Source organism: Pseudoalteromonas sp. R86517, from assembly GCF_042466295.1.
Lineage (GTDB): Bacteria > Pseudomonadota > Gammaproteobacteria > Enterobacterales > Alteromonadaceae > Pseudoalteromonas > Pseudoalteromonas atlantica.
In genome coordinates this window covers 634388-692058 of sequence record NZ_JAXHCB010000003.1, presented here as the reverse complement: position 1 = coordinate 692058, position 57671 = coordinate 634388, and the positions used below count along the sequence as shown (strand labels likewise).

The following is a 57671-nucleotide window of genomic DNA, read 5'->3' as shown; positions in this document are numbered from 1 at the left end:
TGTTATATTTAGAGCGCAGCCACAGGTATTATCTTTATTTAAAATAAGTGATGACAACACACACATTAATCAATTTGTTATTTCGCACCCACTGTTTAGCCAATCGGGTTCGGTGTATTGCAATGACGAACCCGGGCGACCTTTTGCTACTGATGCAACAAAATATGCATTATTTAGTGCCGCTCTATGTGAAGCGCTGCTTCAGGGTTTAATAACGCGCCCTCAAGCACTGCATTTACACGATTGGCATAGCGCGTGTGTCGCCGTATTATTAAAATTTGATAAACGCTACGATACGCTCGCTAATTTACATATTGCCTATACAGTTCATAATTTAGCACTGCAAGGGATCAGGCCTTTTAAACACGACGACTCGAGTTTAGAGGCTTGGTTTCCTTCGTTAGGTTATAACGGGCAACATTTGTGCGATCCTCGTTACCCACACTGTTTTAACCCTATGCGCAGTGCTATAAATTTGGCAGATAAAGTTCATTTAGTCTCACCTACTTACAGTACCGAGGTACTAAAGCCGAGTAATTATCAGCAAGGTTTTTTTGGTGGAGAAGGCTTAGAGCTTGATTTACAAAATCAATCGGCTCAAGGCAAGGTGGTGGGAATATTAAATGGCTGTGAATACCCTGAGAAAAACCCTGAGCAGGTTACTTTATCGCGCTTGTATGAGCGTATTGAATATACTTTATTTAACTGGATGGCAAAACATGAGCAGCTTGAAACGAGCTACTATGTGGCGCATCAGCGCATGCTGCAGTTTAAAAACACGCCTATAGATGGGCCCCTCGTAACAAGTGTTGGCAGGCTGACCGAGCAAAAGGTGTTATTACTTTGCCAACAATACGGTAATGCATTAGCGCTTGATAAAGTGTGTGAAATAATTAACCGTTTTAATGGTCGTCTTATTATTTTAGGCTCTGGTGACAAAGCCCTTGAAAGCATTTTCACCAAGGCCATGGCACGCAATGCAAACTTATTGTTTTTAAAAGGTTATGGGCAAGGTATTGGCGATAGCCTATATGAGCTAGGGGATTTATTTTTAATGCCAAGCTCGTTTGAACCTTGCGGAATTAGTCAAATGCTTGCTATGCGCGCAGGGCAACCTTGTTTAGTACACAGTGTTGGCGGTTTAAAAGACACCGTAAGCCACAACAACAATGGCTTTGCATTTTCTGGCGGCTCGTTGAATGAACAAGTTGATGGGTTAATGACATGCTTAACTGAAACCCTTACGCTAAAACAGCAAAATCCTAAGCAATGGAGTAACATTACAGCTAATGCTAAAGGAGCACGTTTTTCGTGGGAAACGGTCGCTGCTGATTATATTTCAAGCATGTATTGCTAAATCATTAAAATTAAACGCAGTAGAAGTGACATTTATACCTATTTACGCTATTAATTACTTAGTTTGAGTATAAAAATAAGAAGTAGGTAATGTGTCTGTATTTGTTGCAAGGCAAGCAATATTCAATCGTAAGCAAAATGTAGTTGCTTACGAGCTTTTATTTCGTAATAGTGCTGAAAACTTTTTTCCCGATATAGAAGAAGGTCAAGCAACTGCTCGCCTAATAATGGAAAACCAGCTTAATTTAGGCACACGCCACATCACCTCAGGTAAAACGGCACTGATAAATATAGGCCCAGACTCTTTAAAGCACAATTTATGTGACTTTTTACCCTGTAAAGATGTGGTCATTGAGCTGTTAGAAACCATTGAACCCACCGATGATAACTATCAGCTTTGCAGAGAGCTTTTTCATAAAAACTATAAACTCGCATTAGATGACTTTGTTTATAACGAGCAATGGGAGCGATTTTTAAAGTTTATTAAGCTAGTAAAGTTTGATATTGCGCAAACGCCTTTATCAGATATTGCCGAGATTGTAGAAAAACTAAAACAGCATAAAAAAATAAAAATATTAGCAGAAAAAATAGAAACCCAAGCAGATTATCACCAAGCACATAAAATGGGGTTTGATTACTTTCAAGGCTACTTTTTTGCCAAGCCCACAATGCACGAACAGCAAGACATTGATTATAACTATGCGTTAGTTGTGGCTATTTACGCGCAAGTAATGAAACCAAGCCCAGATATAAAGCAAATTAGTGCGTTATTTGAAGCCGATGCGGCCTTGGCTTATAAGCTTATGCGGCTAATTAACAGCGGTGTTTTTCCTATTCAGAGTAAAATATCATCTATTAAGCAGGCGTTAGTGTATTTAGGGCATGAGCGTTTAAAAAAGTTTGTTAGTTTAATTGTTACCGCGCACACCGCGGGTAAAAAGCCAGCAGAACTAATGCAAGTGTGTGTAGTTAGAGCACGCTTTTGTGAGCTAATAGCAAAGCAGGTGTCTAAATCGTTGGCGGGTGAGGCGTTTTTAACCGGCTTGTTTTCGTTACTAGATGCCATACTCGATCAACCTATGAGTTTATTAGTCGAAAAGTTACCTTTTCCTGATGATATTAAAGCGGCATTATTAAACGAAAAAAACACCCTATATTATATTTTAAATGTAGTACAAGCGTACGAAACAGGTAGCTGGTGGACATTAGAAAAAGCCGTTATATTACTTAATGTTAAAAGTGATGTGCTGCCAGGATTATATAATCAAGCCGTAGATTGGGCAGATAATTATAAAAATAATAGTTAAAGGACAGTAACCGCTCATTATGCGAAATTATAATATGGACTTTATTCGCGGCATTGCCGTGCTTTGCTTAGTGTATATGAATGGCTATGCGTTTGGCTTAATGGATTATAGCTATATTCCTTTATCTACCTCCCCTTTTAGTGACACCCTTATCCATGCTGTGAGTACTTTTTTTGTTGATGGCCGATTTAGAACGCTGTTTAGCTTACTGTTTGGGGCAGGGCTTTATATTCAATGGCAAAAAGTTAAATCAACAGCGCCTTTAAAAGCGCGATTGCATTGGCTTATCATTTTTGGTTTGGTACATGGTTTTTTACTTTGGGCTGGCGACATTTTATTTTTGTACGGTGTATCTGGCTGGTTTGTTCTAAAATATTTGCAAAGTAATAACCAACTGCTTGTAAAAAGGGCAGGGGAGTTTCTTTTAATTGGTTGTGTAGTCACGGGGTTGGTGCTCTTTAGTGCACCAGATGAGGTCGTTTATCGTGATTCAGCACAGTATATCGATTTATATAGCCCGTATTACAGCGATTACTTTTTGAGTAATCTAGGTATGAATGTATTAATGCTGGTAGTTGTTCCTATCATGATCATGTGGCTGTGCGTAGGGCTAATGCTGATTGGCATATATTTATATAAAAATGAGGTTTTTAGTAAAGGTTTAACTAAGCCGCACCTTATTGTTTGTATAGCTGGCGCCTTTATTTTTTCAGGCATGAGGCTTTATGCGTCAAAGTTCACAGGGGGAGCAGGGTTCGCCATACAAGAGTTTATAAATACCTTTGCCGCATTGTTCATGGCTGTATTTTATATTCATCTCATCGTTAAATTTTGCAATAACAGTGCCCATGTGGGTCGGCTTATTCAGCAAGCTGGGCGTTTAGCCTTTACCTTATATATATGCCAAACACTTATGCAGCTGTTGCTTTATAAAGTGTTGTATCCGCAGTGGGTATTAAGTTTTAACCGAATAGACTATTGGATAATCGCGACTGGCCTAGTTAGCGTGCAGCTATTGTTTACAGCTTTATATTGTCGCTATTATGAGCAAGGGCCACTGGAATATGTTTGGCGCAGGTTAACTCAAGCAAAAATTGCAAAAATTAATGCGTAAAGGTTTAAATTAGGGGCGAAAAATAATGGCGTGTGGTTTACACTAGTCGCCTTTAAAATTAGGACCATTAAGTGCCATGACCGAATTAAAACGTTTAAATAAATTTATTAGTGAAACAGGTTTTTGTTCACGCCGTGAAGCCGATAAATATATTGAGCAAGGTCGTGTAACGGTTAATGGTAATACGCCTGAAATGGGCGTAAAAGTGGCTGATACCGATACTGTTTTAGTAGATGGAAAACAGCTGCGCGAAAAACCAAAACGCGTGTACATTGCGTATAATAAGCCAGTGGGTATTACCTGTACCACCGAGAGTAAAATTCAAAGTAATATTGTCAAAGCCGTTAATTATCCCACCCGTATATTTCCTATCGGCCGTTTAGATAGACCTTCAGAAGGATTGATTTTTTTAACTAACGAAGGCGATATCGTTAATAAAATTTTGCGAGCGGGTAATAACCACGAAAAAGAATACGTGGTGACAGTTGATAAACCACTAAATCGCCAATTTGTGAGCAAAATGGCCAACGGTATTCCTATTTTAGATACCGTTACAAAAAAATGTAAAGTGACACAAACAGCTCCGCAAGAATTCAAAATAGTGCTTACGCAGGGGTTAAATCGCCAAATTCGTCGTATGTGTGAATACCTAGGTTATGAAGTTGTGACCCTTAAACGTACCCGCATTATGAATGTAACGTTAAAGGGCTTAAAAGTAGGCCAGTGGCGACATTTAACCGACGTAGAAATGGCGCAAATTAATGACTCCATTGCTGATTCGGGTAAAACGCAAGAGCACTCGGTTGATACCAATAAGCAAAATGCCAATAACAAAGGCGAGCCTAAAAAGCGTGATTTTCAGGGTGAAAACCCACGCGCCTTTAATAATGAGCGAGGCACTCGCACTCAAAGAAGTAATACCCCTTTTCAAAAGCGCTCAACCACCTATGTAGGTAAAGGGGGCGCTAGCAAAAATACGCAAGGCGATAGCAAAAGTGCAAACAACAAAAAGCCAGCAAACGGTAAAGCGCGTTCATCTGGCACATTAAGTTTAAAAAAATAGCGTGCGCACTTACCATTGTATTTGATGTACAACGTTACCGAGTGGGCTTTTAACTCCCACGATGTTTATTTTCTCATTTTTTAGCCGCTTTAATGCTGGTTTATCTAAATACCACCTAAAAGAGCGCTTTCTGTAAGTTTGTAAATCAAGCACAACCAGTTTTGCGCAGCTGTATTCGTAATCACTCGGACACGCCTCTACAGCCAGTAGCTGGTACTCTTGCTGCCAGCTATTGTCGCTATAATAATACGTCCATAACTTTACTGAAATACAAAAACTAGCCCACAGCCATAAATAAACTAAAACCGGTATAAACAAAATACCCAGCCAGCCCCTAAGCTTCCCATCATCCTCTAAGTAGTCTTTAAAATTTGATTTAAATGTTATGCATGCGTTGTACTTTTTGTATCCGTACATCCCCCCTGCAATACTAATTATTACTGACAAAACAGGAAGCAGCTTATGTGTTAAAAAATCATAAGCGGTATTGGCAATAAAGGGGGGATCGAGATTTTCATCCCAAGCAATAAAAAATAGGGGTGGGAATAGTAAACTAGCGGTAATTATTATTCTAAAAAGTTGTTTTGCTGTCATTTGAGGGGTTATTTATAAAACACAACGCCAATATAAAGTAAAAAAAGCTCTAAATAAACGGCTAATGTAGATACGCTGTTTTTAGAGCGCAGTCGTTTAATTAAATCGTAAGTACCGTCAAACATGCCTGTTATTACCAGTGCAATACCGCCCGTGAAACGGTAGTTGTTTAAATCTACATTGCCATTTTCGTCGGTAATAAAGCTAAAATAGCCAAAGAGAATACAAATACAACCTAGTTTATTATGTCCATCTTTAACCTCGGTTTAAATAATAAAAAACGCAGCTACTGTGAGGTAAGCTGCGTTTTAAACGTGCTGTAAGGCTTTTAAATTACTTTCTAGGCTCGTAGTCTATTCTAAATACAACAGTATAAAGCACAGGTACTACGATAAGCGTAAGTATGGTTGCAAAACCTAAACCAAACATAATAGTTACCGCCATTGACTGGAAGAACACGTCAAACAACAGCGGGATCATACCTAAAATGGTGGTAATAGCCGCCATGGCTACAGGGCGTACACGGCTAACGCCAGATTCAAACACAGCTTGATAAGGCGATTTACCATCGCGAAGCTCAAGATTTATTTGATCGACCAACACTATGCCGTTTTTAATCAGCATCCCGCTTAAACTTAGTAATCCAAGTAGTGCCATAAAGCTAAATGGCGCATTCATTATTAACATGCCCGCACTCACACCAATAATGGCAAGTGGCACTGTAGCCCAAATAACTAGAGGCTGTTTAAGTGAATTGAACAGCAGTACGGTTACCGCAAACATCGCTAAATAACCCAGCGGTAATGAGCCAAATATAGCGGCTTGCGCATCCGATGACGACTCATACTCGCCGCCCCATTCTAATTTATAGCCACGCGGTAGCTCTATTGCTTCTACGGGTCCGCGCACGCGTGCAAATAACTTAGCGGCAGTTTCATCGCCTAATACGTTGTGATCGGCCATTACCGTTATTGTGCGCTTTCGGTCGCGGCGCATAATTAGGCTGTCTTCCCATTCAACCACAAATTCGTCAACCACTTGTGTTACTGGCACAAATACACCCAGTACTGGGCTGTATATTTGTAAATCGTGAACGCTTTCTACATTTAGGCGCTCATTTGCCGGTGAGCGAGCAATAATTGGCAGAAGTTGCGTACCATCGCGGTATACACCCACTTGCTTGCCTGAAAGGCTAGTAAGCAGAACATCATCAAGGTCTGACTTACTAATACCTAAGCGGCGCGCTTTTTGTTCGTTAAATTGTGGACGAATCATTTTAGTACGTGCCCGCCAATCATCACGAATATTATAAGCGCCGTCGTCCTGTGCGATCACTTCTTCAGCCTGGGCGGCTAATTGTCTAAGTATTACCGGATCAGGGCCTGTAAAGCGTGCTTCAATTTTAGCATCGGTGGAGGGGCCAATTTCCATAGGCTTAATTTTAAGCTCAGCTGAAAGCGGTGTATTTTGCGAGTATTCACGCACTTTTTTCATTACTACAGCCACCGCCTCGCGGTTTTTTACTCTAATAATGAGCTGCCCGTATGACGAGTACGACTTTTGCGGTGCATAAGTAAGCATAAAGCGTGGAGCACCTTGGCCTGTAGTACTGGTTATTTCTTCAACTAGCTCTTCTTTTTGAAGGTAGTTTTCAAGCTTTTTAATTCCCTCTAGCGTTGCTCTTATGTCGGAGCCTTGTTGCTGCCAGTAATCTACATAAAACATAGGCGTGTTAGAGGCGGGGAAAAACGATTGTTTAACCGCACCAAAACCAACCACAGCCGAGCAAAGGAGCACGACCATAAGCACAAGCGTGGTTTTACGATAATGCATAGACACATCTAAAAGTGCTTTATAGCCGGTAAAAATAAAGCCTTGGTATGGGTCGTCATTTTCCTCTTCGCCCTCAGCATTTTTAGCTTTTTTAAATTCATCTTGTTTAAACATTAAATTTGCAAAAAATGGCGTAAGCGTAATGGCGGTGATCCAGCTTAGTAAAAGCGATATAAACAATACCCAAAATAAGCTACCCGCAAATTCACCGGTCGCATCAGAGCTCAAGCCAATAGGGGCAAACGCAGTAATACCAATAACTGTAGCGCCTAGTAGCGGCCATTTAGTTTGTTCTACAATATTAACTGCAGCTTTTAACTTAGTTTGGCCACGCTTTAAATTTATTAATATGCCTTCGGTTACTACTATGGCGTTATCTACCAGCATACCAAGGGCAATAATAAGCGCACCCAGAGAAATACGTTGCAGGTCTATGGCGAACAACTTCATAAATATAAAGGTGCCTAAAACGGTGAGTAATAAAATACCGCCAATTAAAATACCACTTTTTAACCCCATAAATATAAGCAGTACCACAATTACAATGGCAATCGCCTCTACTAGGCTGACAATAAAGCCATCTACCGATTTTTCTACTTCTTTAGGTTGGTTATACACCGATTCTACATGTATGCCATGTGGGCGCTGGTATTCAAGCTCTGCTAAGTGCTCGTCAATACGTTTACCTACATCTACTACGTTCACGCTATTCATAAACGAAACGCCAATTAAAAGCGCTTGTTCTGAGTTGTAGCGAATAACATTGCTGGGTACTTCTGCGTATTCTCTAAATACTTTGGCTACATCACCTAAGTAAATAAGCTCGCTAGCACCGGGTTTAGATATAAGTAGGGTTTCGAGCTCTTTAACATCTTTAAATTCGCCGGTTGGGTGAAAGCGTATAGACTCATCACCCACTCTAATTTTACCTGCGTTAGAGACTGTATTTTGCGATTGCAGTAAACCAAAAATATGGCTTGGGGCAATTCCGAGCTGCGCTAATTTACGGGTAGACACTTCAACCATTACTTGAGGCTGTTGCTCACCAGCAATGGTCACTTTACTCACACCTTTAACCAGTACGAGTTCACGCTTTAAGTAATCGGTGTAATCTTTAAGTTCATCATAAGAGTAGCCATCGCCGGTAACCGCATACATAACGCCGTATACATCACCAAAGTCATCTAAAATGGTGCTTGGGTAAACGCCACTCGGGAGTGAAGGCGCTAAGTCGTTAATTTTACGGCGCATTTCATCCCAAATTTGGCGCAGCTGTTCTTTTCGGTAGGTGCTTTTCATTTCTACCGATATTTGCGACTTACCATTTGATGAAATAGAGGTCACATAATCTACGTAGGGGAGTTGCTGAATTGCATTTTCGATAGGAAAGGTGACTTCTTCCTCTACTTGTTGTGGCGATGCACCCGGATACATAGTAATAACCATGGCGGTTTTAAGCGTAAACTCTGGGTCTTCTAGTTGGCCTAAATCAAAGTACGACACACTCCCGCCAATTAACAGCAGTAGTGCAAACATCCAGCTAATTATTTTTTTCTCTATGGAGAGTTGCGCAAAGCTCATAATTATAAGCCTCGCTCTTTATTCCATGGACGTACTTTCATGCCTTCATCTAATGAGTGCACGCCAGCAGAGACGACAATTTGGCCTTCTTTAATACCGCTTAGCACTTCAATACCGTCGCGGTGTACTTGGCCCACTTTAACGGCTTGTTTATTAACAACACCGGTTTCTGGGTTATATATCCACACATAGGCGTTATCCGACACGCTTTCTTTAGCTTCAGAAAAAACCGACTCTACCGGTAAAATAGTGTAAGCCACTTGCGAGCTGGTTACTTTTGATAAATCGATAAATACACGGCCCGTCATCCCTGCAAGTAGGTTAAAGTCTTTAGGTACTGGCAGCGAAAAAACAACTTTGTAGGTAAGCGTAGTAGGATCGGCCTGCGTATCCCACTCTTTTAAGTCAAGGGTGTACTCTTTATTATCATAACCGTCAAACACAACGGTAGGGTGGTAGTCGCTGCCTTTTTTAATGCGCGCTATTATTTTTTCAGGAACTTGGATTTCTACATCCATTAAATCGCGGGTTTCTAGGCGTAAAATGTTTTGCTTGGCTTGAATGTTTTCAAAGTTTTTAACAAATACTTTGGCTACAGTCCCTGCAAATGGGGCGCGCAGTTCGCTGTATTCTAGGTTGGTTTCGGCAATTTTAAAGGCAGACTCTGCCACTTGCATATTGGCTAATGCTTCATCGTACTCTGATTGACTCGCGATTCTTTTTTCAAGTAATTGTTCAATGCGGCTAAGTTGTGATTTAGCAAGCTCATAACGGGCTTTTCTATCATCGTATTGTAATTGAAAGTCTTCTGGGTCAAGCTTTGCTAAAAGTTGCCCTTTTTCAACTTCTTCACCTGCTAATACCGGAAACTCAACTAGTTCACCATTGACTCTAAATGCTAAGTACGAGCCTTGGTTAGCAACCACTTCAGCAGGAAAGCTGCGCACATTTGTTTGCGAATCATGTCCTATATTGAATAACTTTACAGGCCTAATGGGCTCTTCTTTTACTTGCTTTTCTGGCTCTGAACAGGCCATTAAGGTAAGTAAAGTCGTAGTAAGTATACATAGACGAAAGAGTTTCATGTCTTCTCCGTGGCAATGATGGGCAAAATAATTAAGTGCAGGATACGCCGCAACCATATAAAATAAAATTCATTAAATTTTAGAAACATAATAAGTTTTATTTATGATCATGTTGAGCGCAGTATGAAGCTGAATCAATTACAAATTTTAGATGCCATTGTACAAAGTGCAAGTTTAAGTGGCGCGGCGCTTAAATTACATAAAACTCAACCTGCGCTTACATTAGCAATTAAAAACCTAGAGGCAAAAATTGGCTTTGAACTACTTGATAGAAGTAAGTACCGATTACAGTTAACTGAAAAAGGGCGTGTTTTTCATCGCGAAGCACAACAATTATTGCATGCAAATGATGAGCTAGCACAGCTTGCTAAAGAGCTTGCACTGGGTAACGAGCCACAATATCGAATTTGCTACGAGCAAATTTGTCAAAAAGACAGTTATAACGAGATCATAAGTAATACTTTTAGACTATTTAAGCGTACAGAGTTTAATTTAACCAGTGGCAAACGCTTTGTCTCTTTAGAGCAAGTAAATAGTGGGCAAGTGGAGTTAGGCATCGGCCCCTGGTTTGACTTATTTCATGCAACAGGGCACTTAGAAAGCCTACCAATTGGTAAATTAAACATTGGAATTATTGCATCTACTAAAGCGTTTCCTAAGTACATGACCTTTAACGAGCTACAAAATTACCCGTGTTTGGCCATGTTTGAAAGTGACTTAAGCATAGACAGCGACAAGCTTTCTTACTCAAAAGGCTCTGCCTTAATGAAGATTGACGATGTAACCAATTTAAAGTCGTTTTTGCTTGCTGGTGCCGGCTGGGCAATGATGAACATAGATTATTGTGGCCCTGAAATAGAAGCCGGGCTGTTGCAGCAAATACAGATAAACGACAGAGAAGATGAGTTTGGTATAGAAGTACGTGCATTTAGGCGTGATGCAATACACCATGGCCCTGTCGCACGCTCTATTTGGGAGCAATTTAAAGTACTCAGTGAGGCGTACGTTAATGACAGATAATATTGATAAAGAAACCCTCATCTACACCATTATTGCAAATATACCTGCAGGTTTTGTAGCAAGTTACGGGCAAGTAGCAACGCTTGCCGGTTATCCGCAAAATTCACGCTTAGTAGGGCGCCTTTTAAAGCAAATGCCAGATGATTCTGTTATACCGTGGCACAGAGTAGTAAACAGCCAAGGTAAAATATCATTTCCTGCAGGCAGTGATAAATACCAAGAGCAGCGCCAAAAGCTATTATTAGAAGGGGTTAGCTTTAAAAACGACAAAGTAAATATGCGCGAGTGTAGATGGCAGTAGTGAATGTATTTTCGTAAAAGAGCTTTTAAAGGCTGCTTTATTACAAGTGTGCGGCTTACTTTTTTTGTTTTTAGCTATCGTAAATCTACAAAAAATAGGGTTATTCAGCTTGTAGTTTACCTTTTCCACAACCTCCTTATCTAGCTTTGTGAATGAAAAACTTACAATGATAAGCGATATATTTTCTATTTCTTACACAACAAAAATATATTCGGCAAAGTAAAAAACACCTCCACACCTACCTATAGCTAAAATGGCATTAAATCAATTAAGCGTCGAGATTTGGCATAACACTTGAACTACTTATTAGTTGTAAATAGATATTGAGCATACCAAATGTTGGCTCAAGGGCGCGTTTAAAAATGGTATCTCATTTACATTAAGGTAAAAACGTAAGTAATCCTCAAGCCATCTTAAAAGTGAATGATAAATTATTTGAAAAATACGTTTTTTCACATCGCTAGTGATAAATGAAGAAGCTGATGAAGTGTAAATGTTTAGTTTTAAGCATGAGGGTTATTAAAACCAAATATTAAGGACTAACAAACTATGACTGACCCAACTTTATTGATTTTGATGTATTTTGTGATCCCTGTGTGGCTTGCTGCTGGCATTGCTGATTGGTTTTGTCATCGACGTAGTAATATTTCTACAACCAGCGGTGCTAAAGAGTCATTTATTCATTTATTAATGTTTGCCGAGGTGGGCATTCCGTTAATCCTCGTTTTAATATTTGAAGTTAATAGTTTGATTATTGCCATTTGTATTGTGTTGTTTTTTCTGCATGAGCTTACAGCAATGTGGGATGTAACTTATGCGGTAAGTAAGCGAAGGGTAGGGCCGGTAGAGCAACATATACACAGTTTTTTAGAAATGATACCCCTATTAGCTTTGGTATTAATTATTGCGCGCCATTGGGAACAATTTACCGCTTTATTTACACCTGGCGGCTTTCCTCCTGACTTTACGCTGCAATTAAAAGCCTCTCCTTTACCAATAACTTACTTGGCAACGGTGCTATTTATAGCACTTGCGCTAGAATTTACGCCTTATTTAGAAGAGTTCATTCGCGGTATACGTGCTAAAAAAGGTAACACTTAATCGGCTTAAGTTATTTATGCAGTTAATTTATGCGTGTCTAACTCGGCGCACTCTTGCTCACACTGAGCTAAATAGTGCTGTATGAACACAGGTTTTTAGTACCAAGCTAAGATGTTGTCTAAGGTATTGTTAACCAGAGCCTCACCAATACTTAGTGGGGCTTATTTAGGTATAATTGAAAAAAGGCAAGGTAAAAATAGCGGCGTATATACGCCGCTATTATTTTATAAACTCAATAAGCTAAGATTAACTAATATAAGTGAACCAGCATGATTAAGGTAGATGCTGCCCACCTGTAACACCCATTATTTCAGCGGTAATGTAACTTGACTCTTGCGATGCTAAGTATACATAGGTGGGTGCTAGTTCAGCAGGCTGGCCTGGTCTACCTAATGGTACGTTATCACCAAATTCAGGCAATTTTTTAGCCGGTTGGCCGCCACTTTGTTGAAGCGGGGTCCAAATTGGCCCTGGAGCAACCCCATTAACCCGAATGCCTTTATCAATAACCATTTTTGCTAAACTTTTAGTAAAGCTTGTAATTGCGCCCTTAGTCGATGCGTAATCAAGAAGCCCAGCAGAGGGTTGATAGCATTGGATAGAGGTTGTATTAATAATACTAGCGCCCAGTGGCATATGTTTTACCGCCGCTTTTGTTATCCAAAACATAGCAAATACATTTGTTGCATATGTTTGGCAAAATTGCTCGGTAGATAAATCGTCTAGCTCGGCAACAAACTGTTGCTTACCCGCATTATTCACTAATATGTCGATTGAGCCTAAGTTTTCAACGCTTTGCGCCACAAGGTCGTTACAAAAACTCTCATCAGAGATATCGCCTGCAATTCCCCATGCTTTGTTACCGGTGGCTTTTAAAATATCGAGTGTTTCTTTCGCATCGGCTTCTTCGCTGGCTAAGTAATTAATAACCACATCGGCACCTTCTCTGGCAAATGCAATGGCAACCGCTCTGCCAATGCCCGAGTCGCCCCCGGTGATCAACGCCTTGCGACCCTTTAACCTGTCGCTACCTACATAGGTATCTTCGCCGTGATCTGCTTTAGGTTTTAAAATTTCATCTAGGCCTGGGTCTGGTTGATCACTGTCTTTTTCGGTCCGTCCCATTTGATATTGGCTTCTAGGGTCTTGCATCGTAAATTGGTTAGTTGGCATATCAACGTCTCCTTTAATGTAAAGTTTAAGTTGGATTAACTGCATGTAATCGTAAAGAGCCTAATGGTAGATAACGCAGCAATGCTTGTTACCTATCTCTTTGCTTGGCAGGAATAGACGTAAAAGTGAGTGTGGTTGTAAAATATTGAGTATAAGTAGCAACTGACTAATCTAGCACTTGCCTCAATTGTAGAGTCAGCTTGTAATGCGCCCACTTTGTATCTCCTTTAACGTATTTGCTTGGCCAAGGTTTTACTGACCATTTATATTGAAGGAGCAATAGATATACCATAGCGTTACATTTAAAATATGAAGCTATGTTACTTATTTTAATGCATTTATTTTTAAACTAAGAAAAGAGTAAGTGAATAAAATGGGTAAAAAATGGATAAGAGTACCGAAAATGTTACACGCTGTTTATCGAGCTAGTTAATTAGGCGAGTAATGACAGTGATAGGCTTATAGTCAAAGCCGTAAATAACAGCGTTTTGATTAAGGCTTAGGTGATAACGCCTAAGCTACAACGCGCTTTTATATAAAAGGGTAGCCAAATTAATGCGGTTTATGTGCATAGCGTAAAATTACTAATTACATGCATTAATACACGTAATTAGTAATTGAAATGTAGTGGCACACACACCCAGCTATTACAAAGAGGTGCCAAATTGCGTGGCTAAATTGAGTGCTTTTAGCGCTATAAAATAATGTACCTAAGCTATAAAAAATGCCGCCGGCCAGTAACCAGTACAGTGCTTTTACATCAATATTTAAATAAAGTGGGTATACAATCGCAAGGGCAAACCAGCCCATAAGTAAGTAGGTAGCCAGCGAGACTTTTTTATTACCATTTTTAACTAGCACTTTATAAGCAACGCCACCAAGCGCGATTGCCCAAATAAAGCTCAGTGTGCCCCAAGACCACAATCCATTAAGAGATAGCAACAAAAATGGGGTGTACGTACCTGCTATTAATACGTAAATAGCGCAGTGATCGCACTTTTTATAAAAAGCGCGTAATTTTGGCTGTACACTGGCGTGATAAAGTGTGGATGATAAAAACAATACAAATAAACTAGCCCCATATACAGCGGTACTAATATAAGCTTTTACGCTGGTGGCTTGTTTAAATAAATCCCACATTACAAACACAGCAAAAAATACTCCCAGTGCATGGCTTAATACATTGAGTTTTTCTTCTTTGCGAGAATAGGGTGCCTCTATAGTCATACTAGTCCTACCACTTATTAATTAAACTTGAGTGTACAGGTGTACGCTCAATGTTTCAATGTCAGCATTGTTACTGTAAATTAGTCACCGTACTTTTATTGATTTTAAAGGGAATTAATCGGGTATAGTGTGGTCGTATAGTCTCAATTAATTAAGGCACGTTTATCATGAAAAAAAAGCTCAAAGCCGTTTTACTTACTGCCATTGTGTATCCTGGGGCAGGGCACTTTTCGATTAAAAAGCATTTAATAGGCTGTATTTTTGCAGGTGTATTCACGCTACTTTTGTTTATGACATTAGGTGATATTTTGGCTATAGCGCAATGTAGCGCAAATGAAATTTTAGCAGGTAAAATTCCGATGACGGCTTCAGGCATTTTACAAGCCGCCCGTAATCCATCAGGTGAATGTGCACAGCTAGGGGAATATAAATATCTTCCTTTAATGGTGGTCATTTGGTTACTAAGTATGGTTGATGCTTATCGGTTAGGTAAAAAAGTTAAACCCGATACGCAAAATAAAAAGTAATGGTAGTCGTTGTTTTAAACTGCAAACAGTGAACTAAAAATATTTACTAATAGTTAGTCAAAAAATTAAAAAAGTTAGTTAAATTAACCAAGCCTGAATGCTGCGTTGTTATATGGATTTTGATATAGTCTTTAAATATCAATGATTTAATTTTTATTTTTCTGTTGGCACAACCCTTGATTATGTTATTGCGTCTAAACAATATACACAACAAGGAATACCATTATGAAACATTCAATTAAAATCGCTATGGCAAGTTTATTAGTATTAGGTTCTTCGCAAGTACATGCGAGTGAAGTGGACCTAGATGTAACTGATATTATAACGCAAAACGTAACAAGCTATATTAATCAAGCAACGGCAGAACTTGAACAATCAATTTCGCAGAGCCTTAGTTTTGATGCCCAGGCAGTACTTGAGCAATTTGTAAATCAAGCGCAAGAACAAGCTGACGTTACCACGCAGTCTTCAATGCCGGTAACTACGCAAGTTAAAGCTAAATAAGTGTAAAAGGATAAGACGATGAGTAACGAATTAGGATTATTTGCACTTATGTTGGCGCCTGTTGTAAGCATGATTAGTGTTTACTATATGGTTCAAGTAATAAAAAGTATGGGAAGTTGGATCAACTTTTAATTAATAGCTAAATAATTCGATTTGAGTAAGCTGATCGACTTAGTAAAAGCGCACGTAAATAAAGGCAGTGTAATTTAAAGAAGTAGACTTTATGAAACGTGCGATTTTCCCATTACCAATATTTGTCTTACCAGAAGGCTATACGCGTTTGCGTATATTTGAGCCTAGGTATTTAAACATGGTAAAGACCGCACTACAAAATAATGTCGGTTTTGTACTGTGCACCTACCAGCACGACACGCCATTTAATATTAGCGCTCAGGGCTGTTTGGTCGATATTATCGACTTTGATCAAGACCCTAGCAATATGCTACTCATTGATGTGTACGCTGCTAAAAGCGTGCAAATAAATGACGTATACCAAGATGAAAGTGAATTGCGCCATGGCTTATTAAGCGATTGCAATACGCCGTATTGGTACAATGACTCACACAGTGAAATTTCGGCTGATAATCAACGCTTGTCTGATTCTTTGCAGGACATATTTTTAAACAATAAAGAGCTTTCTAGTTTATATAGGCAAACCAAGTTTGATAATTTAGCCTGGGTAGCTGCGCGCTGGCTTGAACTATTACCTATATCTATTGATAAAAAACAGCAACTTGCGTTCGAAAGTAACTTTGCTAACTTACTAAACTTCCTCCATACTGTGATCAACAATGAATTTGCCTAAAATAATGTGATCTGCGTTTAATTGCTTGGCGTATAGATATGTACAAAAGCATACACGGGATTAATTATTATGGTAAGTCAACAACCCTCACCACGTTGTGAACCTAATACAGGTAAATATACTGCCATGCCAGAAACGCCAAGTGCAGAGCTTATGCAAGCTCTGCTTGATGTAGCTACTTCGCGAGACAAAAGAGCGTTTGCTTACTTATTTGAATACTTTTCGCCAAAAATCAAACGCTTTGGAATTAAGCAATTTGGCTCTGAGGCACAAGCAATGGAGCTTGTACAAGAAACATTAACCTCAGTGTGGCGTAAAGCGCATTTGTATCACAGCGATAAAGGGGCTGCGACGACCTGGGTATATACCGTAATGCGTAATGCCTCATTTGATATGCTTCGTAAAATGAAAAGTAATAAAGAAGAAAATATAAGCGAAGATATTTGGCCACTTATTAACGAATCTCAAGATACAACACTTGAATTTAGCGACCACTTGGAAGATCAACAAATTAAACGATACCTAGACAAACTACCAACCGCACAGCGAGAGGTCGTCCGAGGCGTTTATTTCCAAGATATGTCGCAAGAGCAACTTGCTCAACAATTAAATATTCCTGTAGGCACGGTAAAATCACGATTGCGTTTAGCCTTGCAAAAATTACGTAATGAAATGGGAGATCAGCATGATTAAACATCACCCTAGTGAATCTTTACTAGCACAATATTGTTCAGCGCAGTTACCTGCATCGTTAAGCGTTGCGGTATCTATACACGTTGATATGTGCCCGGTTTGCCAAGCAAAAGTGGCAAAACTTGAAGCCGCTAATGCAAAGGATGTATTTAGCGATGCGTCATACGCCCCTGATACATTAAATTTAAGTAATGATTTACAAGCGCCAGATTTTGACGCTGACCTGCTAGATTTGATAACCGCCGATGCTAGCATTGATGAAGTTTACGAAGTTGAGCCGGTAACCGTACAAGTTAACGAGCATAACTACGAATTACCACGCGCCTTAACACGCATTTCGCATGGGCGTTTTACGCAAGTGGGTAAGCTTGCTCGCTCTCGCGTTGCTATTGATGATGGCCCATTGCGCTCAAGCCTTTTACATATTGGCGCAGGGGGCGAAATCCCCGAGCATACTCATACTGGTTTTGAAGTAACCTTGCTACTTGATGGTGAGTTTAGTGATGAAGAGGGTAGTTACGTGCCAGGAGACTTTATTTGGCAAGATGGCTCTCATCAGCACACCCCACTTACAAAAGATGGCTGTTTATGCTTTACAGTAGTCAGTAGTGCGCTACATTTTAATAAAGGGCTCAGTAAGTTACTTAATCCTATAGGTAACTTGATTTATTAAGAGAATTTATGCAAACAGACACAATAAAAATAGGTATTAGCGCCTGCTTAGCAGGCGAAAAAGTACGTTTTGATACAGGCCATAAAAAGTCTAACTTTTGTATGGATGAACTTGGAAAACATGTAGAGTACACGCGTTTTTGCCCAGAGGTAGCCGTAGGGTTACCTATTCCTAGGCCAACCATACGCCAAGTACGCGTAGGCGATACAATAAAAGTATGTCGCCCAGATGGCACTGGCGATGTTGGGCCTAAGCTAACTGAATACGGTAAAAAAGTAGCCACAGAGCAAGCTAAAAACCTAAGTGGTTTTGTTTTTTGTGCGAAAAGCCCAAGCTGCGGTATGGAAAGAATTAAAATTTATAACGAAGCGGGCACCGGCAATACCTCCGAAGGCGTTGGTTTTTTTGCTGAGCAAATAATGAAGCACAATCCATTACTGCCATGTGAAGAAAACGGCCGCTTAAACGACATGCATTTACGCGAAAACTTTGTAATGCGCGTGTACGCGTACAAACAGTGGCAGTTATTAGCTTCTGAGCCGCTCACAGTGCATAAGCTTACCCAGTTTCATTCGCAATATAAGTACTTATTAATGGCTCATAATTATCAAGCTTACCGCGACTTAGGTAATTTACTTGGTACTTATAAAGGTGATGATATTAACGCTTTAGCAGATGAGTACATTCTTGGGTTAATGAACGGCCTTAAAAAGCCTGCATCACGCAGGAATAACTGCAACACGTTAATGCACTTGCAGGGCTACTTTAAAAAAGACTTATCTAAGGTTGAAAAGCAAGAGCTACGCGATGCCATCGATGAATACCGTCAAGGTTTAGTGCCTTTGTACGTACCGCTTACCTTGTTAAAACATCATCTGAAAGTACACCCTAATGAATACCTAGAAAAGCAGGTGTTTTTTAATCCTTACCCTAATGAACTAAAATTACGTTACGGCATATAATGAATACACTTTTTTGGTTTAGGCGCGATTTGCGCCTTTTTTCTAACGAAGCGCTTATTGAAGCGCTAAATAATGGCGCTAAACAGGCCATTTTTTTTATCTGCGAAAAGCAATGGCAACAACACAACGCCGCTCCCATTCAAATAGATTTACTAAAAAGACGTCTCAATTATATACGCGAGCAGCTAGCGCAGTACGCAATAGAGCTGCATATTATTGATGCCCCTTACTTTGACGATTGTGAAAGTGCGCTTTTATCATTTTGCGATAAACATCAGGTAAAACATGTAATTGCTAATAAAGAGTATGAGTTAAATGAAGTAAATCGTGATGCGCAAATACTTGCAAAGTGTGATGATAAAAATATTACGTTTACCCTCTATGAGGGAGATGTAATAGCGCCTGTAGGCAGTGTTAAAAACCAAAGTAACGAAATGTACAAAGTGTTTACGCCATTTAAAAAACAGTGGCTTAAACAACATCAAGATAATCACTTTAGCTTATTACCGTGGCCTTTAAAAAAACAGCCGATAAATAACAACGCACAGGCCATTAAAAGTGATGGCAGCTCAGAAAAATGGCCGGTTGATGATGAAAGCTTAGCAACCATTGTTGATAATTTTATTTGCGACAAATTAAGTAGCTACGACGAACAGCGTGATATACCCAGTATTAAAGGCACATCGGGTTTAAGCCCTTATTTAGCTCTGGGTATTATAAGCCCTAAGCAGTTACTGGTTAATATTCAAAACCGCTACCCAGATATTTTAACAATATCTAAAAGTAAAACTTTTACTTGGGTAAACGAGCTTATTTGGCGCGAATTTTATCGTCATTTAATTGCGCAATTTCCTAAGCTTTCTCGTGGTGATAACTTTAACGAAAAGTACAATGGCGTTAAATGGCGTAAAAACGAGGCTGAGTTTAAAGCCTGGTGTGAGGGAAAAACAGGTTACCCACTCGTTGATGCAGCGATGAGACAGTTAGTTCAAACCGGCTGGATGCATAACCGTTTAAGAATGGTAGTTGCCAGCTTTTTGACCAAACATTTATTAATTGATTGGCGTGAAGGCGAGCAGTTTTTTATGCAGCACCTTATTGATGGCGATTTAGCCTCTAATAATGGTGGTTGGCAGTGGGCTGCAAGCACTGGCTGTGACGCGCAGCCTTATTTTCGCGTATTTAATCCTATCACTCAAAGTGAGCGCTTTGATCCTAATGGTAAATTTATACGTAAATATTTACCGGAGCTTGAAAAAGTGCCAGATAAACATATTCATTTTCCTCATGCTTATTTAGCGTCAATAGGGGCTGATAAGCAATGTTACTGGCCGGCAATCGTAGATCATAAAGCAGCTCGCGAGCGTGCAATAGCTGCATTTAAGGGGTGATATGGAAACAGCATTACCGGTAGCAAAATTTGTAGAAATATATCAACAACTCGATAAATCAAACCTGCATTTGCTTAATGATATTTACAGCGAGCAAATTAAATTTAAAGACCCAATGCACGAAATACACGGGCTAAGCGAGCTTACCCGATATTTTTCTAATCTATATAGTAATGTTAAGCATTGTCAGTTTGATATTAGCGACACCTACGAGCGTGATGACAAAGCATTTTTGTATTGGACTATGCATTACGCCCACCCAAAACTGGCTTCTGGCAAAACTATATCGGTAGAAGGGCACAGTAAGCTGGTTTTTAAAGAAGGTAAAATTATTAACCACCGGGACTATTTTAATGTCGGTGAGATGCTATACAAGCATATTCCTATTTTAGGTGGCGTTATAAATTACATAGATAAACGAGCAGGGTAGCGATGAATATTTTAATTACAGGTGCAACCTCAGGTATTGGCGAGCAGCTTGCAATAAAGTACGCTCGGCAAGGCAACACCGTGATTGCTTGCGGTAGAAACCTTGAAAAGTTAGCTGAGCTTGAAAAACACACCAATATTAAAGCGTGTCAGTTTGATGCCACAGACCTTAAAGACATAAAGCAAGCAACCCTGGGGTTTAGTGCTTTTGATAAGGTTATTCTTAACGCTGGTAACTGTGAGTATGTAGATGATGCCCGTAACTTTGACAGCGCTTTGTTTGAGCGAGTTATTTCAGTAAACCTGCTGGCAATGGGCTACTGCCTAGAGGCACTATTACCAAAAATTAGTGCGGGCGGACAACTTGTGCTTGTTAGCTCAAGCGTTACGTATTTACCTCTGCCACGCTCTGAGGCTTATGGCGCATCTAAAGCCGGGGTAAGCTATTTAGCGAAAAGCTTAGCAATCGACTTAAACGATGTTGATGTTACGTTGGTGCACCCTGGTTTTGTTAAAACTCCCCTTACTGATAAAAACGATTTCCCAATGCCTATGGCCGTCACTGCAACAGAGGCCGCCGATTATATGATTAAGGGGATCAATAAACGCCGTAAAGAAGTTCATTTTCCTTATCGGTTTACGCTTATTTTAAAAGCATTACGTATTTTACCGTTACCACTTTGGTTACGTTTAGCAAAAGGATTAGCCCGTTGAAAAAAATAGCAATAATAGGTTCTGGCGTATCGGGTTTAACCTGTGCTCATTTACTGCATAAGCATTACGATATTACTGTATTTGAAAAAAACGATTACATTGGTGGTCATACCGCGACAGTAGAGATATCTGATGCAGGGGTTAAACGCGCAATAGACACGGGCTTTATAGTATTTAATGACCGCACTTACCCGTACTTTGAAAAACTACTCGCGCGCATTGGCGTAGACAGACAAGAAACACAAATGAGCTTCAGTGTTCATAATCAAGCAAGTGGTTTTGAGTACAACGGACACACCTTTGCCAGCTTATTCGCTCAAAAAAGAAATATATTTAGGCCTAAGTTTTGGCGCTTGTTAAGCGATATAGTTAAGTTTAATAAATTATGTAAAGCAATGCACAGCGAGCAAAACTACCCTAAAGATCAAACACTGGGTCAGTTATTAGATACGCACGGCTTTAATGACTTTTTTAAATACCATTACATTTTACCTATGGGGGCGGCAATTTGGTCAACCAGCATCAAAGAGATGCAAAATGTAGGGGTTGAGTTTTTTGTAAACTTTTTTTACAACCATGGCTTACTTGATGTTACAAACAGGCCGCAGTGGTATGTAATCCCTGGTGGGTCTAAGCAATACATTAAGCCGCTTATTAAAGGTTTTGCAGAGCGGATAGAACTAAATACCGACATTGAGACGGTTACGCGTGTAGATAATAAAGTAATTATTACTCTTGAAAATGGCGAACAAGCTGAATTTGATAAAGTGGTATTTGCGTGTCACTCAGATCAAGCCCTTGCATTACTTGGTGATGCGACTGAGCAAGAACAGGCTGTATTAGGTGCAATCCCTTATACCGAAAACTCGGTAGTACTGCATACAGATACCAGTTTACTGCCAGATAGAAAAGCCGCCTGGGCTAGCTGGAATTACTTACTAAACGAAAACACCGACAAAGCAGCGGTTGTTACATACCAAATGAATATACTGCAAGGTATAGACTCAGATACACAATTTTGTGTAACCCTTAATCACTTAGAAGGGATTAACAAAGCAAATATATTACGTGAGTTTACTTATCATCACCCTGTTTTTAACGAAGCATCCATTGCCGCACAAAAACTCAAGCACACTGTTGATGGCCAAAATAATAGCTATTTTTGTGGTGCTTATTGGTATAACGGTTTTCATGAAGATGGTGTTCGCAGTGGGGTAGATGTGGCTAAGCAATTAGGTGTTGAATTTGAATAGCGCTGTATACTTAGGCGATGTAAGGCACAGGCGCTTTGCGGTAAAAAATCATCAGTTTAAATACCCGCTTTATATGATGTGGGTAGATTTAAAAAATCCGTTATTGCTTAATAACATTCACCCTATGTTAGGTACTTTTGGGTTTAAAGCACTGCGTTTTAATCAAGCCGATTATTTAAACACACTGCCAAACTCAGAGCCATTAAGTATTATTGAACGTGCACAGTGCCAAATAGAAAAACTAGGCGTTAAAGAGACGTTTTCGCATATTTATATGCTTGGCCAACTTAGGTGTATGGGCATTTATTTCAGCCCTGTAAATTTTTACTTTTACGGTAATAGCACCGATAACTTTAAATATATGGTGGCTGAGGTAAGCAATACGCCGTGGAATGAGCGCCATTATTATTTGATGCCCTTACAAAAAAAAGTGAACTTTAAGAAGGCTTTCTCCGTATCACCCTTTATGAATTTAGATATGGACTACCATTGGCAAGTACAACATACAGCCGATAACACATTAATTCATATAGAAAATAAACGTGGGGATGAGTTGTTATTCGACGCGTCTTTACGATTAAAGCGAAGTCAGTTAACGAAGCAAGAAGTTAATAAATTATTAAAAAAATTTCCTGCGATGACTTTGTCTATTTTCAAAGGTATTTATGTGCAAGCACTTAAGCTGTTTATTAAAAGGGTTCCTTTTTTAGGTCATTCAGGAAAATCTTAGTATAGTTAAACAAGCTTAGTTGCAGGTAGCGATACAATTATAAAGGGTTTAAGATGGAAAAAGTCTCGAGTATAAACTGCCAAGAGCAAACAGGTTGGTTTACAAACTTATATAAAAAGCTAGTCACCAAAGCCTTTGCAAGTATTGAAACAGGCCAAATAGTGTTAGTTGAAAACAGTCGCTCAACAGTATTTGGTCAACAACATTCAGACTTAAAAACCACGATTACCGTTAACGACACTGCCATGTACAAAGCATTTGCGCTATCTGGCAGTGTGGGTGCTGGTGAGTCTTATATTCTTGGGCAATGGTCATGTGATAACTTGACCAAACTCATCGAAATTTTTGCCATAAACCAAAAACAACTAGATGCTTTTGAAAAAAAATTCTCGTTTTTTAGTGGCCTAGCCCACCGTTTTAACCATCTCAAAAACAGCAACTCAGAATCTGGGTCGAAAAAGAATATCGTTGCACATTACGATTTAGGTAACGATTTATACGAGTCATTTTTAAGCGAGGAAATGCTCTACTCCTGCGCTGTTTATCCATCAAAAGAGGCCTCTCTTGAGGATGCTCAACAAAACAAGCTTAAACAAATTTGTGAGCAGGTAGAGATAAACGAAGGCGATTCAGTTATTGAAATTGGCACAGGCTGGGGGGCGTTTGCGATTTACGCGGCCACACATTACAACTGCCATGTGACCACAACAACGATTTCTGATGAGCAATATGCCTATGTTGAAAACAAGGTTAAGCAGTTAGGACTTGAAAATAATATAACTTTGCTCAAGCTTGATTATCGTTTATTAGAAGGGCAATACGACAAGCTTGTATCAATAGAGATGATAGAAGCAGTAGGGCATGAATACCTACCAAGCTTTTTTAAGCAATGTAATAGCTTGCTTAAAGAAGACGGTGCAATGCTTATCCAAGCGATCACTATTGGCGATCAACGTTATCAACATTATTTAAAAAACTCTGACTTTATTCAGCAGTATATTTTCCCCGGTGGTTGTTTGCCTTCAATTAATGAGATGAGCGAGCAAATTAAGAACAATACCGATATGGTTATTCATACTGTAAGCGATATAGGCGCGCATTATGCTAGAACACTAGCCGATTGGCGCACACGCTTTATTGATAACTGGCACACCCTAGACAGTGACAAGTTTGATGAGCGTTTTTACAGATTATGGTTATTTTACTTTGCTTACTGCGAAGGCGCTTTTAGAACGCGAGCAACCAGTACCGTTCATTTAACGGCGCGTAAACCACGTTTTACCAGTCAAAATGACGAAATTGCCCTTAATTATTAATTTTGTGCTTTTTCAAACAGTGTGGTTTTTATCACTGTTTTTAGAAGCTCAATCTGTTTTATACACCTCTGGTATTGTTGTGCTTATGTTTGTTTTATCAAAGCAGCATAAGCTCGACGCGTTGCTTTTAGTAAAAGCTTTACCAATTGCGCTGTTATGTGAATACCTTGCTGTGCAGCTAAACCTTTTGGAATTTAAAGTATCCCCTTTTCCGCTTTGGTTAGCCTTGCTATGGGCAGCATTATTGCTTTGCTTAAACACATCAATGGCGTTTATTACTAACCTAAAACTTTGGCAAGCCTATTTAGTGTGCTTAGCCTTTGCGCCAATTAGTTATTATTCAGGTGCTCAATTTGGCGTGCTTAGTATTTATTCACCTGTGTGGATGTTTTGGCTTCTGTACGGCGCACTGTGGGCTGCTGCCTTTACATTAATTCTTATTATTAACCAAAAAATTAAAGCGATTATAAATTTTAGCAAGCAATAACAGGAGCTTGTATGAATATCACCGCAAAAATATGGACAATAACGGCCACAATGATTATGGCTACTTTTTTTACCCCATTGAGCTTTAGCGAAGAGCAAACTGACTTTAAAAAAGTGGGCGAGGCTCGCATGGAATATTTATTTTGGGATGTTTACGATGCAACGTTATATACCCGCTCAGGGAGTTACAAACAGGGGGCGCACCCCGTTAAATTTACGCTCACCTATTTGCGAGACTTTGCAGCAAAAGACATTGTTAAAGCCACTAAAGAGCAATGGCTGCATTTAGGTAAAAGTGATTTATCAGCTAAGTATGCTGATAAATTATTCGCTCTTTGGCCAGACATTAAAAAAGGCGAGTCGTTAAGCTTACAAACATCACTAAACGGTCAGGCTACTTTTTATCATAATGACAAAAAGTTAGGTGAAATTACAGACTCACAATTTGCCAATCAGTTTTTAGCTATTTGGCTAAGCCCAAACACCTCAGAGCCAGCACTTAGAAAACAATTATTAGGGATTTAACATGCGCAATATAAATAAATTTAAACAGCTATGTATTTTAATGGCCGCATTATTTTTAGTGAGCTGCTCCGCGCCAAAAGTAGAGCACTACAATAGCAGCAACCCAGAATTTGATTTTAAAGCGTTTTTTAGTGGCGATTTAAAAGCATACGGCGTTGTGCAAGATTATAAAGGCGAACTCACACGTAAACTTGTTGTCTCTATGAATGCGCGCTGGGAAGGTAACGAGGGCGTTATAGAGGAAGACTTTGTGTATGACGATGGTGAAACACAAAAGCGTATTTGGTATGTCACCCTTAATGACGATAATAGCTTAGTGGGACGTGCTGATGATGTGCTTGGCATTGCAACCGGTAAAAGCGCAGGCAGTGTGTTTCATTGGAACTACAATGTGGCCTTACCCTATGACGGTAGTACGCTTGAGGTGAATTTTGATGATTGGATGTACCTGGTTACACAATCGCGCTTGATAAACCGAACGTCTATTGTTAAGTTTGGTGTCGAGGTTGGGGAAGTGACCTTAGTTATCGAAAAAATATAGAGCAGTGTGTTATTTAAAGTGTGCCTTTTGTGTACTTAAATTAAGTTTTAGTTAACCCAACACGCTGTATTTTACCGAGAATTATTAAAATTTTACGCATTTTCGAAGTATTTAAGCAAAAAATGCAATTTGCTGTTGCTAACTCCTTAAAAATGCATAAAGATAGGTTTTGCGAAGGCAAAATAATAACGAATAGGAATCTAACAATGAATAAAGCTCAATTAGTTGAAAAAATCGCTACTGATGCAGAAATCTCTAAAGCTGCTGCTACACGTGCACTTGACGCGTTTACTGGCGCTGTAACTTCTTCTTTAAAAGAAGGTAATTCAGTTGCATTAGTAGGTTTTGGTACTTTCTCAGTTAAAGAACGTGCAGCACGTACTGGCCGTAACCCACAAACGGGTGCTGAGATCCAAATCGCAGCGGCAACTATCCCAAGCTTTAAAGCAGGTAAAGGTCTTAAAGACCAAGTAAACCCTTAATTGGCGTTTTACAGAATTTTTTAAAAAAGAGCTATTTAGCTCTTTTTTTTTGCCTGTATTAAAGCAGTGAGCTTACCTAAGTTAAGCTTATTTCCACATGCCTAATTAGGTATTAATGCAGAGCGTTGTAAGGCAAGGCTTAGCATAAAAAATCCCTGCTAATTGCTTATCAGGGATTTAATATTAAACGCTTAAGCTTTAATTAATTACGCTTTTAACGCTTTGTCACCACGGCCGATCCCTACAGCACCAGAGCGCACCACTTCAATAATGTCGGTTTCATGGCGTAGGGTGTCTAAAAACGATTCTATTTTGTCTGTGCTGCTTACCAGTTGTAAGCTGTAGCTTTGGCGTCCCATATCTAAAATAGCACCTTGGAACACGTCTACAACGCGTGTAACCGCTGCACGGGTGGTTTCGTCTTGGGCAAATACTTTAACAAGTAATAATTCACGTTCGATGTGACTCATTTCGGTTAAATCAATAATTTTAAGTACATCAACTAATTTATTAACTTGTTTGGTAATTTGCTCAACGATTCTATCATCACCCATAGTGGTAATGGTGATACGTGACAGTGATTCATCATCAGTTGTACCCACTGTTAAGCTATCTATGTTGTAGGCGCGCTGTGAAAAAAGCCCAACAATGCGAGATAAGGCTCCCGGTTCGTTTTCTAATAAAATAGATAATATACGACGCATTATGCTTTTACTCCTTTACGTAACCACATCTCATCAATGCCACCTAGTTTAATTTGCATTGGGTATACATGTTCTTTTTCATCAACGTTAATATCTAAAAATACTAAACGGTCGTTAATGCTCATGGCTTTATCTATAGCAGGTTGTAGTTCATCTAAAGTATCTACCTTTATGCCTACATGGCCATAGCTTTCAACAAGTTTTACAAAGTCAGGTAATGAGTCCATATATGAAGATGAATGGCGACCGCCGTAAATCATATCTTGCCATTGGCGTACCATGCCTAGTGAGCGGTTATTTAGCGAAACCACTTTTACAGCCAAGTTGTACTGTAAACATGTTGATAGCTCTTGAATATTCATTTGGATTGAGCCATCGCCGGTTACACACACTGATTCTTTATCAGGAAAGGCAAGCTTAACCCCCATCGCTGCTGGTAAGCCAAAGCCCATGGTGCCTAAGCCCCCTGAATTGATCCATTGGCGAGGGTTTTTAAATGGATAATATTGCGCTGCAAACATTTGGTGCTGACCTACATCAGAGCTTACATATGCGTCACCATTAGTGGCTTTATACACTGCTTCTATAACAGCTTGAGGCTTTATTTTGTCGCCATCGGTGTTGTAGCTTAGGCACTTTTGCTCGCGCCAGCTAATAATTTGTCGCCACCAATCCTCTTGTGCACTGCGATCAATTTGAATACTGCTTTTATCTATGCCGGCTTGCAGTTGCTCCATTACAGTGGCTAAACAGCCCACAACCGGAATGTGTGCTTTAATCGTTTTAGAAATAGAGGTTGGGTCTACATCTACGTGAACGATGGTTGCATTAGGGCAAAACTTTTTAACATTATTGGTTACACGGTCATCAAAACGCGCTCCCAGTGCTAAAATTACATCGGCATTTGCCATGGCTTTATTGGCTTCAAGCGTGCCGTGCATACCCAGCATACCCACGTAATTTGGGTGAATACCCGAAATACCGCCTAAGCCCATTAATGTATTAGTGATAGGTGCATTTAGCGATTCAACTAAGCGGGTTAATTGCTCAGAGGTGTTAGATAAAATAATACCGCCGCCTGAGTATATAACCAGTTTTTTAGCTTCTAAAATTGCGGTAACTGCTTTTCGAATTTGTTTAGAGTGGCCCTTTGTATTTGGGCTGTAGGTTCTAAGCTCTGTTGTTTTAGGGAAGTTGTACTCAAACTTAATAGCAGGGTTAAGCATATCTTTTGGTAGCTCAACAACAACGGGTCCTGGGCGGCCAGTACTTGCAATATAAAACGCTTTTGCCAAAATAGCCGGAATTTCTTCAGCGCTTCTGCAGTTAAAACTATGTTTTACAACCGGGCGAGAACAGCCAACAATGTCAGTTTCTTGGAATGCATCGTCACCAATTAAGCTAGTAGGTACTTGCCCCGATAATACCACCATCGGAATTGAGTCCATATAAGCGGTAGCAATACCTGTAATACAGTTAGTTGCGCCAGGGCCTGAGGTAGCAAGTACAACACCAACTTCGCCAGTAGCTCGGGCATAACCGTCAGCCATATGGGTTGCGGCTTGTTCGTGACGTACTAAAATATGTTCAATATCTTCTTGTTGAAAAAGTGCATCGTATAAATCTAAAACCGACCCACCTGGGTAGCCAAAAATATACTTAACCTTCAACTCTTTTAATGCCTGAACAACTAGTTCAGAACCATTATATTCTTGTTTGCTCATCCTCATTCCTCTGTGCGCTGTTTATGCATAAAAAAACCCCCGCGTAGTGCGAGGGTTTTTAAAAAGCAATTTCACTTTTTAATACATCCCCGCTGGGCTTATCACTAAGACCACTACGAGTACGAATAAAAGGTGAAGTTGTTTTTTCATAATTGTCACTTTATAAAAAGCAAAATGCTGCTTTAGATTAAAAATTCTATATGGGGTTATTTTTAAGGGTTTTACGTGCTTATGTCAACCTTGAAAGGGCTGTTTTGGATTAAAATTTCAAATTAATTTGTTTTAATACTAAAAAATTGCACGCTATTTGTAGTTATATAAAAAATATGAAGAAATTATGCTAATTTTACCGAGTAAACATAATGGGTAAATAGGTAATTTGAGCGCTGTGCTTAATGCATATATTAGGTATGATAGAGCAATAATTTATCTGGGGAAGATACAGTGAAAAAAATAATATGGCTTGGCTTATTTCTTTGCAGCCTAAATCTTAACGCAGCAAATACCAGCGCGCATGACCCAGGTATTATTAACAAACAAAGAATAGAGTATTGGTTAAATAAACGCGCTGATACCCAACAAACCACTAACAAGCCAACGGTTGAAAGCTACTTAGCGAATACTGCACGGCTTAACCCTTTGCAGTTAAAACCTGTTTCTACCATGAAAGCCCGCTTAACCGCTAAGCAAGCCAATAAGCAGCTGCAATATGCAAGTGCGGCTAGCCCTAGCATCGCGCTAAATGAGGTTAAAGTACTGGCTATTTTAATTGATTTTCCTGATTTAAAGCACGATGACAATCAACTAGTTGATGATGATACCGATATGTATTACGAAAATTATACAAAGGAGCATTACCAACAATTGCTTTTTAATGAAGGTGGCTTTGTTGGTCCTGATAATGAAACGCTTAGCAGCGTATACGATTATTATTACGACGCATCAGGCGCTAGCTTAACTTTTAGCGGGCAAGTATATGGGTGGGTTAGGGCAGATAGTAATGCAAAAACCTATGGTGAGCGCGTAGGTAACACGCGCGATATAAATGCCCCCGCACTGATAAAAGAAGCAGTCGAAAAAGCCACTGCACAATTTGATATTGATTTAACGCAATATGATTTAACAGATTTAGATGATATTGACGGCGATGACATTATCAACGAGCCAAACGGCATTATCGACCATGTTATGGTTTTTCATTCCAGTATTGGTGAAGAATCCGGTGGTGGCTATTTAGGCGTTGATGCAATTTGGTCTCACCGCTACTACGTATTTGATGAAAACAGTGAACCTGTCAGTATTGCGGGTAGTAGCGTTAAGTTATCGGGTTATACGATAAATCCAATAGATGCCAGCATAGGTGTCGTTGCGCACGAATTTGGTCACGACTTAGGTTTAGCAGATGAGTACGATTTACAGTCAAATACCGTGGGTGAGCCTGTATCGTCTTGGTCAATAATGTCTACTGGTAGCTGGGCTGGTGGGCCTAGAGGTTCACAGCCCGTTATGTTTAGTGCACAGGCGCTTGAGTATTTACAAAACAGATACCAAGGCAATTGGGTGAACCAGCTTAATTTAACCATGGAGGAAGTGAGCAGTCAGCCTCAGCAGTCACTTGTTTATACTAGCTCACTTTCTCAGCAGCAAAGCCAAATTAAAGTGACACTTGCGCAGCAGCTAGAAAAATTTAAAACCCCGGTTGAAGGTGATTTTCAATTTTACTCTGGTACAGGTAACAATCTAACACACACGCTCTCACAAACCGTGACCTTACCTGAGGCGGCTACACCACTGACACTTAGCTTTTTAGCTTACTACAGTATTGAGCGCGATTATGACCTTGTACAAGTAAAGGTAAATCAAACTCCTTTAGCTGGTAATTATACAATCGAGACAAATCCTTATTATGGCGATATAGGCCCGTATATAAGTGGTGATTCGTTTTTACATGCAGATGCGCAGCAACCTAATGGTTTTTTAATGCATGAGTTTGATTTAACACAATATGCAGGACAAACCATTACATTAAGTATTGAGTATATTACCGATACAAACACACAGTATTATGGTTTTGTAGTCGATGATTTAAAAATAACACACAACAATACTGTGATTTGGCAAAATAACGCAGAGCAGTCAGAGTCTACCTTAGCGTTAAATGGTTTTAGCCGCGTGAGTAGTTATATTTATGCTAAACCAGCCCACTACTATATACAGCTACGTGCGCACAGAGGTGTGGATGCCGGCTTACAAGCAGAGCAATATTCACCGGGAGTTTTATTGTGGTATAGCAATTGTGCATTTGATAACAACAACACAACTGATCACCCTGGGGGTGGTTTTAATTTAGTGGTTGATGCGGATCAAAAGCCAATTTATCGCGGTACAAGTAGCACCACACTTGCAGATACACCTATACAAGTACGCGATGCTGCATTTAGTTTATATCAGCAAAGTGCAGGTTTAGGCGATCAAGACTTAGCTGCCATTAGTGAGTTTAATGATCATTTTGATTACAGCTTTACGCAGCAGGCTGAATCAGGTGTGGTGCTTACTCCCCAAGGGTTTAACTTTGAAATAGTCAGCCAACACCCTGAAAGTGAAACAGCAGAGCTTTTGCTTAGCTATGATGCGCTACAACAAATAACCACAACAGTAAATGATGCAACCGTTAGCTTTAATGTAGCCGGTTTAAAGTTAACCCCCAGAGATACATTTTTATGGGATTTTGGTGATGGGCAATCGAGTACTGAGCTAAGTCCTACACATACCTATGCCGATTACGGTACCTATAGCGTTACCTTTTCGGCAATGGGTGAGACGACTACGCAAACACAAACTAAACAAATTAGTATCACAAAGCCGCTAGAAATTGAAAATTTAACGTATCAGTTAAACGGTGCGATTTTATCTGCTCAAGCAATCGTAACTGGCGGTAAAGCACCTTACAACATGAGTTGGCTTATAGATGGTGAACCCGTATCGCAAACTGAAAACCTAGATTACCAATTTAGCTACTCTGGAGATTACACCCTCGCGTTAATAGTAACTGGTACGCAAGGAATAAGTGTTAGCCAACAGCATGCTTTGAGTGTTAATGCACCGCTGCAATTAAGTACACGCCATACGGCAAATAACTTAGCGGTACAATTTAATAGCTCACCATTAGGGGGAACTGGTAATTATACATATAGCTGGGATTATGGCGATAGCAGCCCACTAGGTACAACGCAAAACCCAAGTCATAATTACCAAGGTGCAGGTAGCTATTCAGTAAAACTTGTGCTCACAGACAGTCAAACCTATGAAGTTATAAGTAGTGAGCTAACAGTCTCGGTACAAGAAGCGCAAAGTGAATCGTCATCAAGTGGTGGGGCAATAGGTTATTTCATTGCGCTATTAGTGATAAGTGGGTTTTATCGGCGTACCAGCAATAAAGTTTAATGATTTTGTGAAGTAATACCAATCGACTTAAATATCTAATAACTTAACACCAGTGGTATAAAAGGTGATGCTCGCTGCATTAAAAATTCTATTTAAAATAAATAGCGTAGTTATGCCAAGTAATGTTATCAGCAAAGGTTAAAATACAAAAAAGCCAGCAATATGCTGGCTTTTTAGGCTTAAAACAAGATTAACCTTGTTAAATTATAAACGGTCGATTACTGATTGAGTGAAATCAGTTGTACCGTGGCTGCCGCCTAAGTCACGTGTTGTGCGATCGCCCGATTTAATTACATCAGCTACTGCGCTGCGAATACGCTCAGCCGTGTCGCCCATATCTAAGTGCTCAAGCATTTGGATAGACGCTAAAATTACTGAAGTAGGGTTTGCTAGGTTTTTGCCAGCAATATCTGGTGCACTTCCGTGAACGGCTTCAAAAATAGCAGCATCTTCACCAATGTTTGCACCTGGTGCCATACCTAAACCGCCAACTAAACCAGCACAAAGGTCAGATAAAATGTCGCCAAATAAGTTAGTTGTTACTACAACGTCAAACTCTTCTGGAGTCATAACTAGCTTCATACATGTTGCGTCAACAATCATTTCAGTTGATTCAATTTGCGGGTAACGCTCAGCAACTTCACGTGCAACTTTTAAAAATAAGCCAGAGGTAGATTTTAAGATATTTGCTTTGTGTACTGCGGTTACTTTTTTACGGCCTTCACGTACTGCTAACTCGTAGGCAAAAGTGATGATTTTCTCAGCGCCTTCGCGAGTAATTACAGATTTAGCTTCTGCTTCGTTACCGTCTTCGCTCACTACTTGGCCTAAACCTGAGTACATACCTTGGGTATTTTCACGAATAGTAATGATATCGATATCATCGTAACGTGCTTTAGTACCAACAAAAGATTTAACAGGGCGTACGTTTGCGTATAAACCAAACTGCTTACGTAATGTTACGTTAATAGACGTAAAACCTTCACCTACCGGCGTCGTTAGTGGACCTTTAAGAGTGATTTTGTTTTTAGCGATTGTATCAATTGTTTCTTGAGGAAGTAGCTCGCCAGTTTTTTCTAGTGCAGCAAGGCCTGCATCAACAAATTCATAATCAAAATCGCAACCTGCGGCTTTTAATATTTCAAGTGCTGAGTCGATAATGCTCGGACCGATGCCGTCGCCTTTGATCACTGTGATGGTTTGTTTGGCCATTGACTTTTCCTTTAAAAGAATAAAAAACGCACATAAATTATTACTAATAATAGTAACTGCTTGTTAGGTCATTTATGTGACGTATGTGGATATATTTTGAGGGCGCATTTATACCAACTTATCGCCCATTTTGCCAGTTTATACTATAAATACAGGGTATAACCTGTGTTTATAGTCAGCATAAGTGACTTAAATGCTGTTATATAGCGATAAGCCTTGCAGTTGCGCAAAAAAATCATCCTCAGATTTAAAGCCTTGTGCTTTTAGCTGCGCATTTAAAGTTTGTTTTTGCCAAGGCGTTAAAGGCAGAGCGGGTTTAAAAATAGTTTGCGCCACGACCTTTAAACTAATCCATAATTTATGCTGCTCGTTTAGCGCTTTTTTAGGTTGTTGTTCAGCATCGAGTAGGGGCTTGGTCCATGGATTATCACTCAGTAGCTGTGTTAATTCTGTATTTAAATGTTCATTATTAATCGTTTCCACCCCAAAAAAGGCTGCTAATGGGGCACTATAGGTTTGGTTAGGCACGCTACTTATGGTTACTTTTGCACAGAGCTGTGCACTGCAATGGGTTAATAAATAATGCACGTAACCATAGATGGGCAAGGCTATATGTTCAAATTGCTGTTTTGGGTTATTACTTACCATTAAAGCTAAAATACTAATAAAGCTATTAAGTTTATTCAGTACGATGTGTTTGTGCGGATGATGTGATGTATCCACTAATTGCTCAAATATAACCCGCTGAATAATCGCCGGTGCATTATCGTAGCCGACCATCGACAAGCTATGGCGTAAGTCTTTGGCGGCTTGGTGCTGATTGTTATAGGGCCTGACGGCTTGGCAGAGCTTCTGTGTTATTTCACTAAAAGGGGCCAGTAACTTATCTAAGCCTTTAAAACTATATTCATGCGCTACTTTTATATGACTCACTAACGCTATTAATTCGGCCTTTGAACTTATCTGCACCGGGGCTTTACGTACCAGGTGCTCATTGTTCCAGGCTAAAAATAATACCCGTTTATCAGTACATAGCCATTGCAGTGGTTGATCTTTAAGTGAGGTTTTAACCTTGTACCACGCCAGTTTTTTCTCATTATTGGCATTAATAAGTATATGCTTATTAGTCTCATCACTTGCTAGATAAACCATTGCTTGGTCGCTGTAAACAATTTTACTGCCTGGCAGGTGTGGGCCTATATGCGCTATTAAATCCTTAATTAACCTTTGCGCAAATGGGTTAGCTGTTTTGACATACAATTCACCCAAAGCTTTGTAAAAATTTAATGGGTTCTTTTTCGATGTATAGGTTATGTTCATCGCGATAATATTACTTAATGCACACAAGGTTATGGCATTGTCGTATAGCATTATGTCGCTAGTACTTAGTAACGCTTGCTTATACTTATTTAATTTAGCCAACATACGCACGCTATTTTGAGTAGGGTGCTGTGCACTGAGCAACACTTTTGCTGCTAGCTGATGGCGAAAACGCCATATTTTTTTATCGCTGAGTGTAAGCATTTGCTGCTGCGCAATTTTATTATGCTGCGCTACAACGCAGCAATGCTCTACCAATGCCACACCAATATAAAGCTCGGTTAGTTCGTCATCAAATTGCTGGCTAGCGCACAGTGCGGTGCTAATAACACATTGGTTAATAACGAGGTTTGTAGCAAAGTCGTAGTGGCTGGTGTACAAGCTTAAACGCGCTTGTAAAGCGTGTGGGTGTTGCTGATACAAAACGCGATAATGCTGGGCTGTTTGTACAACAAGCGGATAAAGATGTTGCCACTGCGTTTTGTCACTATAAATTGTTAGTATTTGATGTGTGTTGTGTAGTAACCGCACTAACTGTTTTGAAATAGGCTCATCCATTGGCCATCACCTGATCTTTTCCTGATAAGTTGTATAGGCGCTGGGGCCCCATAAAAATAACTCACCATTTTTAAATAATAAGCCGGTGCATTCATCCATCGTGGTTATGCCATCTGAAGTTTGGTGCTGAGTACGGTAAAAAACAATCTGCCATACTTGGTCTTTATTACGTTTGGCATAGGTTAAATCGGGGCTTCCTAAATAATCGAGTACACTGTTTAAAGTAACCGCCTCATCAATTGACAGCTTTCTTATGTAGCGCTCGTTAAAGGCCTCACGGTCTTGCCAAATCATTGCTTGCGGGTCATCTTTATAAAAGGTGATCACTAAAGTCGCAATGAGTGCATACAAGCCTAACCCTAATATTAAGTATCTTATAAACTTTTTAATCATTTTTAACTCACACTCGCAACAATAAAGTGAGTATATGTTGTGCGCTTAAACAGTGCTATCAACATGCGACTAATGCAACCTTAACTGCTTTAAACTAAAACCTAGCTGTATATCTGTACGCAAAGTGACTAATTGTTTAGAAATAACATACATGTCTTTTTCCTCAACTAGCTTTTTTTGAATACTGCTTGATAGGGCATCATCTTCTATGGCGCTATCTATGCTTTCGTAGGTATTTACAATAAGCTGAGCCGATTTAGTCCCTATGCCTTTAACGCCGGGTACATCGTTAGTTTTATCGCCCGCTAAGGCCCAAAAATCAATAAGTTTACTTTGCTCAATACCAAAGCGCTGCTCAATGCTGTCGCAATCTAGGTAGCTCTTTTTAAAATAATCGTACACACAAATATAGTCGTTCAAAAAAGGTAAAAAACCCTTATCGGTAGAAACAATGGTACTGTTTATCTTATTTTTTGCAGCTTTGTCGGCTAAGGTGGCTATGATATCGTCGGCTTCATCGTTAAGCGGTTCAAATACAACGATACCCGTTTGCTCTATAGCTTCTTTAAAGTTGTGCAGCGCATTTTTAAGCGTGTCGGGCATGGGGGCCCTAGAGTGTTTATATTGCTTATAAAAGTGGTAGCGCCAGCTTTTGTCGCCATCAAAAACAGCTATAGCGTGAGTGGCATTTGTTGACTGTAAAAGCTTTTTGCAAGCATGTGCTACGCGCGCGCAACTGGCCTTTAGCATCTGCTCTTCACTATGGTGTGTTTGGTTAGCGTCAACTGCGTAAATGCGCCTAATTAAATTAAGCGCATCAATTAAAAGTAAATGGGGTTTCAAATAGTCAAACTCATGCTTTTATTTCATAACAAGGGATATACTTACTACCGGGTAACTTCATACGACCTTGGTCTACAAATGCTTGTAATAGTTTATCCATATCTTTCATTAAATCAGGCTCACCACTTAACACATAGGGTCCATGTGCTTTTATAGCGCGTAGGCCTTCATCTTTGACATTGCCAGCAACAATCCCCGAAAACGCTCTACGTAGGTTAGCCGCTAATTGCTGCTTGGGCTGTTCTAGGTGCAAATCTAAACTTGCCATGTTTTCGTGCGTAGGTGCAAAAGGTTGCTGAAAATCGTTATCGATTTTAAGTGTCCAGTTAAAGTAGTAGGCATCGCCTTGGCTTTTACGATAATTACGTACATTTGCCATAGCTGATTTTAATTTTTGCCCTACTAGAGCTGGATCATCAATGATTACTTCAAACTTATCAAGGGCTTCTTTGCCTAATGTCAGCTCTACAAACTTACATAACTCGCTAAAGTACGCTTCGCTTTCTTTAGGGCCGGTTAAAATAACAGGCAAACACTGTTTTTCGTTATCTGGGTGCAGCAAAATACCTAATAAATAAAGTAATTCTTCTGCAGTACCTGCACCACCTGGAAATATAATAATTGCATGCGCCGTTCTAATAAATGCTTCAAGGCGCTTTTCAATGTCGGGTAAAATTACCAGCTCATTTACAATAGGGTTTGGTGGCTCTGCGGCAATTATACTAGGCTCGGTTAAACCAAGATAACGGTTTTCACTAATACGTTGTTTAGCATGGCCAATAGTGGCACCTTTCATCGGGCCTTTCATTGCCCCCGGGCCGCAGCCAGTGCATATATTTAAACCACGTAAGCCAAGCTCGTAACCGACTTGTTTTGTATATTTATATTCTATTTCGTTAATTGAATGCCCACCCCAACACACAATCATATTTGGTTCGCTGTTAACGCGCAGCGCCCCGGCGTTTCTAAGCATATCAAATACCATGTGGGTAATGGCTTTTTGTTCTTTAAGATCTTTTTCGTATTTTTGGCAAATAAATAAAATATCGCGGATCACCGAAAAAATATGCTCGTGAATACCGGTAATTATTTCGCCATCAACAAAGGCGGTTTCGGGAGGGTTTTCTAATTCAATTTTAATGCCGCGCTCGCGACTGACTAAACGAATATCAAAGTCTTGGTATTTGTCGTAAATTTCATTACTTGCATCTGTGTGGCTGCCTACGTTAAGGACGGCTAAGGCACAGTTTCTAAAAAGTCGATAACGTTCACTGGCTGAAGATTGCTCTAATAAATCAACTTCCAATTGTGACAGTAAATCTAAAACCCCAGTCGGGTTTAACTGTATTAACATCGGCATTCTCCTTGCTGCTTAAAATGTAAAAACTGCATGTCATCTACTTTAGCACTCAAACTAATTGAGAATTATGACATTATTTACTCATACAAAGGCGATCCCGACCCGTTTTCTTTGCTTCATAGAGGGCGTCATCTGCTCTGTCGAATGCTTTGAGCGGTGTATCGCCTTTTTTAAATTGTGTAGCGCCTAACGAAATGGTGATTTCTATTTCTTTTTCTCTAAATTTAAAAGGAATATTTTTAATCACTTTTCTAAGTTTTTCAAGCGGCTGCGCAGCGTTCAACAACGAAAGCCCAGGCATAAGTAGTACAAATTCTTCTCCGCCGTAGCGGGCTATAAAATCAGACTGCCTTACTGATTTTTGCAGCGCCTTTGCAATAACTTGTAAGGTTATATCGCCTGCAGTATGACCAAATCTATCATTAATTGACTTAAAGTGATCCACATCAATAACCACTAGGGTAACATCCGAGGCTTGGACATTAAATAAGTGAAGCTCGTGATTGTAACGTTCATCAAAAGCCGCTCTATTAGGAAGTTTTGTAAGGCTGTCGAGTAAGCTTTTAAAGCGTTGCTCGTTTAGGCGTTTTTTATATTTGGTTAGTTTGCCTTCTAAGCTGCCGATTCGCTCGTTAATTTCATCAAAGCTGGCAATCAGCGTTTCGCGGTCTTTTCTTTCTAGCTGCTCTTTAGCAATAAAGTCTTGGCTGAGTGATTTTAGCTCGTTATCAACTAATTCTTTTAAAGAGGAAATAGACGTAGCAGATTGGGTTTGCTCGTTTAAATGCTTTATTTTTCCTTCAATACGTTTATTTAGTGTATCGAACTCTTCGCCCATTGATTTAGAGTGCTGGCTGGTAGATACAATTGATGAGTGCAACTCTTCTAATGTTTGGTTAAGCGAGACTAAAAAGCTTTGTGCCGATTGGCGCTCTTTACTGATATTTTTGACCACGACGCTTATTATATTTAAAGCGGCTTGCAGCAGGGTTTCTACATTATCGTTTTCGGTAATTGTATTTTTTATTTGTTTAATTTGTTCAGTCGATTCATCCTCTAATACCAGCTCATTTGCAAGCTCTAACAGCTTTTTAGCCATACGAGGAGAAGCATTGGTACTTGTTTCATCTGTGGTTGAAAGCTTGCTATGCAAAGCATGGTGATAAAAGTTAATAAGCTGATTTAATATCGGGATGTAGTCGTGCGTTGACTGTACATTATTAATTTCGTGGTCGAGTAAATGTCTTAAAGTGCGACGGGTATCATCTGGTAAGCCTTTGGTTTTTTGTAAAAGCTTACCGGCTGTTTGTACGCTCGAAAACAGCTCTCGCTGATGGGCTGTTTGTAACGCCTCTTGGTTTTGCAGTAATAATAAAATGTCATCTATTAAAGGGGATAATATTTCAAACCCGACACCTTTATTTAGCGAACTTCTAAATTTGGCGAGTTTATTATCAAGCTCAATATCAAGCCCTTTACAGCTTAAAGACAATTTTGCAGTTAGATTTGATAAAGTATCAACTTGGAGCTTACGCGCATTTTCAATGGCTATCCTTGCTTCAATTGCTAGCTTTAACTTTTTATCTACAGCGTTAGAGTTTTCAGACACCTAAGCATACCGCCATCGTATTAATTACATTACCTTCAGTTTACAACAAAATCATATTAAGTGTAGTTATCTAATTAAAAACTTAGCATTTTTACTTAGACTCTGCATGTAAACTGAGCTATTAGGTTGTTTGTCGTTTTTAATTCACTTTTAATTTATGCCTTGTTAGGCTTATTTCAAATAATAAGTAACCTTGAGTCATTATGAAAAAGCGTTTAGTCCTGTCAATGTTAGCGGCCTGTTGTGCAGCCCCTGCGTTAGCCGATGTAAATTATTCTTTAAGTATTACACAGCCACAACATCATTTAGGTAATGTAAGTGTAGAGTTTCCAAAGTCGGCGCAATCGCATATCGATGTTAAATTGCCTGCATGGCGTACTGGTCGCTACGAAATATTAAATTTAGCCAATGGGGTACGTTACTTTGCGGCCACAGACGACAATGGCAATGCATTAAAATGGGAAAAAATTAATCACAGTACATGGCGAGTGCATTTAGCTGAGCCAACACACGTGAATATTGATTACCAAGTCTATGCAAACGAGTTAGGAAAACGTGCACGCCACATAGACGATAGCCATGCTTTTATTGATGCATCTGGCTTTTTTATGTTTAGTGAATCATTTCGCCAAGAACCAGTTACCGTAGATTTAAAGGTGCCTAAAGCGTGGCGCTCTGTATCAGGCATGGAAAATGCGAGTAATAAACACAGTTTTAAAGCCGCAGATTACGATGTACTGGTAGACTCACCAATAGAAACAGGAATTAACAAACTTCATAAATTTGAAGTAGATGGCCGCCAATACGAGTTAGTCATATGGGGCGAAGGCAACTACGATGAGCAACTAATGCTTACTGATTTAAAAAAATTAGTGACCACAGGTAATGTTATTTGGAATAGCTACCCGTATGAGCGTTATGTATTTATGGTGCATGCTACATCGGGTGCTGGCGGGGCAACTGAGCATTTAAACTCAACCATTATACAGCGCCCACGGAATCGTTTTGGTAGCCGCGAAGACTACTTAGGCTTTATAAGTACCGCTGCGCATGAATTTATTCATACCTGGAATGTAAAAGCTTACCGCCCTAAAGGGCTGGCGCCTTATGATTACACCAACATGAACTACTCAAATTTATTATGGATTTCGGAAGGTTCTACTAGCTACTTTGAAGATCATCTATTAGTGCGCTCAGGCATAGAAACCACCGATGAGTTTTTTAAAGTGATGAGTAAAACGATTAATCGTCACTTACAAACACCAGGTCGAGAAGTACAAAGTGCCAGCGAAACAAGCTTTGATAAATGGATAAACCAAGGCGGCGACCACGCGCGTAATTACAGCACCAATATATATTTAGAAGGCTCATTGCTTTCTATGTTGTTAGATATACATTTATTAGAAACAACCCAGGCAAAAGTTAATTACCGCCAAGTACACAACGCTTTATACAACAAGCACACGTTACCACAAGGGTTTACTGAGCAAGATGTACTGGCAATATTAAAAGACCTAACAGGTGAAGACTACACAACGTGGTGGCACGATAACGTGAGCACCCCAGCTAATATAGATTTTGATGCTTTATTAGGTAAAGTTGGCTTAAAGCTTACTCGTCCTGAGAGCGCTAAGCCACTAGCAAGCATTGATGCGACTGCAAAAAATAGCGGTGAGTTATTAACACTTACCCACGTTCGCAGAGGCGGAGCAGCATGGCAGGCGGGCCTCACAACAGACGATAAAATTGTGGCGGTTAACAAGCAGCATGTTGGAAAAGATCTAAAATCGAGCTTAGAAGTATTTAAAGCGGGTGAAAAAGTCACTATCGATTTTATTCGTCGCGATGCACTTCAATCGACAACCCTCATTTTATCGCAAGATTATGATAAACCTAAAAAGGTGGTTGCTGATAAAAGTGCAACTTTATCTCAACGGGCCTTATTTAAAGCATGGGTGGGGGTAGAGCACCCGATTAATGTGCAAGCTGATTAATCATAATAGCGTTTAAAAAAAGGAGCTTTGGCTCCTTTTTTTATATCTTATGCAAAGGTATATCACTTAAAAACCAACCTAAAAGTGCTAATTTTAAGAGTACGTCCTATTATTGTGTTAATAACGACTCTAGGTTGCGTATAAATGAAGTCATTAAAAACCACTCAAATCCTCTCACATCAATTTGTGCTTAACGATCCGCTGCATCAGTTATTTGATGCGATACACAGTATTTCTGTGCAAGGATACGATGAGCAGCGCCGCGTTATTTATTGGAATAAAGGCAGTGAACTGCTTTATGGCTATACAAAGGAATACGGAACCGGAAAAAAACTAGAAGATTTAATTATTCCGCCCCCAATGCAAGATGCGGTTATAGATGCTCATCGTGAGTGGCTCATAAACGATATCGAAATACCCGCGGCTGAGCTTACATTACAGCATCAAAATGGCAGCAATGTTACTGTGTTTTCAAGCCATGTTATGTTTACAAATCAGCATGGGGTAAAACAGATGTACTGCATCGACATAGACTTGAGCGATGTAAAACAAGCACAAGCGCAAGCTATGGATAAACAGCAGATGCTCGAAAAAGTATTTGAAGCCATTCCTGATTTGTACTTTTTACTCAAACCGGATGGCACCATAGTTGATTACCACGCAAATGATTTGAGCAACTTACATTTACAGCCTGAGCAATTTTTAAATAAATCGATGTTTAGCGTATTGCCCTATACTGTAGCCAAAATGTTTAAAGACAATATTCAAGAGCTGTTAATTCACAAAGGTAATGTATGCTTTGAATACGAACTTTTAGTACCCAAAGGCGTTTTGTATTTCGAAGCGCGAGTGAGTTATTTACATCATTCAGACCAAGTAATGGTGATAATTCGCGACATAACAGAGCAGCATGAGTCAAACAAACTTATACGTAAACAAGCCTATTACGATAGCTTAACGCTACTTCCTAATCGTTTTTATTCTTTAAAACGACTTACTCAGCTAATTAACACTGCGAGCGAACGAAACACTTTAGCCGCTGTTATTTTTATCGACTTAGATGACTTTAAAAAAGTAAACGACACACTCGGGCATGAAATTGGCGACTCATTACTTATCACCGCCGCTAATAAACTGAGCCAAATAGTTAATGAAAACGCGACCGTAGGCAGGTTAGGGGGCGATGAATTTATTATTCTACAATCAGAGCTTCGCAGTAAAAAACAGTTAGAAGCGATTGTTACACGCTTACTTAAAAGCTTTAGAACTCCCTTTGAAATAGATGGTCGCGAATTGTTATTAACGTTAAGTATTGGCGTGGCTTTGTACCCTGATAATGGGGTAACAGCCTCTGATTTATTACGCCATGCAGACACAGCAATGTACCAAGCAAAAGCGCTTGGCAGAAACACCTACGCCTGCTTTACCAGCGAAATGAATACCGCCATAAAAAGGCGGTTAGCAATTGAAGAGCAAATGCATGTTGCTCTTGAAAAAAACGAATTTGAATTGTATTTCCAACCTAAATGCGATGCTAAAACACTTAAAATAATTGGGGCAGAGGCGCTATTACGCTGGAACAATAGTGTGCTTGGTAAGGTTATGCCCGATGAATTTATTCCGTTAGCAGAGCAAACAGGTTTAATTATTCCTATTGGAAAGTTTGTTATTGAGCAGGCATTAGCATTTTTAACGCAGTGGCAGGCAAGCACTCAACAAAACTACAGCATGGCAATTAATTTATCACCAAGCCAATTTAGAGATTCAGAGCTGCTAAGTTTTATAGCAAGCACGTTAGAAAAAACCGGAGTAAGTGCTAAAAATGTCGAGCTTGAAATAACCGAAGGCGTGTTAATGAGCGTACAAACCAATATAACAGAGTCATTGTATGCACTTAATAAGCTCGGTATTAAACTATCCATGGATGACTTTGGCACAGGCTACTCATCGCTTAGCTATTTAAGGCAATATCCGTTTGAGGTATTAAAAATAGATCGCAGCTTTATTTGTGGTATTACCGAAAACCAAGAAGACTACAGCTTAGTTAAAGCCACAATTGCAATGTCGCATAGCTTAGGCTTAAGTGTGGTAGCTGAGGGCGTAGAAACATCAGCACAACAAAAATTACTAGCCGAACTAAATTGCGATTTGATTCAAGGTTACTACTTTAGTAAACCGCTGCCTGCGTTACAGTTACTTGATTTTAAAGCGTTATAAGTACATTTATTATAAGTGTTAACCTAAAACCCATTGAGCTTTAAATAGCGTATATTGAGCCGCCCACCGCATTTAGTATTTAAACCCTTTAGCCAAATAACGCTACACATTAATATGATAGGCTTTACTGCTTCTGCTTTGGTATTTTGATAAAACAAAACCTATGCAGTGAAATAAAACACCCTCTAGATTGAGCAAAACTCATGCCGCAAACTTTAATACCCCTGACACTCATAATTCATTAATTTAATTCATGTGCATTTTATAAGCTAATAATGCTAGGTTTAATCATCACAATATTGAAGGAAATAATTATGAAATTAGAGTCATTAGCACTGCACCATGGTTACGAGTCTGAAGAAACCACTAAATCAGCAGCAGTGCCTATTTATAATACCTCATCTTACACGTTTGATAACACGCAACACGGCGCTGATTTATTCGACTTAAAAGTACCAGGCAATATTTATACTCGTATTATGAACCCAACCAATGCGGTGCTTGAACAGCGTATTGCTGCAATGGAAGGGGGCATTGGTGCGCTAGCGGTAGCCTCGGGCATGGCAGCTATTACCTATGCTATTCAATGCTTGTGTGAAGTAGGCACTAATATTGTGAGCACCAGCCAAGTATATGGCGGTACATATAACTTATTTGCCCATACGTTACCGCGCCAAGGTATTGAAGCACGCATGATTAAAGCTGATGATTTTAGCGCCTTTGAAGACGCGATTGATGATAATACCCGCGCAGTATTTTGTGAGTCCATTGGTAACCCCGCAGGTAATATTGTCGATATTGAGCGTTTAGCTAACATTGCTCATAGTAAAGGGGTGCCACTTATTGTTGATAATACTGTAGCTACCCCGTATTTATGCCGCCCATTTGAGTTAGGTGCCGATATAGTGGTTCATTCACTGACAAAGTATATAAACGGACACGGTACAGCTATTGGCGGTATGATTGTTGATTCAGGTAAATTTGATTGGAAAGCCAATGCCACACGCTTTGCAATGATGAATGAACCCGATCCGTCGTATCACAATGTGGTTTATACCGATGCCTTTGCAGAAGCAGCCTTTATTGGTCGTTGTAGAGTAGTGCCACTTAGAAATACCGGTGCAGCACTTGCGCCTAAAAACGCATCTGACATTTTAATTGGCCTAGAAACCTTAGGCTTACGAATGGATCGCCACTGCGAAAACGCGCAGCAACTGGCTGAATACCTAGAAAATCACCCTAAAGTTCTTTGGGTTAACTACGCTGGTTTAACATCAAGCCCATATAATGTAATGAGCCAAAAAATCACCAGTGGTAAAGCCTCAGGCATTTTAAGCTTTGGTATCGCGGGTGGCCTTGAAGCAGGCACGCGCTTTATTGATGCGCTTAATATGATCTTGCGTTTAGTTAATATTGGCGATGCTAAATCGCTGGCTTGTCACCCAGCGTCAACCACGCACCGCCAATTAAATGATGAAGAGCTTGCAAGCGCAGGTGTGAGCCGTGATTTAATTCGCCTATCAGTCGGTATTGAAAACATTGCCGATATTATTGCCGATGTAAGCCAAGCGCTCGATAAAGCATAGTTATAAAATTAAGAACCTTGCGTAAGTAAAGAAGGTGCTTTTGAAGCGCCTTTTTTATTAAGTTTAATTTGCTTGCTTTGTTTTATAAATGCATTTGTATAAAGTTTATTTAAAACGCCGCTGTGTAATTGTTGAAACTTACGTTTAAAAAAAGCTTTTTTAACCTTGGTTTTAGTAGCGCAGCTTGCAATATCACTCTGTATGTCTGTATTTTGCGAAACAGGGTATGGCATAAGCGAAAAACCATTTACGTGGGTTTCCCAAATATGCTGTAAGTCGCAATCTACAGGGCGGCCAAATTGAGCTGTGGCTTTAAGTAATTGCTTAGCCCCTTCATAGCTGATTGCCGTAGCACAACAGCCGGTCATTAGCTTTTTATGTATGACTAATTGCTGGTGGTTATTTAGGTTTTGCTGATAGGCAATAGGGCGAGTGCGGTTTTCATAAGCGGCGAGTTTAATAAGCTGCCAGGGCTGCTGTAGCTGCTCAATATTTTTTATCGCATTATGAATGCTCTCATCAATATAAAAGTCATCCTCGAGCACAATCGCGTAATCTAGTTTTTCATCAACTATTTTTTGCCATGCTTTACGGTGGCTTAAATAGCAGCCGATTTGGCCATTGCTTAGCGGATAGTGATACTGCTGTTTATTTAATTGCGGGCTGTAATGTAGGAACTTTTGTTGTGTACTTAATTGTGCGCCATCTACGGCATCAATCCGTTCAAATGACAAGTTAACACGTGCCAGTTGCGTTTGAGTATTTGCGAGTCGCTGCGCTGAGCGCGCTAAGTTTATTACAAATAATGCTGCCATGATGTTCACCCCTTACCGTTTTTAGCAATACTAAAGGGGGGCTGTTACACGCAAGTGGCAAATTTATGGCTTTTTTAAGTCAGCTCGCGGCTGCGCTAAAATGGCGTTTTTTTCTTCTTGGCTGAGGATGATCCAATCAAATATTTCTTCATTAGTTCGCCCGCAGCCAGTGCAATAACCGCAGCGGCGCTCACATATGCCTAAACAGTCTGTTTTTAACTTAGTGTTTGAGTGTGTGGGTTTTTGCATTTAATTTCCTAGCGGTGGAGCAATTTCAAAACGGGTAATATAGCGCGTTCTGCTTTGAGAGGTAAATAAGGTGATAACTGGGTGAGCTTCATCCAAAACAAAGTTACTACTCATTGAGGTTGCTGACTCTTTCGTATTTTCGTACCAGCCTTGTGACGCTACACATTGACGTATTTTATCCACTGTTTGTATATGTAGATTTGTGGCATGGGCTTGTTTGTTTTCACTCGTGCATTGATAACTAAACTGCTTATTATGTTGAGTAATGGTGCAGGTATTGCCTATAAAATGAGTATTAGCATGCCACTGGTTTATAAAATCCTTTCCCACTTTATTTGCTTTTACTGCATTAAAGCCGTTAGTGTGCGCATTAAGTAATGTGTTTAGTGGGCTACATGCGTTTTGCGTTTTTACTATTTTAGGCGCAGGGGCTTTTTGGCTTACACAGCCTGTTAGTACCAATAAGGATAAGGCTGTGATAATTGATTTATTCATAAGCAACGCTAAAAGAATTCGATAAGCTGCACCATACGCAACCTATGTAAAAAAATAAATACCATAACGTAAAAAGGCCCATAAAATATGGGCCTGTAAATGCGCTAAAATAAAGCAGCAGTATTATTTATGGCGACCTTGTAGGCATTTTACAACGTCTTCAAGAGCTAAGCCTTGGCGTTGTAGCAATACAGTAAGGTGGTAAATTAAATCAGCCGATTCGTTAGTAAGCTCATCGTTATCGTGTTTCATTGCAGCAAGCGCTACTTCTACGCCTTCTTCGCCCACTTTTTGACAGCTACGGCTTAAGTCTTTAGCAAATAATGAAGCGGTGTAGCTTTTTGTTGGGTCGTCGTTTTTACGCTCAACAATCACATCTTCTAATTGAGCTAAAAAGCTTAGGCTAGGTTTTGCGTCATCACCAAAGCAGCTTTGTGTGCCTAAGTGACATGTTGGGCCTTCTGGGTTAGCCAGTACTAAAATTGAGTCGTAGTCACAATCGGTATGCACCGATACTACGTTTAAGTAGTTTTCTGATGACTCACCTTTGGTCCATAAACGTGACTTTGAACGCGAGTAAAAGGTTACTTTGTTACTTTCAAGCGTTACCTTTAGTGCTTCGCTATTCATGAAGCCTTGCATTAAAATAACACCAGAGCGAGCATCTTGAACAATCGCAGGGATCATTTCGCTTTTAGCAAAATCTACTTGAGTTTGGTTTTGTTGTGTTACTTGCATAGTCGTGCTGCCACTTGGTTATCAGTTAAAAATTGTTTTAATTCGCCAATGTTAATCACATTTTTGTGAAAAACGCTTGCTGCCAATGCGCCATCGACTTCGCTTTGTTTAAATACATCAACAAAATCTTGCATACTGCCTGCACCGCCTGATGCGATTAAAGGAATATTACATAATGCGCGCATTTTACTTAGCTGCTCATTGTCGTAACCGTTTCGTACGCCATCTTGGTTCATACAGTTTAAAACAATTTCACCAGCGCCTAAGTATTGTACGCGTTTAACCCATTCCTCGGTTTTATAACGTGTACGGCTTGATGCATTAGGATCGCCGGTTAGTTGATACACTAAGTATTCACCGGTCACTTCATCGTAAAAGCTATCAATACCTACAACAACACATTGCTTACCAAATTCATCGTGTAGCTCTTTTATAAGCTCAGGGCGGGCAATAGCGGGGCTGTTAATACTTATTTTATCAGCGCCGCGCTCTAGTACACGTGCTGCATCGGCTACCGACTTAATACCGCCAGCCACACAAAATGGAATATCGATGTGGCGGGCAATGCTCTCTACCCAATTTACATCAAGTAGGCGTTTTTCAACACTTGCGCTGATTTCGTAAAAAACCAGTTCATCGGCGCCGGCATCGCTGTATGCTTTTGCCATTGTTAAAATATCGCCCACTATTTCGTGGCCTTTAAATTTAACGCCTTTTACTACTTGGCCGTCTTTTACATCTAAACACGGGATTATGCGTTTTGATAACATGCCAACGCCTCCTCAACACTAAATGCGCCATCAAGTAGTGACTTACCTAAAATAACGCCGCCTACACCCAGCTCTTTAAGCTTTTTAATGTCATCAAGTGAGCTTACGCCACCCGAAGCTTGCACTTTAATGCTGCTGTTATGGCGAGTTAAATCTTCGTAAAGCTCAAACGATGGGCCAGTCATGGTGCCATCTTTACTGATGTCCGTGCATAAAAAATCAATAACGCCCAAGCTTACATAAAAATCTACAAGCTCAAGTAAACCAAATTCAGATTCACTTAACCAACCATGGGTTGCAGGAGCCCAGCCCGTGGCTGTTTTATTTACATCAAGGGCAATAACAAAGTGCTCTGCGCCAAATTGTTCAATCCAGGCTTTTACTTGCTCGCGTTTTTCTACCGCCATAGAACCAATAACAACTTGGTTAGCACCGGCTTTTAGCCAATCGCTTACATCTTGCTCTGAGCGAATACCGCCGCCCACTTGATACGGTACGTTAAGCGCTTTCGTTGCAGCTTGGATATGTTGCCACTGTTTTTTACTTGGATCGCGTGCGCCTTCTAAATCTACAAGGTGCAATTTACCTGCGCCGCTGTCGGCGTATTCTTTTAAACGTGCGCCAAGCTCAAAAGGGTAAAACTGAGCGGTGTCGTACTTACCTTGGTATAAACGAACAATTTGATTTTGTAATACGTCTAATGCTGGAATAATCACAAATAATCTCTTTATGGTTGGTTAATGGGCCGTTTATAACTGCCAATCAACAAAATTTTGTAATAAACGTGTGCCTACTTTTGCACTGCGCTCTGGGTGAAATTGCATGCCAGCGTAGTTGTCTTTTGCAACTATGGCTGAAAAGGTTTGGCCGTATTCGCCGCTTACAAGTGTTGCATCGTTCACGGTGTGCGCAAAGCTATGTACAAAGTACACTTGCTCGTCTTGTGTTAAGCCTTTGGTGAGTGCATGCTCTTTATTTACGCTTAAGTTATTCCAACCCATATGCGGCGATGTTAAATTGCCAACATCAAGGGCTTTTACTTGGCCTGGTATTTTACCTAAGCATTGTACGTTACCTTCTTCGGTGCTTTCGCACAGTAACTGCATACCTAAGCAAATTCCCATAAGTGGGCGCTGGTATTCGTTTATAGCTTGTTGCCAGCCATTATCTACAAGGCGTTTCATGGCAACAGATGCATGTCCAACGCCTGGTAATATTGCACGCTCAAAACCAGCTAATTGCTCTGGTGAGGTAATGACTGTTGGCGTTTGACCTAAACGTTCAAAGGCAAAACGAACTGAATTTATATTGGCACACCCGGTATTAATTATGGCAATCATAAACATCCCTTAGAGCTGGCTGTTTGTTGGGTCGTGTCTTGTGCTACTGCCATACGAAGGGCACGTGAAAACGCTTTAAATAAGCCTTCTACTTGGTGATGACAGTTACCGTCGCTCACCGATAAAATAAGGCTAATAGCGGCATTATCGCTTAAGCTTTTGAAAAAGTGCTCAACCATTTGTACGTCTAAATCGCCGGCTTTTTCGCGGCTAAAGTTAGCGTTTAATACAAATGAAGCGCGGCCCGATAAATCAATTTGTGCTTCAGCTTTACATTCATCCATTGGCAGTGCAAAACCATAGCGCGCTATTTGCGATTTAGTACCCAGCGCTTGTTTAAGCGCAACACCTAGGGCAATACCTATGTCTTCAACAAGGTGGTGCTCGTCTATGTGTAAATCGCCTTTCGCTTTAATATTAAGACCAATGTTGGCGTGGGTGCGAATTTGATCAAGCATATGATCAAAAAAGCCAAGGCCGGTTTCAATGCTACCGTTTTTAGTTTGATCTAGGTTTATGGCTACATCAATTTGGGTTTCTTTGGTGTTACGCGTAACACGACCTTCACGGTTGGCAGTTGTAAGCTTTGTAACAATGGCAGGCCAGCTGCCATCATACAAAATGCCTTCACAACATAAGTTTTGAGCAAGGCCAATATCGGTTTGGCGATCGCCAATCACGTATGAGCGAGCTAAATCAACCTTGCCTGAGCGCATAAGCTCAGTTAATAAGCCTGTTTTAGGTTTACGGCAATCACAGTTTTGCTCGTCAAAGTGTGGACAAATTAATACCTCGTCAAAGCTAATGCCTTGGCTTTGCAGTATGTCCATCATTTTATCTTGTGCTATATCAAAGTCTGCAGTCGGGAAGCTGTCTGTGCCTAAGCCATCTTGGTTAGATACCATTACTAAGCGGTATCCTGCGGCTTGTAATTGTAATAAAGCCGGGATAACACCAGGTAAAAACGCTAATTTTTCTAGGCTGTCTACCTGTTTGTCGGTGATTGGCTCTTCAATTATGGTGCCGTCACGGTCAATAAATAAATAGGGGTTACTCATGATACTTCTTGTCCTGATAAAAGAGGTGAGGTTGCTGGCTTATCAAGGCCATCTAACCAAATTTTTACTTGCTCAAGTTCTTGCTCATTACCAATGGAGATACGTAGCCAATCGTCTTCACCGTATAGGGTAAACGCGCGCATCACTAAACCTTGTTCAAGTGCTACTTTAAAGTAGTTTTTGTCGGCTAATTTTAAGGTAACAAAGTTACCTTCACCAGTGAGAATTTTTAATGCAGCTGGGGATGCGTTTAACCACTGTACAAGCTTAGCTTTTAAACTATTTAAAATAGTCACTTGGCGGCGCATTGATGTAATTGCATCAGGCGCTATGGCTTGTGCTGCAATACTTGCTATCACACCCGATACCGGATACGGCGCAATCACTTTGCGAATAGGTGCAAGTACAGTTTCTTGTGCAAGTGTAAAACCGGTTCTTAGCCCTGCAAGTGCAAACGCTTTAGATAAAGTGCGCAGTACCACTACATTACTATATTCGTTAATCAGCGCTGTAGCACTTTGCTCAGGGCAAAATTCAATATAGGCTTCATCAACAATAACTAAAGCTTTACCGGTAAGCGCTGTTGCAATTGCTTTTACTTTTTCAAGGGGGGTTAAGCTACCGGTTGGGTTATTTGGATTACAAATAAACACCAATTTTGAGCTGCCCACTGCCTCAACTATTTCATCAACACTGCCATCAAGTAATAACGCTTGGGTTAAGCCATTGATTGCAACGTTATGAGTATCAGCGGTTACTTTGTACATACCGTAGGTTGGCAAAAATAACGCGATACTGTCTTTTGCAGGTTCGCAGTAGGTACGTACTAAAAGCTCAATGCCTTCATCGGCGCCGCGCGTCATTAATACGTTTTCGCTTTCAAGCTCTGCATACGCAGCATAGCGGTCAATAACCAATTGCGGCTGTGGATCTGGGTAGCGATTTAAATCTTCAATACTCAGCTCAATATTTTTAGCGTACGGGCTTTCATTGGCATTTAACCACGTTGACCCTGTTAGCTTTTCACTTTTAGCAGAGCTATAGGCAGCAAGAGCTGCAATATTTTGTGGTAATAAGCTAGTCGCTTGTGCGCTCTCATTGCTCATTTTTAATTGCCTCTAAACGAATTGAAACCGCATTTGCGTGTGCATCAAGGCCTTCTGCATCTGCTAGTGGCAAAATAGCTTTTGACAGCTGTGTTAGGCCACTTTTACTTATAGTTTGTACTGTGTAAGTGCGGAAAAAATCAAGCAAGTTTAAGCTTGAATAGGTTGCACTGTAACCGTAGGTAGGTAACACGTGGTTAGTACCCGATGCGTAATCGCCCGCTGATTCTGGCGTGTAGTCGCCAACAAATACCGAGCCTGCATTTTTTACTTTATCTAAGTAAGGTGTTGAATCTGCTAATTGCAAAATTAAGTGCTCAGGGCCATATTGCGCTGATACGTCAAATGCTTGCTCAACAGAGTCGACTAAAATAAGTGATGAATTAGCCAGAGCTTGCTCGGCTGTATCTTTGCGGCTTAAGTTAGCAAGCTGGCGCGTAAGCGCCTGCTGCGTTTGCTCAATGATACTTTCGCTGTTACACAATAAAATAACTTGCGAGTCTGCGCCGTGCTCAGCTTGCGAGAGTAAATCTGCCGCTATAAATTCTGGGTTTGCACGCTCATCTGCAATCACTAATACTTCAGAGGGGCCTGCTGGCATATCGATTGCCATACCAGGAATTGTTTGCGCAACAAGCTGTTTTGCCATCGTTACAAAGCTATTACCTGGGCCAAAAATTTTGTTCACTTTAGGTACTGATTCGGTGCCGTAGGCCATTGCGGCAATTGCACCTGCGCCACCACTTTCAATTAAAGTTGTAATGCCACATAACTTAGCTGCATATAATATCGCAGGGTTAATGCTTTCATCACCTTGCACAGGGGTGGCAAGTACGACGGTTTTAGCACCACTTAATTGTGCAAGTACACCTTGCATAATAACCGATGATGGCAGTGGAGCACTGCCACCTGGTACATAAATACCCACAGCTTCGATGGCCTGATATTTCAGTTCACATTCAACGCCAGGTTGGGTTGATAACTTAATATCTTTAGGCAATTGCGCTTCGTGAAAACGTTTAACGTTTGCATAAGCGGTGTCAATTGCGTATTTAAGCTCTGCGCTTAGTGCTTGCTCTGATGCGTTTATTTCATCAAGCGGTACACGTAAACGAGGGTTAGCTCTATTATCAAACTTTTTAGCCATATCAAGTAAGGCTTTATCACCTTGCTCTTTCACATCGCTCATAATTGTTTGGCATATAGCTTCAACCTTGGCGCTGGCAGAAACCGCAGGGCGCATTAGCGCCGCTGCTTGTACTTGTGAAGATTCCTCATTCCAACGAAGCATGGTACTTACTCCATCATTTTTTCAATTGGCATTACTAAAATAGAGTTAGCGCCTAGGGCTTTAAGCTGCTCCATTGTTTCCCAAAATAATGTTTCGCTGCTTACCATGTGAAGTGCTACGTACTCTTCGTTACCAGCAAGTGCAAGTAGAGTAGGTTGGCCAGAGCCTGGTAAAATTTCGCAAATTTCATCAAGTTTAGTTTTTGGCGCGTGTAGCATAATGTATTTGCTTTCTTTAGCTTGTTTAACACCACGAAGGCGCGGCATAAGCTTATTGATTAGCGCTAGTTTGTCTTCATCTTGCAGGTCTTTATTTTGAATTAAACACGCGTTTGATTCTAAAATTGTATCACCTTGAATCAAGCCGTTCGCTTCAAGCGTTGCACCGGTTGAAACTAAATCACAAATTGCATCTGAAAGACCGGCACGTGGGGCTACTTCTACTGAGCCTGTAAGCATTACAGTGCTTGCATTAATGCCTTCACGCTTTAACCACTGCGTTAAAATTTCTGGGTAGGTTGTTGCAATACGTTTGCCTTCAAACCAGCTTTTATCACGTGGGCCAAGCTCTTGTGGCCATGCAAGTGCAAGGCGGCAGTAACCAAAGTCTAGTTTTGCTAGTTTGCTAACTTCGCTTGGTACACCTTGGCGTTCGCGTTCGGCTTGTACTTCTACTAGTACGTTTTCGCCAACAATACCTAAATCACAAACACCGTCCATTACTAAGCCCGGAATATCGTCATCGCGCACACGAAGTACGTCAATTGGCATATTGGTTGAGTGTGCAATTAAGCGTTGCTCACGTAGGTTTAATTTAACACCTAGTTGCTTTAGTAAATCTTGACAATCTTTAGACAGGCGACCGCCTTTTTGGATGGCGATACGTAGACGATTTGTGTTACTCATTATTCATTTTCCTTTAATTTAAAAACTAAAAACCCCGAGGGGAACCTCAGGGCGAAAATGAATCAATGTGTTTTGAATCGCCAGAGGTTCCTTTTAGGAATAACCTCTCAGCGAAAGACCTGACAGGTTATTCCGGTGAATGGTGGTGATGATGTACTGTTGTCAGGTTTAAGCGCATTTTTGTATCCTATTTTGCTTACCGCTATTTAGTGAGCGTTAAGCTTTAATCTGTTTCAATAAATTTCGCATTCATAAAAACATAAACCGCCTAGCTAAGGCAAGTTTTTTTTTACCAAATTAAAGCATATCTTATAACTGCCGATAATATTGAGAGCTAATCAGTATTTTTAGTTGTTTTAATGTTTAAATTGTAGGCAAATTGGGCTTTGTTGGTCAATTTATCTAATTTTTTAATAAACAGGTTAAGGAGGGGAGTATGGATATAATGATCCCTTTTTTAGGGAAAATTTCGCGGTTAGAGCTTGAGCCAAAAAGTACATTTCATATTGCAGGTGTGCAAAATATGCCGCAAGCGCAAAAAATTAAGCTTGAAAATGAAAAAAAGCAGACGCTCAACAAAAAAAGATTAGCGCAGGCGCAGGGCAAAAAAAGTGCAAGTGCAGCTAATGAAAAAGCGATTACCGTAGATGACGAAGGGAATAAACATTTAGATACGTGGGCATGATCTAAACCCTTAATAGTAAAAAGCCACGTACAACTTTTTACTATTAAGGGCGTGTTGTTCTTTACGCTTTATATATTTGTTAGTGCTTTTTAGCTTTAATAATGTAAAAGCTAAATATAACAGCTACGGTAAGTTGCGCTATAAAGCCTTGCCACGTAGATTTTAAACCCAGTAGTGCAATATCAAAGTTTATCGGCATTACACTAATCGCGACTAAATCAGCCTCTTGTAATGCAATGACAGCTTTACCCATTAATACAAAGGCAAGTGCAAATAATAAATAAGTTGTATAGGCAAAAAACTTAGCAATAGGTAATTTAATCGAATATTTAACTAACACCCATGCAATAAGCGCTAATAAAACCACACCCAATGCAAACCCAATAGCCACCGATGAATACTGTGCTTGCGAGCTTTGCGTTAATAACGACTGATAAAATAATACCGTCTCGAACACTTCACGATATACCGCTATAAACGAGAGGCCCGTGAGCCCCCATAGTGTGCCAGACTCTAATCGCGTATTAATATTTTGCTGAATATATGCCTGCCACTGCTGAGCACTAGTTTTACTGTGCATCCATACCCCAACATATAGCAAAATAATAGCTGCAAATAGGGCGCCTATACCTTCCATTACTTCGCGGCTTGCACCACTTATTTGTATTAATGTTTGCGCTGCTGCCCATGTTAAGCCACCTGCTATGAGGGCCATTCCCCAGCCAATATGAACGTATTTAAGCGCATCTTGGCGTTTGGTTTTTATAAGTACGGTCATTAGCGCTATAACAACTAATAGTGCCTCTAGACCTTCGCGCAGTAAAATAAGTAAACTGGCTGATAGCAAGGCGCCATCACTAAGTGTGGTGTCATTAAGTAGGTTGTTTGCTTTTGTTAATTGTGCAAGTACAGCGTTAACTTGCGCACTGACAAGCTCGGTGTTTTTTTCATTTTTGAATGTGTAACGTAAGTTCATCAATTGTACTTCAATGCTTTTACGCAAGCTTTCATCGTATGCATTTAAGTTATTTTCTATCAGCTCAAAACCATCTAAATAGGCACTGATAGCCAGTTCGCTGGCTTTTGCATATTCACCATTACCATGTGCATTTTGCGCTGCAATAAGTTGCGAGCGTGCAACGCTAAGTGGCTGAGCTTTGTTTTTAAATAAGTGTTCTGGATTACCGCGCAGCCACTTAATAAATTGAACTTGGGCAGGGGATTGATTTTGTGAAAGCTGCGCAGGGTTAAGATTAATGATGTCTGAAGTGCTGATTGTCTGGTTATTGTGTTGCGGCTTAGTTATATCTTGAAAAGCTAAACTTCCTACATAAAAGGCGAGTGACCAACGTTGTTGCTCATTAAATTGGCTAAAAGCAACCATTGGCGTATCGTCTATGCCATTGGATACAGCTTCATATAATCCCATAATTGTGCGATTTGTGGCTCGCTCTTTATCCGTAAAGTTGGTGGGCTGTGGTGTTAAACCTTTAGCAAGTGGGCCATCACCTTGTCCATTTATGCCATGGCACATAGAGCAATTTTCTGCAAAAAGTGCTTTTGTTTGTTTTAGGGGTAATAAAGATGTAGGCAAAGAAAGCTGTGGCATAAATTCAAGCAAAGACTCCCTAAGCTTTGAGCTCGCAGCACGAACACTTTGTACGCTTTGTTTATTTATAATGGCGTTATGTAAGGCGCCAGCTTGTATTTTTATATGACTGTATTGATTATTAGCACTGCTTAACTGTGTGGCTAGCGTGCTTATTAAATTTGCAAACTCAGACATTTCTTGAAATTCGTCTTTACTGACTACCTCGCCTTTTTGCACCGCGCCAACGTAATCAACCCCTACGTACTCTGCAAGTTGTGATATTTGTTTAATTTTAGCTTGCTCGGCAGGCGTAGAGGCAAAAGCAGAAAAACATAAAAAAGTGAGTAAGAACAAAGGAAAGAGAAAAACGTGGCGACGTGTAATGCCATAAAATAACGAAAAAACACTTGTATACTTACTGGACATAATTAGCCCTATAAAAAACATTTAAAATTAAAACTATTTTTATTACGCTTAAAATAAATAAAACCGTGCTAAAAATAATCCCCCATAAATAACTAACCCGCAGTGAATAGACTGCGGGTTTAATAAATAAAACTTAGTGATTTTGCTCGGCAGATTTAATACTGCTTTGAATGAGAGGAGAGATAGTTAAACCTTGCACAATAATAGAAAATATAACCACAACATAGGTCACAATAACGATTAAATCATGCAGATCACTGCCTGATATAAATACTTGATCCCGAGGAATAGCTGCAGCCATAGCTAATGCTAAACCTCCACGTAAACCACCCCATGTTAAAATTTTAACGCTGTGTTTGTCGTAGTTTTTAAAGCGCTTAAATATTACAAATGGCGCACCAACACTAATAAAACGTGCTAATAAAATAGCAGGGATCATAACAAGGCCTAAG

General features: G+C 40.0%; 54 protein-coding genes (2 of these 54 running past the window's edge). 28 read left to right on the top strand and 26 right to left on the bottom strand.

Annotation, left to right across the window (positions count from 1 at the left end):
• The 4 genes from SJY38_RS19780 to rluF all read left to right on the top strand — a co-directional run.
• Nucleotides 1–1357 carry the 3' portion of a glycogen synthase gene (locus SJY38_RS19780; RefSeq protein ID WP_377110656.1) on the top strand. The gene continues 179 nt to the left of window position 1, outside the view, so only the last 1357 of its 1536 coding nucleotides appear in the window; its start codon lies beyond the left edge, outside the window; the stop codon is at nt 1355–1357.
• Between the two features lie 91 nt (nt 1358–1448).
• Nucleotides 1449–2663, top strand: coding sequence for an EAL and HDOD domain-containing protein (locus SJY38_RS19775; protein WP_029774480.1), 1215 nt, complete (start codon nt 1449–1451; stop codon nt 2661–2663).
• 34 nt (nt 2664–2697) lie between these two features.
• Nucleotides 2698–3777 carry a DUF418 domain-containing protein gene (locus tag SJY38_RS19770; RefSeq protein ID WP_377110707.1) on the top strand — a complete coding sequence of 360 codons (1080 nt, stop codon included), beginning with the start codon at nt 2698–2700 and terminating at the stop codon, nt 3775–3777.
• Between the two features lie 76 nt (nt 3778–3853).
• A complete protein-coding gene (gene rluF, locus SJY38_RS19765) occupies nt 3854–4840 on the top strand; it encodes a 23S rRNA pseudouridine(2604) synthase RluF (RefSeq protein WP_377110655.1) in 987 nt (328 codons plus the stop codon).
• 9 nt (nt 4841–4849) lie between these two features.
• Here the strand turns inward: rluF and SJY38_RS19760 are convergent, their stop codons facing one another.
• From SJY38_RS19760 to SJY38_RS19750, 3 genes are all read right to left on the bottom strand, one after another.
• Nucleotides 4850–5287 (bottom strand): hypothetical protein, encoded by a 438-nt coding sequence (locus SJY38_RS19760; RefSeq protein WP_244151804.1) that lies wholly within the window; start codon nt 5285–5287, stop codon nt 4850–4852.
• A 480-nt stretch (nt 5288–5767) separates the two neighbouring features.
• Nucleotides 5768–8848 (bottom strand): efflux RND transporter permease subunit, encoded by a 3081-nt coding sequence (locus SJY38_RS19755; RefSeq protein ID WP_377110654.1) that lies wholly within the window; start codon nt 8846–8848, stop codon nt 5768–5770.
• Nucleotides 8849–8850: 2 nt separating this feature from the next.
• The gene (locus tag SJY38_RS19750) at nt 8851–9933 is read right to left on the bottom strand and encodes an efflux RND transporter periplasmic adaptor subunit (RefSeq protein ID WP_024031767.1); all 1083 of its coding nucleotides are present in this window, start codon (nt 9931–9933) and stop codon (nt 8851–8853) included.
• 123 nt (nt 9934–10056) lie between these two features.
• On the opposite strand from SJY38_RS19750, the gene SJY38_RS19745 reads away from it, so the two are divergent.
• The 3 genes from SJY38_RS19745 (at nt 10057) to SJY38_RS19735 (ending at nt 12355) form a co-directional block, all read left to right on the top strand.
• On the top strand, nt 10057–10953 hold the full coding sequence (locus SJY38_RS19745) for a LysR family transcriptional regulator (RefSeq protein WP_289169301.1): 897 nt from the start codon (nt 10057–10059) through the stop codon (nt 10951–10953).
• Nucleotides 10943–11254 (top strand): MGMT family protein, encoded by a 312-nt coding sequence (locus SJY38_RS19740; protein ID WP_055019064.1) that lies wholly within the window; start codon nt 10943–10945, stop codon nt 11252–11254. The genes SJY38_RS19745 and SJY38_RS19740 overlap by 11 nt, the downstream gene beginning before the upstream one ends.
• 549 nt (nt 11255–11803) lie before the next feature.
• The gene (locus SJY38_RS19735) at nt 11804–12355 is read left to right on the top strand and encodes a diguanylate cyclase (RefSeq protein ID WP_377110653.1); all 552 of its coding nucleotides are present in this window, start codon (nt 11804–11806) and stop codon (nt 12353–12355) included.
• Between the two features lie 273 nt (nt 12356–12628).
• Here the strand turns inward: SJY38_RS19735 and SJY38_RS19730 are convergent, their stop codons facing one another.
• Together SJY38_RS19730 and SJY38_RS19725 are read right to left on the bottom strand one after the other, a co-directional pair.
• A complete protein-coding gene (locus tag SJY38_RS19730) occupies nt 12629–13528 on the bottom strand; it encodes an SDR family oxidoreductase (protein ID WP_377110652.1) in 900 nt (299 codons plus the stop codon).
• Nucleotides 13529–14125: 597 nt separating this feature from the next.
• A complete protein-coding gene (locus tag SJY38_RS19725; RefSeq protein WP_377110651.1) occupies nt 14126–14755 on the bottom strand; it encodes a hemolysin III family protein in 630 nt (209 codons plus the stop codon).
• 167 nt (nt 14756–14922) lie between these two features.
• On the opposite strand from SJY38_RS19725, the gene SJY38_RS19720 reads away from it, so the two are divergent.
• From SJY38_RS19720 to SJY38_RS19645, 16 genes are all read left to right on the top strand, one after another.
• A complete protein-coding gene (locus tag SJY38_RS19720) occupies nt 14923–15282 on the top strand; it encodes a hypothetical protein (protein WP_377110650.1) in 360 nt (119 codons plus the stop codon).
• Nucleotides 15283–15507: 225 nt separating this feature from the next.
• Nucleotides 15508–15786 (top strand): hypothetical protein, encoded by a 279-nt coding sequence (locus tag SJY38_RS19715; protein ID WP_055254108.1) that lies wholly within the window; start codon nt 15508–15510, stop codon nt 15784–15786.
• Nucleotides 15787–16009: 223 nt separating this feature from the next.
• Entirely contained in the window at nt 16010–16591 is a 582-nt protein-coding gene (locus tag SJY38_RS19710) for an LON peptidase substrate-binding domain-containing protein (RefSeq protein WP_004586417.1), read from the top strand.
• Between the two features lie 69 nt (nt 16592–16660).
• Nucleotides 16661–17284 carry a sigma-70 family RNA polymerase sigma factor gene (locus tag SJY38_RS19705; protein WP_004586416.1) on the top strand — a complete coding sequence of 208 codons (624 nt, stop codon included), beginning with the start codon at nt 16661–16663 and terminating at the stop codon, nt 17282–17284.
• A complete protein-coding gene (locus SJY38_RS19700) occupies nt 17277–17957 on the top strand; it encodes a ChrR family anti-sigma-E factor (protein ID WP_138577221.1) in 681 nt (226 codons plus the stop codon). The genes SJY38_RS19705 and SJY38_RS19700 overlap by 8 nt, the downstream gene beginning before the upstream one ends.
• 8 nt (nt 17958–17965) lie before the next feature.
• Entirely contained in the window at nt 17966–18919 is a 954-nt protein-coding gene (locus SJY38_RS19695) for a DUF523 and DUF1722 domain-containing protein (RefSeq protein ID WP_096042971.1), read from the top strand.
• The gene (gene phrB, locus SJY38_RS19690) at nt 18919–20310 is read left to right on the top strand and encodes a deoxyribodipyrimidine photo-lyase (protein ID WP_377110649.1); all 1392 of its coding nucleotides are present in this window, start codon (nt 18919–18921) and stop codon (nt 20308–20310) included. Before SJY38_RS19695 ends, phrB begins: the two co-directional genes overlap by 1 nt.
• Before the next feature lies 1 nt (nt 20311).
• A complete protein-coding gene (locus tag SJY38_RS19685) occupies nt 20312–20740 on the top strand; it encodes a nuclear transport factor 2 family protein (protein WP_024031753.1) in 429 nt (142 codons plus the stop codon).
• A 2-nt stretch (nt 20741–20742) separates the two neighbouring features.
• Nucleotides 20743–21453, top strand: a complete 711-nt coding sequence (locus SJY38_RS19680; protein ID WP_289169300.1) for an SDR family NAD(P)-dependent oxidoreductase — start codon at nt 20743–20745, stop codon at nt 21451–21453.
• Nucleotides 21450–22706 carry an NAD(P)/FAD-dependent oxidoreductase gene (locus tag SJY38_RS19675; RefSeq protein WP_377110648.1) on the top strand — a complete coding sequence of 419 codons (1257 nt, stop codon included), beginning with the start codon at nt 21450–21452 and terminating at the stop codon, nt 22704–22706. The genes SJY38_RS19680 and SJY38_RS19675 overlap by 4 nt, the downstream gene beginning before the upstream one ends.
• Nucleotides 22699–23436, top strand: coding sequence for a DUF1365 domain-containing protein (locus SJY38_RS19670; RefSeq protein ID WP_377110647.1), 738 nt, complete (start codon nt 22699–22701; stop codon nt 23434–23436). Before SJY38_RS19675 ends, SJY38_RS19670 begins: the two co-directional genes overlap by 8 nt.
• Before the next feature lie 53 nt (nt 23437–23489).
• Nucleotides 23490–24752: a class I SAM-dependent methyltransferase gene (locus SJY38_RS19665; RefSeq protein ID WP_377110646.1), complete on the top strand. Its 1263-nt coding sequence runs from the start codon at nt 23490–23492 to the stop codon at nt 24750–24752.
• Nucleotides 24727–25239: a DUF2878 domain-containing protein gene (locus SJY38_RS19660; protein WP_029774497.1), complete on the top strand. Its 513-nt coding sequence runs from the start codon at nt 24727–24729 to the stop codon at nt 25237–25239. The genes SJY38_RS19665 and SJY38_RS19660 overlap by 26 nt, the downstream gene beginning before the upstream one ends.
• 50 nt (nt 25240–25289) lie before the next feature.
• On the top strand, nt 25290–25763 hold the full coding sequence (locus SJY38_RS19655; protein ID WP_377110705.1) for a chalcone isomerase family protein: 474 nt from the start codon (nt 25290–25292) through the stop codon (nt 25761–25763).
• 1 nt (nt 25764) lies between these two features.
• Nucleotides 25765–26304, top strand: coding sequence for a DUF3833 domain-containing protein (locus SJY38_RS19650; protein WP_282337402.1), 540 nt, complete (start codon nt 25765–25767; stop codon nt 26302–26304).
• A gap of 206 nt (nt 26305–26510) precedes the next feature.
• Entirely contained in the window at nt 26511–26786 is a 276-nt protein-coding gene (locus tag SJY38_RS19645; RefSeq protein WP_004586404.1) for an HU family DNA-binding protein, read from the top strand.
• A gap of 206 nt (nt 26787–26992) precedes the next feature.
• Here SJY38_RS19645 and ilvN read toward each other — a convergent pair whose 3' ends face one another.
• Nucleotides 26993–27490 carry an acetolactate synthase small subunit gene (gene ilvN / locus SJY38_RS19640; RefSeq protein ID WP_004586403.1) on the bottom strand — a complete coding sequence of 166 codons (498 nt, stop codon included), beginning with the start codon at nt 27488–27490 and terminating at the stop codon, nt 26993–26995.
• Nucleotides 27490–29214, bottom strand: a complete 1725-nt coding sequence (locus SJY38_RS19635) for an acetolactate synthase 3 large subunit (RefSeq protein ID WP_054981927.1) — start codon at nt 29212–29214, stop codon at nt 27490–27492. Before SJY38_RS19635 ends, ilvN begins: the two co-directional genes overlap by 1 nt.
• Nucleotides 29215–29658: 444 nt before the next feature.
• Here SJY38_RS19635 and SJY38_RS19630 point away from each other — a divergent pair, with 444 nt between their 5' ends.
• On the top strand, nt 29659–32658 hold the full coding sequence (locus SJY38_RS19630; protein ID WP_377110645.1) for an immune inhibitor A domain-containing protein: 3000 nt from the start codon (nt 29659–29661) through the stop codon (nt 32656–32658).
• Nucleotides 32659–32862: 204 nt separating this feature from the next.
• On the opposite strand, the gene SJY38_RS19625 is transcribed toward SJY38_RS19630, so the two are convergent.
• The 6 genes from SJY38_RS19625 to SJY38_RS19600 form a co-directional block, all read right to left on the bottom strand.
• Nucleotides 32863–33870, bottom strand: coding sequence for an isocitrate dehydrogenase (locus tag SJY38_RS19625; protein ID WP_004586400.1), 1008 nt, complete (start codon nt 33868–33870; stop codon nt 32863–32865).
• Nucleotides 33871–34059: 189 nt separating this feature from the next.
• Nucleotides 34060–35748, bottom strand: a complete 1689-nt coding sequence (locus SJY38_RS19620; protein ID WP_286740740.1) for a hypothetical protein — start codon at nt 35746–35748, stop codon at nt 34060–34062.
• A 6-nt stretch (nt 35749–35754) separates the two neighbouring features.
• Entirely contained in the window at nt 35755–36141 is a 387-nt protein-coding gene (locus tag SJY38_RS19615; RefSeq protein ID WP_004586398.1) for a DUF3192 domain-containing protein, read from the bottom strand.
• A gap of 69 nt (nt 36142–36210) precedes the next feature.
• A complete protein-coding gene (gene xni, locus SJY38_RS19610) occupies nt 36211–36984 on the bottom strand; it encodes a flap endonuclease Xni (protein ID WP_286740739.1) in 774 nt (257 codons plus the stop codon).
• Between the two features lie 10 nt (nt 36985–36994).
• On the bottom strand, nt 36995–38338 hold the full coding sequence (gene ppnN, locus SJY38_RS19605; protein ID WP_004586396.1) for a nucleotide 5'-monophosphate nucleosidase PpnN: 1344 nt from the start codon (nt 38336–38338) through the stop codon (nt 36995–36997).
• A gap of 79 nt (nt 38339–38417) precedes the next feature.
• Nucleotides 38418–39953 (bottom strand): diguanylate cyclase, encoded by a 1536-nt coding sequence (locus SJY38_RS19600; RefSeq protein WP_377110644.1) that lies wholly within the window; start codon nt 39951–39953, stop codon nt 38418–38420.
• A 203-nt stretch (nt 39954–40156) separates the two neighbouring features.
• Between SJY38_RS19600 and SJY38_RS19595 the strand changes: the two genes are divergently transcribed.
• The 3 genes from SJY38_RS19595 (at nt 40157) to SJY38_RS19585 (ending at nt 45750) form a co-directional block, all read left to right on the top strand.
• Nucleotides 40157–41947, top strand: a complete 1791-nt coding sequence (locus SJY38_RS19595; protein ID WP_286740734.1) for a M61 family metallopeptidase — start codon at nt 40157–40159, stop codon at nt 41945–41947.
• Nucleotides 41948–42091: 144 nt separating this feature from the next.
• On the top strand, nt 42092–44164 hold the full coding sequence (locus tag SJY38_RS19590) for a bifunctional diguanylate cyclase/phosphodiesterase (protein WP_286740732.1): 2073 nt from the start codon (nt 42092–42094) through the stop codon (nt 44162–44164).
• A 314-nt stretch (nt 44165–44478) separates the two neighbouring features.
• Entirely contained in the window at nt 44479–45750 is a 1272-nt protein-coding gene (locus tag SJY38_RS19585; protein WP_286740731.1) for an O-acetylhomoserine aminocarboxypropyltransferase/cysteine synthase family protein, read from the top strand.
• A gap of 8 nt (nt 45751–45758) precedes the next feature.
• Here the strand turns inward: SJY38_RS19585 and SJY38_RS19580 are convergent, their stop codons facing one another.
• The 11 genes from SJY38_RS19580 to hisG all read right to left on the bottom strand — a co-directional run bounded on the left by SJY38_RS19580 (nt 45759) and on the right by hisG (nt 54517).
• Nucleotides 45759–46565 (bottom strand): glycosyltransferase family 25 protein, encoded by an 807-nt coding sequence (locus tag SJY38_RS19580; protein WP_286740729.1) that lies wholly within the window; start codon nt 46563–46565, stop codon nt 45759–45761.
• Between the two features lie 63 nt (nt 46566–46628).
• A complete protein-coding gene (locus SJY38_RS19575; RefSeq protein WP_286740727.1) occupies nt 46629–46814 on the bottom strand; it encodes a DUF1289 domain-containing protein in 186 nt (61 codons plus the stop codon).
• Entirely contained in the window at nt 46815–47309 is a 495-nt protein-coding gene (locus SJY38_RS19570; protein WP_286740725.1) for a lipoprotein, read from the bottom strand.
• Between the two features lie 123 nt (nt 47310–47432).
• Nucleotides 47433–48047, bottom strand: a complete 615-nt coding sequence (gene hisIE, locus SJY38_RS19565; protein ID WP_029772961.1) for a bifunctional phosphoribosyl-AMP cyclohydrolase/phosphoribosyl-ATP diphosphatase HisIE — start codon at nt 48045–48047, stop codon at nt 47433–47435.
• The gene (gene hisF, locus SJY38_RS19560; RefSeq protein WP_377110643.1) at nt 48038–48817 is read right to left on the bottom strand and encodes an imidazole glycerol phosphate synthase subunit HisF; all 780 of its coding nucleotides are present in this window, start codon (nt 48815–48817) and stop codon (nt 48038–48040) included. The genes hisIE and hisF overlap by 10 nt, the downstream gene beginning before the upstream one ends.
• On the bottom strand, nt 48799–49533 hold the full coding sequence (locus SJY38_RS19555; protein WP_004586383.1) for a 1-(5-phosphoribosyl)-5-[(5-phosphoribosylamino)methylideneamino] imidazole-4-carboxamide isomerase: 735 nt from the start codon (nt 49531–49533) through the stop codon (nt 48799–48801). The genes hisF and SJY38_RS19555 overlap by 19 nt, the downstream gene beginning before the upstream one ends.
• 33 nt (nt 49534–49566) lie before the next feature.
• Nucleotides 49567–50157 carry an imidazole glycerol phosphate synthase subunit HisH gene (gene hisH, locus SJY38_RS19550; protein WP_004586382.1) on the bottom strand — a complete coding sequence of 197 codons (591 nt, stop codon included), beginning with the start codon at nt 50155–50157 and terminating at the stop codon, nt 49567–49569.
• Nucleotides 50154–51215 carry a bifunctional histidinol-phosphatase/imidazoleglycerol-phosphate dehydratase HisB gene (gene hisB, locus SJY38_RS19545; RefSeq protein ID WP_024031732.1) on the bottom strand — a complete coding sequence of 354 codons (1062 nt, stop codon included), beginning with the start codon at nt 51213–51215 and terminating at the stop codon, nt 50154–50156. The genes hisH and hisB overlap by 4 nt, the downstream gene beginning before the upstream one ends.
• Nucleotides 51212–52321, bottom strand: coding sequence for a histidinol-phosphate transaminase (hisC, locus tag SJY38_RS19540; protein WP_377110642.1), 1110 nt, complete (start codon nt 52319–52321; stop codon nt 51212–51214). The genes hisB and hisC overlap by 4 nt, the downstream gene beginning before the upstream one ends.
• Complete coding sequence (hisD, locus tag SJY38_RS19535; protein WP_096042987.1) at nt 52311–53612, bottom strand: histidinol dehydrogenase; 1302 nt, start codon at nt 53610–53612, stop codon at nt 52311–52313. Before hisD ends, hisC begins: the two co-directional genes overlap by 11 nt.
• A 5-nt stretch (nt 53613–53617) precedes the next feature.
• The gene (gene hisG / locus SJY38_RS19530; protein ID WP_004586378.1) at nt 53618–54517 is read right to left on the bottom strand and encodes an ATP phosphoribosyltransferase; all 900 of its coding nucleotides are present in this window, start codon (nt 54515–54517) and stop codon (nt 53618–53620) included.
• Between the two features lie 436 nt (nt 54518–54953).
• Here hisG and SJY38_RS19525 point away from each other — a divergent pair, with 436 nt between their 5' ends.
• A complete protein-coding gene (locus SJY38_RS19525; protein WP_004586377.1) occupies nt 54954–55202 on the top strand; it encodes a hypothetical protein in 249 nt (82 codons plus the stop codon).
• 79 nt (nt 55203–55281) lie between these two features.
• On the opposite strand, the gene SJY38_RS19520 is transcribed toward SJY38_RS19525, so the two are convergent.
• Both SJY38_RS19520 and SJY38_RS19515 read right to left on the bottom strand, forming a co-directional pair.
• Nucleotides 55282–57219, bottom strand: coding sequence for a cytochrome c/FTR1 family iron permease (locus tag SJY38_RS19520; protein ID WP_377110641.1), 1938 nt, complete (start codon nt 57217–57219; stop codon nt 55282–55284).
• Between the two features lie 133 nt (nt 57220–57352).
• On the bottom strand, nt 57353–57671 hold the 3' end of the coding sequence (locus tag SJY38_RS19515) for a sodium:proton antiporter (RefSeq protein WP_256846251.1). The gene runs 965 nt beyond the window's last position; 319 of the gene's 1284 nt are visible here — the last part of the coding sequence; the start codon falls outside the window, past its right edge — the gene reads right to left on this strand; it ends in the stop codon at nt 57353–57355.

Coding starts and splice junctions, on each gene's coding strand:
- SJY38_RS19770 (WP_377110707.1), top strand. CDS start 2,698: ATGGACTTTATTCGCGGCATTGCCGTGCTTTGCTTAGTGTATATGAAT.
- rluF (WP_377110655.1), top strand. CDS start 3,854: ATGACCGAATTAAAACGTTTAAATAAATTTATTAGTGAAACAGGTTTT.
- SJY38_RS19755 (WP_377110654.1), bottom strand. CDS start 8,848: ATGAGCTTTGCGCAACTCTCCATAGAGAAAAAAATAATTAGCTGGATG.
- SJY38_RS19750 (WP_024031767.1), bottom strand. CDS start 9,933: ATGAAACTCTTTCGTCTATGTATACTTACTACGACTTTACTTACCTTA.
- SJY38_RS19745 (WP_289169301.1), top strand. CDS start 10,057: ATGAAGCTGAATCAATTACAAATTTTAGATGCCATTGTACAAAGTGCA.
- SJY38_RS19740 (WP_055019064.1), top strand. CDS start 10,943: ATGACAGATAATATTGATAAAGAAACCCTCATCTACACCATTATTGCA.
- SJY38_RS19735 (WP_377110653.1), top strand. CDS start 11,804: ATGACTGACCCAACTTTATTGATTTTGATGTATTTTGTGATCCCTGTG.
- SJY38_RS19730 (WP_377110652.1), bottom strand. CDS start 13,528: ATGCCAACTAACCAATTTACGATGCAAGACCCTAGAAGCCAATATCAA.
- SJY38_RS19725 (WP_377110651.1), bottom strand. CDS start 14,755: ATGACTATAGAGGCACCCTATTCTCGCAAAGAAGAAAAACTCAATGTA.
- SJY38_RS19720 (WP_377110650.1), top strand. CDS start 14,923: ATGAAAAAAAAGCTCAAAGCCGTTTTACTTACTGCCATTGTGTATCCT.
- SJY38_RS19715 (WP_055254108.1), top strand. CDS start 15,508: ATGAAACATTCAATTAAAATCGCTATGGCAAGTTTATTAGTATTAGGT.
- SJY38_RS19710 (WP_004586417.1), top strand. CDS start 16,010: ATGAAACGTGCGATTTTCCCATTACCAATATTTGTCTTACCAGAAGGC.
- SJY38_RS19705 (WP_004586416.1), top strand. CDS start 16,661: ATGGTAAGTCAACAACCCTCACCACGTTGTGAACCTAATACAGGTAAA.
- SJY38_RS19700 (WP_138577221.1), top strand. CDS start 17,277: ATGATTAAACATCACCCTAGTGAATCTTTACTAGCACAATATTGTTCA.
- SJY38_RS19695 (WP_096042971.1), top strand. CDS start 17,966: ATGCAAACAGACACAATAAAAATAGGTATTAGCGCCTGCTTAGCAGGC.
- phrB (WP_377110649.1), top strand. CDS start 18,919: ATGAATACACTTTTTTGGTTTAGGCGCGATTTGCGCCTTTTTTCTAAC.
- SJY38_RS19685 (WP_024031753.1), top strand. CDS start 20,312: ATGGAAACAGCATTACCGGTAGCAAAATTTGTAGAAATATATCAACAA.
- SJY38_RS19680 (WP_289169300.1), top strand. CDS start 20,743: ATGAATATTTTAATTACAGGTGCAACCTCAGGTATTGGCGAGCAGCTT.
- SJY38_RS19665 (WP_377110646.1), top strand. CDS start 23,490: ATGGAAAAAGTCTCGAGTATAAACTGCCAAGAGCAAACAGGTTGGTTT.
- SJY38_RS19660 (WP_029774497.1), top strand. CDS start 24,727: ATGACGAAATTGCCCTTAATTATTAATTTTGTGCTTTTTCAAACAGTG.
- SJY38_RS19655 (WP_377110705.1), top strand. CDS start 25,290: ATGATTATGGCTACTTTTTTTACCCCATTGAGCTTTAGCGAAGAGCAA.
- SJY38_RS19650 (WP_282337402.1), top strand. CDS start 25,765: ATGCGCAATATAAATAAATTTAAACAGCTATGTATTTTAATGGCCGCA.
- SJY38_RS19645 (WP_004586404.1), top strand. CDS start 26,511: ATGAATAAAGCTCAATTAGTTGAAAAAATCGCTACTGATGCAGAAATC.
- ilvN (WP_004586403.1), bottom strand. CDS start 27,490: ATGCGTCGTATATTATCTATTTTATTAGAAAACGAACCGGGAGCCTTA.
- SJY38_RS19635 (WP_054981927.1), bottom strand. CDS start 29,214: ATGAGCAAACAAGAATATAATGGTTCTGAACTAGTTGTTCAGGCATTA.
- SJY38_RS19625 (WP_004586400.1), bottom strand. CDS start 33,870: ATGGCCAAACAAACCATCACAGTGATCAAAGGCGACGGCATCGGTCCG.
- SJY38_RS19620 (WP_286740740.1), bottom strand. CDS start 35,748: ATGGATGAGCCTATTTCAAAACAGTTAGTGCGGTTACTACACAACACA.
- SJY38_RS19615 (WP_004586398.1), bottom strand. CDS start 36,141: ATGATTAAAAAGTTTATAAGATACTTAATATTAGGGTTAGGCTTGTAT.
- ppnN (WP_004586396.1), bottom strand. CDS start 38,338: ATGTTAATACAGTTAAACCCGACTGGGGTTTTAGATTTACTGTCACAA.
- SJY38_RS19595 (WP_286740734.1), top strand. CDS start 40,157: ATGAAAAAGCGTTTAGTCCTGTCAATGTTAGCGGCCTGTTGTGCAGCC.
- SJY38_RS19590 (WP_286740732.1), top strand. CDS start 42,092: ATGAAGTCATTAAAAACCACTCAAATCCTCTCACATCAATTTGTGCTT.
- SJY38_RS19585 (WP_286740731.1), top strand. CDS start 44,479: ATGAAATTAGAGTCATTAGCACTGCACCATGGTTACGAGTCTGAAGAA.
- SJY38_RS19580 (WP_286740729.1), bottom strand. CDS start 46,565: ATGGCAGCATTATTTGTAATAAACTTAGCGCGCTCAGCGCAGCGACTC.
- SJY38_RS19575 (WP_286740727.1), bottom strand. CDS start 46,814: ATGCAAAAACCCACACACTCAAACACTAAGTTAAAAACAGACTGTTTA.
- SJY38_RS19570 (WP_286740725.1), bottom strand. CDS start 47,309: ATGAATAAATCAATTATCACAGCCTTATCCTTATTGGTACTAACAGGC.
- hisIE (WP_029772961.1), bottom strand. CDS start 48,047: ATGCAAGTAACACAACAAAACCAAACTCAAGTAGATTTTGCTAAAAGC.
- hisF (WP_377110643.1), bottom strand. CDS start 48,817: ATGTTATCAAAACGCATAATCCCGTGTTTAGATGTAAAAGACGGCCAA.
- hisH (WP_004586382.1), bottom strand. CDS start 50,157: ATGATTGCCATAATTAATACCGGGTGTGCCAATATAAATTCAGTTCGT.
- hisB (WP_024031732.1), bottom strand. CDS start 51,215: ATGAGTAACCCCTATTTATTTATTGACCGTGACGGCACCATAATTGAA.
- hisC (WP_377110642.1), bottom strand. CDS start 52,321: ATGAGCAATGAGAGCGCACAAGCGACTAGCTTATTACCACAAAATATT.
- hisD (WP_096042987.1), bottom strand. CDS start 53,612: ATGCTTCGTTGGAATGAGGAATCTTCACAAGTACAAGCAGCGGCGCTA.
- hisG (WP_004586378.1), bottom strand. CDS start 54,517: ATGAGTAACACAAATCGTCTACGTATCGCCATCCAAAAAGGCGGTCGC.
- SJY38_RS19525 (WP_004586377.1), top strand. CDS start 54,954: ATGGATATAATGATCCCTTTTTTAGGGAAAATTTCGCGGTTAGAGCTT.
- SJY38_RS19520 (WP_377110641.1), bottom strand. CDS start 57,219: ATGTCCAGTAAGTATACAAGTGTTTTTTCGTTATTTTATGGCATTACA.